At 54.2% G+C, this 55,052-nt stretch carries 56 protein-coding genes and 2 pseudogenes (2 of these 58 cut by a window edge); 28 read left to right on the top strand and 30 right to left on the bottom strand.

The window, feature by feature from the left end:
* From AC2FH6_RS16400 to AC2FH6_RS16415, 4 genes are all read left to right on the top strand, one after another.
* Nucleotides 1-312: the final stretch of a TSUP family transporter gene (locus AC2FH6_RS16400; protein WP_496697293.1), read on the top strand. The gene continues 417 nt to the left of window position 1, outside the view; 312 of the gene's 729 nt are visible here — the last part of the coding sequence; its start codon lies beyond the left edge, outside the window; its stop codon occupies nt 310-312.
* A 61-nt stretch (nt 313-373) separates the two neighbouring features.
* The gene (locus AC2FH6_RS16405) at nt 374-1,345 is read left to right on the top strand and encodes a D-cysteine desulfhydrase family protein (RefSeq protein WP_496703646.1); all 972 of its coding nucleotides are present in this window, start codon (nt 374-376) and stop codon (nt 1,343-1,345) included.
* A gap of 360 nt (nt 1,346-1,705) precedes the next feature.
* Nucleotides 1,706-2,464 carry an alpha/beta fold hydrolase gene (locus AC2FH6_RS16410; protein WP_496703648.1) on the top strand — a complete coding sequence of 253 codons (759 nt, stop codon included), beginning with the start codon at nt 1,706-1,708 and terminating at the stop codon, nt 2,462-2,464.
* Nucleotides 2,465-2,577: 113 nt separating this feature from the next.
* A complete protein-coding gene (locus tag AC2FH6_RS16415) occupies nt 2,578-3,528 on the top strand; it encodes a DMT family transporter (RefSeq protein ID WP_496703650.1) in 951 nt (316 codons plus the stop codon).
* A 370-nt stretch (nt 3,529-3,898) separates the two neighbouring features.
* Here AC2FH6_RS16415 and AC2FH6_RS16420 read toward each other — a convergent pair.
* From AC2FH6_RS16420 to AC2FH6_RS16435, 4 genes and pseudogenes are all read right to left on the bottom strand, one after another.
* Nucleotides 3,899-4,602 (bottom strand): annotated as a pseudogene (locus tag AC2FH6_RS16420) (DUF3604 domain-containing protein).
* A 219-nt stretch (nt 4,603-4,821) separates the two neighbouring features.
* Nucleotides 4,822-5,094 carry a DUF3604 domain-containing protein gene (locus tag AC2FH6_RS16425; RefSeq protein WP_496703652.1) on the bottom strand — a complete coding sequence of 91 codons (273 nt, stop codon included), beginning with the start codon at nt 5,092-5,094 and terminating at the stop codon, nt 4,822-4,824.
* 114 nt (nt 5,095-5,208) lie between these two features.
* Nucleotides 5,209-5,973, bottom strand: a complete 765-nt coding sequence (locus tag AC2FH6_RS16430; RefSeq protein WP_496702878.1) for a hypothetical protein — start codon at nt 5,971-5,973, stop codon at nt 5,209-5,211.
* On the bottom strand, nt 5,970-6,842 hold the full coding sequence (locus tag AC2FH6_RS16435; protein ID WP_496703654.1) for a hypothetical protein: 873 nt from the start codon (nt 6,840-6,842) through the stop codon (nt 5,970-5,972). Before AC2FH6_RS16435 ends, AC2FH6_RS16430 begins: the two co-directional genes overlap by 4 nt.
* 369 nt (nt 6,843-7,211) lie before the next feature.
* Between AC2FH6_RS16435 and AC2FH6_RS16440 the strand changes: the two genes are divergently transcribed.
* From AC2FH6_RS16440 to AC2FH6_RS16450, 3 genes are all read left to right on the top strand, one after another.
* Entirely contained in the window at nt 7,212-8,048 is an 837-nt protein-coding gene (locus AC2FH6_RS16440) for an amino acid ABC transporter substrate-binding protein (protein WP_496703657.1), read from the top strand.
* A 190-nt stretch (nt 8,049-8,238) separates the two neighbouring features.
* Nucleotides 8,239-9,567 carry a DUF3300 domain-containing protein gene (locus AC2FH6_RS16445; RefSeq protein WP_496703659.1) on the top strand — a complete coding sequence of 443 codons (1,329 nt, stop codon included), beginning with the start codon at nt 8,239-8,241 and terminating at the stop codon, nt 9,565-9,567.
* Nucleotide 9,568: 1 nt separating this feature from the next.
* The gene (locus tag AC2FH6_RS16450) at nt 9,569-10,459 is read left to right on the top strand and encodes a DUF2950 family protein (RefSeq protein ID WP_496703661.1); all 891 of its coding nucleotides are present in this window, start codon (nt 9,569-9,571) and stop codon (nt 10,457-10,459) included.
* 530 nt (nt 10,460-10,989) lie between these two features.
* Here AC2FH6_RS16450 and AC2FH6_RS16455 read toward each other — a convergent pair.
* The 3 genes from AC2FH6_RS16455 to AC2FH6_RS16465 all read right to left on the bottom strand — a co-directional run bounded on the left by AC2FH6_RS16455 (nt 10,990) and on the right by AC2FH6_RS16465 (nt 14,308).
* The gene (locus AC2FH6_RS16455) at nt 10,990-12,234 is read right to left on the bottom strand and encodes an alpha/beta hydrolase (RefSeq protein WP_496703663.1); all 1,245 of its coding nucleotides are present in this window, start codon (nt 12,232-12,234) and stop codon (nt 10,990-10,992) included.
* 185 nt (nt 12,235-12,419) lie between these two features.
* Nucleotides 12,420-13,166 (bottom strand): outer membrane protein, encoded by a 747-nt coding sequence (locus AC2FH6_RS16460; RefSeq protein ID WP_496703665.1) that lies wholly within the window; start codon nt 13,164-13,166, stop codon nt 12,420-12,422.
* Nucleotides 13,167-13,234: 68 nt separating this feature from the next.
* Nucleotides 13,235-14,308, bottom strand: a complete 1,074-nt coding sequence (locus AC2FH6_RS16465; protein WP_496703667.1) for an AraC family transcriptional regulator — start codon at nt 14,306-14,308, stop codon at nt 13,235-13,237.
* A gap of 472 nt (nt 14,309-14,780) precedes the next feature.
* On the opposite strand from AC2FH6_RS16465, the gene AC2FH6_RS16470 reads away from it, so the two are divergent.
* From AC2FH6_RS16470 to AC2FH6_RS16505, 8 genes are all read left to right on the top strand, one after another.
* Nucleotides 14,781-15,839, top strand: coding sequence for a DUF1214 domain-containing protein (locus AC2FH6_RS16470; protein WP_496692146.1), 1,059 nt, complete (start codon nt 14,781-14,783; stop codon nt 15,837-15,839).
* A gap of 16 nt (nt 15,840-15,855) precedes the next feature.
* Nucleotides 15,856-16,866 carry a DUF1254 domain-containing protein gene (locus AC2FH6_RS16475; RefSeq protein ID WP_496702891.1) on the top strand — a complete coding sequence of 337 codons (1,011 nt, stop codon included), beginning with the start codon at nt 15,856-15,858 and terminating at the stop codon, nt 16,864-16,866.
* A gap of 41 nt (nt 16,867-16,907) precedes the next feature.
* Nucleotides 16,908-17,696 (top strand): transporter, encoded by a 789-nt coding sequence (locus tag AC2FH6_RS16480; RefSeq protein WP_496703670.1) that lies wholly within the window; start codon nt 16,908-16,910, stop codon nt 17,694-17,696.
* Nucleotides 17,697-18,757: 1,061 nt separating this feature from the next.
* On the top strand, nt 18,758-19,186 hold the full coding sequence (locus AC2FH6_RS16485) for an EF-hand domain-containing protein (protein WP_496703672.1): 429 nt from the start codon (nt 18,758-18,760) through the stop codon (nt 19,184-19,186).
* A gap of 217 nt (nt 19,187-19,403) precedes the next feature.
* Nucleotides 19,404-20,468, top strand: coding sequence for a hypothetical protein (locus AC2FH6_RS16490; RefSeq protein ID WP_496703674.1), 1,065 nt, complete (start codon nt 19,404-19,406; stop codon nt 20,466-20,468).
* Nucleotides 20,465-21,994: an ABC transporter transmembrane domain-containing protein gene (locus AC2FH6_RS16495; protein ID WP_496703676.1), complete on the top strand. Its 1,530-nt coding sequence runs from the start codon at nt 20,465-20,467 to the stop codon at nt 21,992-21,994. The genes AC2FH6_RS16490 and AC2FH6_RS16495 overlap by 4 nt, the downstream gene beginning before the upstream one ends.
* A 1-nt stretch (nt 21,995) precedes the next feature.
* Nucleotides 21,996-23,579, top strand: a complete 1,584-nt coding sequence (locus AC2FH6_RS16500) for a sensor histidine kinase (RefSeq protein ID WP_496703678.1) — start codon at nt 21,996-21,998, stop codon at nt 23,577-23,579.
* A gap of 94 nt (nt 23,580-23,673) precedes the next feature.
* A complete protein-coding gene (locus AC2FH6_RS16505) occupies nt 23,674-24,345 on the top strand; it encodes a response regulator transcription factor (protein ID WP_496703680.1) in 672 nt (223 codons plus the stop codon).
* A 221-nt stretch (nt 24,346-24,566) separates the two neighbouring features.
* On the opposite strand, the gene AC2FH6_RS16510 is transcribed toward AC2FH6_RS16505, so the two are convergent.
* Together AC2FH6_RS16510 and AC2FH6_RS16515 are read right to left on the bottom strand one after the other, a co-directional pair.
* Complete coding sequence (locus AC2FH6_RS16510) at nt 24,567-25,241, bottom strand: sensor histidine kinase (RefSeq protein ID WP_496703682.1); 675 nt, start codon at nt 25,239-25,241, stop codon at nt 24,567-24,569.
* 8 nt (nt 25,242-25,249) lie between these two features.
* Nucleotides 25,250-25,573: a hypothetical protein gene (locus AC2FH6_RS16515; protein ID WP_496703684.1), complete on the bottom strand. Its 324-nt coding sequence runs from the start codon at nt 25,571-25,573 to the stop codon at nt 25,250-25,252.
* Nucleotides 25,574-26,608: 1,035 nt separating this feature from the next.
* Here AC2FH6_RS16515 and AC2FH6_RS16520 point away from each other — a divergent pair.
* Entirely contained in the window at nt 26,609-28,150 is a 1,542-nt protein-coding gene (locus AC2FH6_RS16520) for an ankyrin repeat domain-containing protein (protein ID WP_496703686.1), read from the top strand.
* A gap of 73 nt (nt 28,151-28,223) precedes the next feature.
* On the opposite strand, the gene AC2FH6_RS16525 is transcribed toward AC2FH6_RS16520, so the two are convergent.
* Nucleotides 28,224-29,255, bottom strand: a complete 1,032-nt coding sequence (locus AC2FH6_RS16525) for an alpha/beta hydrolase family protein (protein ID WP_496703688.1) — start codon at nt 29,253-29,255, stop codon at nt 28,224-28,226.
* 127 nt (nt 29,256-29,382) lie between these two features.
* Between AC2FH6_RS16525 and AC2FH6_RS16530 the strand changes: the two genes are divergently transcribed.
* Together AC2FH6_RS16530 and AC2FH6_RS16535 are read left to right on the top strand one after the other, a co-directional pair.
* Complete coding sequence (locus AC2FH6_RS16530; RefSeq protein ID WP_496703690.1) at nt 29,383-30,264, top strand: hypothetical protein; 882 nt, start codon at nt 29,383-29,385, stop codon at nt 30,262-30,264.
* Between the two features lie 15 nt (nt 30,265-30,279).
* Entirely contained in the window at nt 30,280-30,477 is a 198-nt protein-coding gene (locus tag AC2FH6_RS16535; RefSeq protein WP_496703692.1) for a helix-turn-helix domain-containing protein, read from the top strand.
* Between the two features lie 404 nt (nt 30,478-30,881).
* On the opposite strand, the gene AC2FH6_RS16540 is transcribed toward AC2FH6_RS16535, so the two are convergent.
* The 4 genes and pseudogenes from AC2FH6_RS16540 to AC2FH6_RS16555 all read right to left on the bottom strand — a co-directional run.
* The gene (locus tag AC2FH6_RS16540; protein WP_496703694.1) at nt 30,882-33,158 is read right to left on the bottom strand and encodes a serine/threonine protein kinase; all 2,277 of its coding nucleotides are present in this window, start codon (nt 33,156-33,158) and stop codon (nt 30,882-30,884) included.
* A 298-nt stretch (nt 33,159-33,456) separates the two neighbouring features.
* The gene (locus tag AC2FH6_RS16545; RefSeq protein ID WP_496703696.1) at nt 33,457-34,497 is read right to left on the bottom strand and encodes a hypothetical protein; all 1,041 of its coding nucleotides are present in this window, start codon (nt 34,495-34,497) and stop codon (nt 33,457-33,459) included.
* Nucleotides 34,498-34,573: 76 nt separating this feature from the next.
* Nucleotides 34,574-36,181 carry a phosphate ABC transporter substrate-binding/OmpA family protein gene (locus AC2FH6_RS16550; protein ID WP_496678715.1) on the bottom strand — a complete coding sequence of 536 codons (1,608 nt, stop codon included), beginning with the start codon at nt 36,179-36,181 and terminating at the stop codon, nt 34,574-34,576.
* A 386-nt stretch (nt 36,182-36,567) separates the two neighbouring features.
* Nucleotides 36,568-36,681: pseudogene (locus AC2FH6_RS16555) on the bottom strand (IS6 family transposase); the annotation flags it as partial.
* Between the two features lie 408 nt (nt 36,682-37,089).
* Between AC2FH6_RS16555 and AC2FH6_RS16560 the strand changes: the two are divergent.
* The 4 genes from AC2FH6_RS16560 (at nt 37,090) to AC2FH6_RS16575 (ending at nt 39,118) form a co-directional block, all read left to right on the top strand.
* Complete coding sequence (locus tag AC2FH6_RS16560) at nt 37,090-37,539, top strand: hypothetical protein (RefSeq protein WP_271951474.1); 450 nt, start codon at nt 37,090-37,092, stop codon at nt 37,537-37,539.
* A gap of 3 nt (nt 37,540-37,542) precedes the next feature.
* A complete protein-coding gene (locus tag AC2FH6_RS16565; RefSeq protein WP_142639124.1) occupies nt 37,543-37,761 on the top strand; it encodes a helix-turn-helix transcriptional regulator in 219 nt (72 codons plus the stop codon).
* A 37-nt stretch (nt 37,762-37,798) separates the two neighbouring features.
* On the top strand, nt 37,799-38,422 hold the full coding sequence (locus AC2FH6_RS16570) for a class I SAM-dependent methyltransferase (RefSeq protein WP_282022222.1): 624 nt from the start codon (nt 37,799-37,801) through the stop codon (nt 38,420-38,422).
* Between the two features lie 72 nt (nt 38,423-38,494).
* Nucleotides 38,495-39,118, top strand: coding sequence for a putative glycolipid-binding domain-containing protein (locus AC2FH6_RS16575; RefSeq protein WP_282022223.1), 624 nt, complete (start codon nt 38,495-38,497; stop codon nt 39,116-39,118).
* A 99-nt stretch (nt 39,119-39,217) separates the two neighbouring features.
* Here the strand turns inward: AC2FH6_RS16575 and AC2FH6_RS16580 are convergent, their stop codons facing one another.
* Nucleotides 39,218-40,027, bottom strand: coding sequence for a division plane positioning ATPase MipZ (locus tag AC2FH6_RS16580; RefSeq protein ID WP_142639130.1), 810 nt, complete (start codon nt 40,025-40,027; stop codon nt 39,218-39,220).
* Nucleotides 40,028-40,238: 211 nt separating this feature from the next.
* Between AC2FH6_RS16580 and AC2FH6_RS16585 the strand changes: the two genes are divergently transcribed.
* Both AC2FH6_RS16585 and AC2FH6_RS16590 read left to right on the top strand, forming a co-directional pair.
* A complete protein-coding gene (locus tag AC2FH6_RS16585) occupies nt 40,239-41,126 on the top strand; it encodes an AEC family transporter (RefSeq protein ID WP_282022224.1) in 888 nt (295 codons plus the stop codon).
* 79 nt (nt 41,127-41,205) lie between these two features.
* The gene (locus AC2FH6_RS16590; RefSeq protein WP_496703700.1) at nt 41,206-42,792 is read left to right on the top strand and encodes an MFS transporter; all 1,587 of its coding nucleotides are present in this window, start codon (nt 41,206-41,208) and stop codon (nt 42,790-42,792) included.
* 106 nt (nt 42,793-42,898) lie between these two features.
* Here the strand turns inward: AC2FH6_RS16590 and rpmE are convergent, their stop codons facing one another.
* On the bottom strand, nt 42,899-43,120 hold the full coding sequence (rpmE, locus tag AC2FH6_RS16595) for a 50S ribosomal protein L31 (protein WP_142639136.1): 222 nt from the start codon (nt 43,118-43,120) through the stop codon (nt 42,899-42,901).
* An 11-nt stretch (nt 43,121-43,131) separates the two neighbouring features.
* Nucleotides 43,132-43,515, bottom strand: a complete 384-nt coding sequence (gene rplS / locus AC2FH6_RS16600; RefSeq protein WP_142639138.1) for a 50S ribosomal protein L19 — start codon at nt 43,513-43,515, stop codon at nt 43,132-43,134.
* A gap of 381 nt (nt 43,516-43,896) precedes the next feature.
* Between rplS and AC2FH6_RS16605 the strand changes: the two genes are divergently transcribed.
* Nucleotides 43,897-44,700 (top strand): glycoside hydrolase family 25 protein, encoded by an 804-nt coding sequence (locus AC2FH6_RS16605; protein ID WP_496703702.1) that lies wholly within the window; start codon nt 43,897-43,899, stop codon nt 44,698-44,700.
* A 133-nt stretch (nt 44,701-44,833) separates the two neighbouring features.
* On the opposite strand, the gene trmD is transcribed toward AC2FH6_RS16605, so the two are convergent.
* The 11 genes from trmD to AC2FH6_RS16660 form a co-directional block, all read right to left on the bottom strand.
* Nucleotides 44,834-45,643: a tRNA (guanosine(37)-N1)-methyltransferase TrmD gene (trmD, locus tag AC2FH6_RS16610; RefSeq protein ID WP_496703704.1), complete on the bottom strand. Its 810-nt coding sequence runs from the start codon at nt 45,641-45,643 to the stop codon at nt 44,834-44,836.
* Nucleotides 45,640-46,455 carry a hypothetical protein gene (locus AC2FH6_RS16615; protein WP_496703705.1) on the bottom strand — a complete coding sequence of 272 codons (816 nt, stop codon included), beginning with the start codon at nt 46,453-46,455 and terminating at the stop codon, nt 45,640-45,642. The genes trmD and AC2FH6_RS16615 overlap by 4 nt, the downstream gene beginning before the upstream one ends.
* Nucleotides 46,455-46,958, bottom strand: a complete 504-nt coding sequence (gene rimM / locus AC2FH6_RS16620) for a ribosome maturation factor RimM (RefSeq protein WP_271951457.1) — start codon at nt 46,956-46,958, stop codon at nt 46,455-46,457. The genes AC2FH6_RS16615 and rimM overlap by 1 nt, the downstream gene beginning before the upstream one ends.
* On the bottom strand, nt 46,951-47,100 hold the full coding sequence (locus AC2FH6_RS16625) for a hypothetical protein (protein ID WP_185956731.1): 150 nt from the start codon (nt 47,098-47,100) through the stop codon (nt 46,951-46,953). Before AC2FH6_RS16625 ends, rimM begins: the two co-directional genes overlap by 8 nt.
* 4 nt (nt 47,101-47,104) lie before the next feature.
* Complete coding sequence (bluB, locus tag AC2FH6_RS16630; RefSeq protein ID WP_496703706.1) at nt 47,105-47,740, bottom strand: 5,6-dimethylbenzimidazole synthase; 636 nt, start codon at nt 47,738-47,740, stop codon at nt 47,105-47,107.
* 12 nt (nt 47,741-47,752) lie between these two features.
* Entirely contained in the window at nt 47,753-48,142 is a 390-nt protein-coding gene (rpsP, locus tag AC2FH6_RS16635; RefSeq protein ID WP_142639148.1) for a 30S ribosomal protein S16, read from the bottom strand.
* A 42-nt stretch (nt 48,143-48,184) separates the two neighbouring features.
* Complete coding sequence (locus AC2FH6_RS16640) at nt 48,185-48,481, bottom strand: chorismate mutase (protein ID WP_142639150.1); 297 nt, start codon at nt 48,479-48,481, stop codon at nt 48,185-48,187.
* Nucleotides 48,478-49,029 carry a GNAT family N-acetyltransferase gene (locus AC2FH6_RS16645; protein WP_496703707.1) on the bottom strand — a complete coding sequence of 184 codons (552 nt, stop codon included), beginning with the start codon at nt 49,027-49,029 and terminating at the stop codon, nt 48,478-48,480. Before AC2FH6_RS16645 ends, AC2FH6_RS16640 begins: the two co-directional genes overlap by 4 nt.
* Nucleotides 49,026-49,580, bottom strand: a complete 555-nt coding sequence (locus AC2FH6_RS16650) for a GNAT family N-acetyltransferase (RefSeq protein ID WP_496692176.1) — start codon at nt 49,578-49,580, stop codon at nt 49,026-49,028. Before AC2FH6_RS16650 ends, AC2FH6_RS16645 begins: the two co-directional genes overlap by 4 nt.
* The gene (ffh, locus tag AC2FH6_RS16655; RefSeq protein ID WP_281995861.1) at nt 49,581-51,077 is read right to left on the bottom strand and encodes a signal recognition particle protein; all 1,497 of its coding nucleotides are present in this window, start codon (nt 51,075-51,077) and stop codon (nt 49,581-49,583) included.
* A 161-nt stretch (nt 51,078-51,238) separates the two neighbouring features.
* Nucleotides 51,239-51,757: a hypothetical protein gene (locus AC2FH6_RS16660; RefSeq protein ID WP_496703708.1), complete on the bottom strand. Its 519-nt coding sequence runs from the start codon at nt 51,755-51,757 to the stop codon at nt 51,239-51,241.
* Nucleotides 51,758-51,846: 89 nt separating this feature from the next.
* Between AC2FH6_RS16660 and AC2FH6_RS16665 the strand changes: the two genes are divergently transcribed.
* Nucleotides 51,847-52,377, top strand: coding sequence for a prolyl-tRNA synthetase associated domain-containing protein (locus tag AC2FH6_RS16665; protein ID WP_496703709.1), 531 nt, complete (start codon nt 51,847-51,849; stop codon nt 52,375-52,377).
* Here AC2FH6_RS16665 and AC2FH6_RS16670 read toward each other — a convergent pair whose 3' ends face one another.
* Together AC2FH6_RS16670 and AC2FH6_RS16675 are read right to left on the bottom strand one after the other, a co-directional pair.
* On the bottom strand, nt 52,378-53,118 hold the full coding sequence (locus tag AC2FH6_RS16670; protein ID WP_496703710.1) for an aspartate/glutamate racemase family protein: 741 nt from the start codon (nt 53,116-53,118) through the stop codon (nt 52,378-52,380). It lies immediately after the preceding gene.
* 66 nt (nt 53,119-53,184) lie between these two features.
* On the bottom strand, nt 53,185-53,766 hold the full coding sequence (locus AC2FH6_RS16675; RefSeq protein WP_271951444.1) for an FMN-dependent NADH-azoreductase: 582 nt from the start codon (nt 53,764-53,766) through the stop codon (nt 53,185-53,187).
* 117 nt (nt 53,767-53,883) lie between these two features.
* On the opposite strand from AC2FH6_RS16675, the gene AC2FH6_RS16680 reads away from it, so the two are divergent.
* Complete coding sequence (locus AC2FH6_RS16680; protein WP_142639300.1) at nt 53,884-54,762, top strand: LysR family transcriptional regulator; 879 nt, start codon at nt 53,884-53,886, stop codon at nt 54,760-54,762.
* On the top strand, nt 54,759-55,052 hold the beginning of the coding sequence (locus tag AC2FH6_RS16685; protein WP_496702937.1) for a DMT family transporter. Its footprint extends 621 nt past the window's final position; 294 of the gene's 915 nt are visible here — the first part of the coding sequence; it begins with the start codon at nt 54,759-54,761; its stop codon lies beyond the right edge, outside the window. Before AC2FH6_RS16680 ends, AC2FH6_RS16685 begins: the two co-directional genes overlap by 4 nt.

Consider the following 55,052-nt stretch of genomic DNA (forward strand, 5'->3'; position numbering starts at 1 on the left):
GCAACCCCGGGTCCACTTATGGTGTTCGGTTTGATTGCAAAGGGTCGGTCCGCCAAAGAGGTGGCAAAGCTGGTTCAACCAATAGCGCTGGTGGCATATGGCATCGCATTTTTGTTGCACAATCTGTCCGGGGCACAATCAATCTCGTATGGGTCGTCAGTATGGGGGTTCCTCGCCATAACCTTGATCGGAAGTTTACTTGGCCGTGCGACAGGTTCCTACTTGCCACAGGCGGTCGTCATAGCAGCGATCCGCGTGGTTTCACTGATCGCTTGCTGTGTTCTGTTCTATCGCGCCTATATGACGGCTTAATCTCAAAGGTCACACGATGATACGAAACGAAAATCTGCACAGATTTCCACGTGCCCAACTCATGTCTGGCCCAACACCTTTGGAGCACCTGGACAACCTATCGGCCGAGCTGGATATCGATCTCTGGCTGAAACGTGATGATCTGACCGGGCTTAGTTTTGGCGGTAACAAAACACGGCAGCTTGAATTTTATCTTGGAGATGCGCAGCAAAAAGGTGCTGATACCATTCTGATCACGGGCGCCGTTCAATCCAATTTTGTGCGATCTGCAGCCGCCGCAGCGGCCAAACTGGGTATGCAATCGGTGCTTCAGTTGGAAGAGCGTGTGCCGGACATGGGATCAGAGTATTATGCGTCCGGAAATGTACTCCTGGCACAAATCCTGGGTGCCGAGCAAATGAGTTACCCCGAGGGCGAAGACGAATCCGGAGCGGACGCGGCATTGCATGCACGCGCCGACGAATTGAAAGCCCAAGGTTGCACACCTTACGTTATTCACCTTGGCCTGCATCATCCACCCCTAGGAGCCCTGGGTTATGTCGTCGCTGGGCAGGAATTGTACCAGCAGATGCCAGATTTCGATGCGGTCGTTGTCCCGTCAGGCAGCGGCGCAACACATGGCGGTTTGGTAACCGGATTGGCGCTGGAAGAAAGCATTGCCTCGGTGTTTGGGATTTGCGTGCGCCGGGATCGCGAAAAGCAAAAGGCTCGAATGAAAACCGTTCTGCAGAATCTTGCGGACTTGCTGGAAATCGACGCAGGTTTTCTACAGGATAGGATTGATGTTTGGGATGAAGCCTTGCCGCCAGGCTATGGCAAAGTGAATGCCAAAACACGCGCTGCTTTGGAGAAAATGGCCCGAACCGAAGGGGTTTTTCTAGACCCGGTCTATTCTGCCAAAACATTCGCCGGTTTGCTGGACCTGATCGAACGTGGAAAGATAAAACCAGGTGAGAAAGTCGTTTTGCTGCACACGGGCGGGTTGCCCGCACTTTTCGGGTATCAAAAAGAGCTAGTAGGCAACCCGGCTTGAGGTGTCCAAAGCACAAATCCGGATCAGGACCCTGCTTGGCTGTACTTTTAGTACCCAAACGATTTTTTTAGCCCGTTCCGGCTCGATTTGCGAATACGCAAGGTCAGCTTTGGTTCGCGAGTGGCAACTGAGTTCTTCGCTGGGAACGGCAGGATTGTTGCGCGATCTGTGAATTCGCATGACGAACGATCTTGCGAGCGCAGCGAGAGGCCGAAGCCGCATTGCTGCGGCGGCACTTACGATGAATGTCTCCTTCGGGCCGTGCGCGACGGTCAGGTTTTCGTCTGAAAAAGGTGAAGTTGTACTGCCTGTCGATGACCGTAACGAGCTCGAATTGTCGAATGCTGCGGAGCACTGTTAATGTCTGCAAACGATGCTCTGGAAGCCGAAATGACCAAACACCCCAGTCAAATGAACGATGAAAGACCCACCATTCTCTGTGCTGCAGGCTTTGGTGACAATGCGAGCATGTTTGAAGGTTTGGCTGACACCCACCTCGCCAATAGCTATCGTTTGCTACCCATCAATCTTCCGGGATTTGGCGCTCAGCCTCTGGCAAAGGCAACAACTCTTGAAGCACTTGCACAAACCGTCGCCGACAAAGCGATCAAGCACGGAGCTGAGATCATTGTCGCTCATTCGGTTGCTTCAATCATAGCCTCCCTGGCTGCCAAAAGGGCCGACTGTCCTTTGACAACCATTATTTCTCTAGAGGGTAATATCACCGCCGAGGATGCCTATTTTTCTGGAACTGCCGCCGACTACGGTGATCCAGTTGCGTTTCGTGCGGCGTTTCTTGAGCGGCTTGATGAAATGGCGAAAACGGCACCAATCATCCGACGGTATCGTAATGAAGTTTCGAAGGCTGATACTCTGGCGCTGTGGCAACTCGGCACCGACGCACGGCGTTTTTCAGCAAGCTGCGTGCCCGGCGAATTTTTGCAGAACGCGGCAAATGTGATTTATCTCTACAACCCTGATAACTGTCCGGATAGCACCGTCCGCTGGTTAGAAGAAAACAAGATGGATCGGATCGTTCTCGATAATGCCACACACTGGGCGAGCGTTGATCAGCCCGAAAGGCTTGCAGAAATGATTGCTGAGGCACTCCGCCGATAGGCGAATGCAGCCGTTCACAATTGGATAGATGAGTGTTGGCATTGTTTTGGCTTTCCGCAAGAAACGGGTCGCGGTGTCGGGGGCACGTCAGCTAATCCGTTAGGTGATAGTTAGTGACGGAACCAGAAGACATGACAAACCAACCCATGCCAGCAATGGATTTTACGGCCAGCGTCATGCTGCTTCTGCTCGCTGCTGTTTGGGGCGGGTCCTTCTTCTTTGGCGAGGTCGCACTGACTGAAGTGCCCCCGCTGACAATAACGCTGCATAGAGTGATCTGGGCTGTCCCAATACTGGCACTCATCGTCCTATTCAAAGGATTGAGAGTTCCACGTGCCCCTCGGGTATGGGGCGCTTATCTCGTTATGGGAGCGCTCAATAACGCTATTCCATTCTCGCTGATCTTCTGGGGGCAAACGCAAATCGACAGCGGGTTGGCTTCAATACTCAACGCAACGACGGCAATGTTTGCAGCGGTCGTGGCTGGCTTGCTTCTAAAGGATGAGCCGCTGACTCCGAAGAAAATAGCAGGTGCCGCCCTGGGTATTTTAGGGGTGGCCTTCATTATGGGACCAAGTGCATTGACTGAGTTCAATCCGAGTAACTTGGCGCAGTTGGCTATCTTTGGGGCGACGCTCTCGTATGCTTTTGCCGGTGTCTGGGGTAGAACTGCTCTTTCAGGCCAACTACCACTTGTGAACGCACTTGGCATGCTGATCAGCAGTACAGTGCTTATGATCCCGATTGTTCTCGTGATGGATGGCCCCCCAAGCTTCGCTCTGTCTGCTGGTGTATGGGCAGCGCTTATTGGGATGGCCGCTCTATCAACAGCGCTGGCCTATGTACTTTATTTCGCAATCCTTGCGCGCGCCGGAGCCGCCAATCTTCTTTTGGTTACGCTGCTGATCCCACCGTTCGCTATCGGTCTTGGTGTCACGTTCCTTGGTGAAAAGATGGAGCCGGAAGCTTGGGTCGGGTTCGCCATCATTGCTCTTGGCTTTGCTGTAACAGATGGGCGGCTTTTCTCCCGCTTCACAAAACGCAAGCCCCAACAAGCAGAATGAGGCGCTTTCTGGAATACCTTTGACCACCACATTACGGAGTGACGACCCCCGTCGTCACCAACTGACCAGGCCAAGCGTCGGGTCTATTTTTGAGTAGCGGACATTCAGCAGGGGCAACCGAATGGCTGCAAAGTCCGCAAACAGTGAGCATAATGGCCTTCTGGCTTTGCACTCGCGGCGAAGGGCAGTAATGCGGGCTGCGACCGCAGCATGTAAGTTGGCTGAGGGATGTCGGCTCTGGGCCGCTTGCGGTCTTTGATCCTAGACAGGCGAAGGGCAACTTCGTCCCGCACTTTGCGAGTTCAAGCAGCCTTTGATTTTGCGCTCGCAGCGAACGGCAGGTTCGACGGGCCGCGCCGCAGCATGGAGATTATGGCGTGAAGGTTCGGAATGGGCTGTCCGCATGATCAGTTATAGGTGGGGCAGGAGCCCTTTCTGCAACGGCACCGGGGTCTGGTATGAGCCCAAAGCGGACCAAGTAAATTCTGGTTTCAGCCTTATAACAATCGTCCCTAAGGTGTGTGCCAGATTGACGATGTGTATGCCTCTCTTGTATCGACCGTGGGGCTTCGTCAGGGATCTCGGTTCCGAGCACTTTGGCATCGTATGTTGTCCAACGTGGCGTTGGTATTGCCAACACTCTGGCATAGTAGAAAGAGCTTTGTTCCGGATCGTAATCGGGGTCTTCCCAATACCCGGATAGAATTGCCTGACCAATATCGTTTGTCCAAGTAGCGCTCTCAACGTCAACCGTGCCGCCAACGGGTCCGCCACACTTCGCGTTCACTAGTTCGCGCCCGCCGCAAGATATATCGTAAACGCGTTCCGAAGTTGTCCCGTCGCTATTTAACCACCCTTTGACGATTTGAATGCGGTCTAGATTGGCTCCATCGGGACGCCTCCTTCATATCCATACGCGGCAAAATCTGCACGCGGCAGGTCCGTATCTTCAAAATCGTATCCGGCAAAAACGCGAATGCGCATGCGCGGACCTGTGGTTGCGTAGACTTCTTTCCCAGCAAGAGCGTGCCAAATGGCCTCGCGTGTGTTTTCTCTTGCCCAAACTGCCGCCATTCCCGACGCCGAAGTTTGCCATGCATATTGGGCAACCTTCTCGTCGCCACCGATGCCGCCCACGACTTCTTCGAAACGGATCGGGTTCGCAGTGGGTTCAACGGCAGCGTTAAGTTGTTGCCCAAACTCAGGCGTGAAAAGCGTGGCGTCTTTCGCTGCCAACAGCGGCGCGAGACCCAAGTTCTCAGCGTGATCGGCAACCACCAAAAAGTTCAATGGTCAGCGCAGCCTAGCTTCGACACCGGTGCTGGATATCACCACCTCGCCCTTGGCAAAGCGGTAGGCTTCTTCAGGGCCTAGCACGTTGTCGATCATACCGGCATCTGCAGAGTCGGACGTATGCAAATGAGTGTCGCCAAAAAAGACCTGATTGGGAAAGCTCTGCCGTGGATAAGGTGAATACTGCCTGTCGCCGCGTTGAGTGCTCGGGATGTCCTCGGCATGGGCGCAAAAAGCAAGCAAATTGGTAAGAACAGATGCAAAACGGATCATTTTCGACCTCATCTATTGCACGAATGATGCTACGTTAAATGCATATTTCTACGACTCGTTCCTGTTCTTCGAAATAATTAAATTCTATCTGCCGCACTAAGCCGTTGGCTAGGTTCAGCGGGGCGGAGGTGGAAGCACCTTCTTCGACTGGAGCACCTGAAGGATGTCAATAATCGCTTCAGTACTCGTTTCGATTGAACCTCGGAAGAACAGTCCGATGCCACCTTCCCCTAACTCCCGTGTGCCACCGGCGTCGTAAGTTGGCGAGAGAGAGACAAGTTCGGGAGGTAGTTCTGGGCATACTGGGTTTCTTTGAAGTATTGCGTTCGCGGTCTCGATGAATACCTGCCGAACCTTTTCGACATTACCCTTTGCATCGGACGACTCGGTGAGTTGATCCGGAGCAAGTCTCAGGTCATCCAAACGGAAAAAAAGGCAGTCATCTTTGAATTCGGCCGAAGCGGAAGCACCCACCGTCAAACCACCAGCGAAAGTGTTCTCGCCGCGTATAGATCCACCGCCGCTGCGGCTTTCGCATCGGAAAAGCTCTGCTTCGATCCTCCCACTTAGCGAAATCACTGTATCGTCGGCACGGGCCGTTGCTTCGGTCACGCCGATCAGTGCGTTGCAGACATCTACAAACGCGGCTCGTTTGAGTTCCTCTACAAGTATTTCGTTTGCTCGGCGTAGGTCTATGACACTTTCGATTGAGATCCTTGTCGCGTTCACATCTTTTAGTCTCAATGCCAGATCAACGGGAAACTCACGATCTCCTAGCTTGACGTCCCCGTTTGCTTCGAAGGTAACCTCTTCAGCCAGCAGCGCGGATCCGAAAAGCCCGGCAGTAGCTAGTATCAGAAGAAAGATCCGATCCATCATCCTGCCCCCCCCACAATACCGCGAGATTGCATAACCGCCAGGAGTTCCATCATCGTCATCGCACTGGTGTCGATTGAGCCGCTCAACGCAACACCGATGCCACCGTCACCAATTTCTCGTGTACCGCCGGCGTCGAGAACCGGATTCAACGAAGAAAGCTCCGAAGGCATCTCCGGACAAATCACATTCTCTTCGGTGAACTCCTTTGCCTTGGTGAGAACGACCTCCTCGACACGCTCCGTGAGGCCAATTAGGTTAACCAACCCGCCGACAAACCCAGTAGGTTGAAGCACGACGTCGGCAAGATCAAAGTGAACGCATTGATCTTGAACATTGGCGCGTGCCGCTGCGGCGATCCCAACAGTCGTCGAGATAAAGCGAACTCCACGCCCGTTGGTGCCCTCGGATTCTTCGTTTCGACAACGATAAAGCTCGACGTCCACTGAGCCTACGAGTTCAATGAGATCACCGCTGGCGCGGGCATCGTCGAGTTCAAAGTCAACATTCAAAGAGCAATTTTGTTCCAGAGTACCCGACAGAAGCGCTTGCGCTTGGACTTGGATTTCTCGCAGATCTAAGAGCCCCCGGAAACCAAGGCGCGTTGACGTAACACTGCTGATGCCCGCGTTAAATGTGTAAGGTAGGTTTTTCCCACGAGCGGGAATCTTGTTTGAGATGCTAAATTGAACTTCCCCGGCGTAGTCGCTTGGCGACGCATTCTGTGCACTGGGTCGAGCGTTCAACTCGGACTTCAAAAGTTCTGGGTTCGTGGTTGCGCAGGATGCGAAGAACAGCAAACACACAAAGGCAAAAGGTACGGTTTTACGCGCCCCAAGTTCCGCCAAACTCCATTGTAGTTCTATTCCCATTACCCTTCGCTCAACCTCACCGTTGAATATCAACCCTAACGTACAGCGTCACGGCGAAGGTCAACAGTTTGCACCACGAAAATATACTGGTGCGGTGTTGTGTTGTCGCAACGACTTGCAGTTGACGCGGGTCCTTTGAAACTTCGAGCATAAGGTCTGCCCACAAGACTTTTCTCTCGCGTTAAGCCCTGAGCAGGAGCAGATGCATTCGGGCATCTGCCAATATTGCGAGGGTATACTATCGATTCGTCGCCATGCCAGCACCTCTCATCAACAGACCGACTCCTAGGCGACACAATGTGATTTACTCTCGACACAGGGTGCTTTTCACCTCCACAAGGGTGTTACGCCACTAAAGAGGGAAAAACCATGCGCTTGCTTTCTATACTTATTGTGACGGTTCTATTCACAACCGGCGCGGTTGCCCAAACAATCGACAGGATAACAAAAAACAACGAAATCCGATTTGGTTTTCGAACAGATGCTGCTCCGTTGTCTTACATTAACGACCAAGGTCGCCCGTTTGGTCTGTCACCGTTGATTTGCGATCATGTAGCGAAGGTAATTGCGCAGAAACTGGAATTGAAGGATTTGAATGTTCAGTTCATTCCGGTCGACTCTAAGGATCGTTTCGACAAAGTAGCTTCCGGAGAGGTGGATATGCTCTGCGGGGCAGCGTCGATTACACTTTCCCGACGCGAAATTGTTGATTTCTCAATTCCAACTTATGTCGATGGCACGTCCATATTGTTACCAATCGAGGCTGAGGGCACCATGGGTGCACTCGCGGGAAAGAAGGTTGGAATGAGAAGCAGCACAACAACAGAAGCGTCCGTTCTGAATTCATTTGAAGCTGCAGGTATCGACGCAGAAATGGTGCGGTTCGCTTCACACCCAGACGGTATCAAAGCACTTCGAGACGGTGAAATTGACGCCTATTTTGCAGATCAGTCGATTTTGCTGGTCAACTACATTGCTGCGGGACTAAAGGGCAAATTCAAACTATCCCAGGAAATACTGACGATAGAAAAGCAAGGATTGGCCATCGCGAGGGGTGACGATAACTTTCGACTCGTTGTCGATAGTATTCTGTCAGAAATATATGCTCAGGGCACAATGGAAGAGATATTTCGTCTCGCTTTGCCGGGGGTGGAGCCGAGCGAAGCACTAAAAGCTCTGTATGTTTTCGCCCCCATTAATCCCTGAAGCTTGTCGCGCAAAACAGTTTTGTCGGGAGTTAATCGCCCTGCACAATAGAAGCTGGCCTTGTAAGCAAACTGACCGCTCAAGCCAGCTTGACCAATGACCATGTTTTACTAAATGATCCTCCATTTGGCAGGCCAGTTGCCAGAATCACGGTCTTAGGCGATCCTTCGATAAATTGAAGGATCGCAATATGTTTAGATATATAATATTTGCTCTCAGTTTAAGCGCATCTAACGCCCTGTTTGCACAAGAGGCGTCCGATACTGTTGCAACGGAAGTTACGTCTGAGACTTCATCCGACCTTCTATCTGATGCTGAGTTGCAAACTTTGGTCGCCCCGGTGGCTCTTTTTCCCGACACTCTACTCATACAGATATTTGTTGCGGCCACTCAGCCACTGGAGATTGTTAAGGCAGAACGGTATTTGTTGGATAACGCCGACCGCGACCCCGTAGAGCTCGAGCCGGAAATCGAAGCTATGGGCTGGGATCCGTCTGTAAGTGTATTGGCCACGGCGTTCCCCGAAGTCGTCGGTCAAATGGCCACCCACATCGATTGGACCGAGACAGTCGGCACCGCCATGCTGGCCCAGTCCGACGATGTGCTGGATGCGGTGCAGGTAATGCGGGATCAGGCAATTGACAGCGGAGCTCTTGTTTCCGGGCCCGAGCAAACTGTCGAGGTATCTGATGAAGAAACGGTTGTAATTACTCCGACACAACCCGAAACAGTGTACGTCCCGCAATATAATCCCGAGACTGTCTATACCGGCCCGTCGACCGGGGACGTAGTGGGCGCGGCCTTGCTGACATTTGGCACCGTGGCGCTGATCGACGAGATTTTCGACGATGACGACGATTGGTATGACTATTGGGGGTGCCGGAATTGCGGCGGATGGGGCGGTGGCCCGATATACAGAAACCCGGACATCGACATAGACGTCGACGGCAACGTCAATATCGGTAACGATATAGATCTTGGTGACCGAACTGATATCGGATGGAAACCCGATCCTGACCGAAAAAAGGAAGCCCGGGACAAGATCGCTGATCACAAAAGGCCGGAAGGTGGTCGCGGCGACCTGCCTGTCAACCGCCCCGAGGGTCGCACGGACGAACTCCGCGCAAAACTGAGCCGTGAATCCGGTGCTGCAGACATTAGCAGGGGAGGCGCGGCAGCAGTTGCAGCTGGTGCAGGGGCAGGGGCTATCGCGAGCGGTGCTCTGGCCAATCGAGGTAGTGGGGGCAAGTCCTTGCCGCAGGTGAATCGCGGTAACGTTGATCGGGACAAGGCTGCTGCCAAGCAGCGGGCCATCGATCGGACTAAACGGCCAGATGCGGCGAAGAAGCCTGTCAAAAAGAAACCGCAAGCAGCTAAGAAACCTCAGGTAAAAAAGGCCACGGCTCAGCAAAAACCCGCTGCGTCCAAAGGTAAGGCTATGAAGAAAAAATCTTCAGGCGGCAAAGCTCACAAGGCGTCCAAACGGGGACATGCTGCCAAAGGCAAGGGGAGGCGGTAACATGCGTAAATCGGTTTTTTCTATTTTAGTGATCGCAGTGGCTACTGGACCGGCGTTTTCCGACGGTGCCCTGTTCGAAACTCCGCAAACCGCACTGGACGCTTTTGTCGAAGCGTTAAGGGCCGATGATCAGAACAAGCTGCTCGAGATTTTCGGACCAGAGGCAGAAGATCTAATCGGAACGGGTGATCCGGTGGAAGATCAGCAAAGAAGGCAGGAAGTGCTTGGTATGTATGCTGAAGGATACCGCTTTCAGCCCGAGGATGATGGGGTTTTTCTTCTGCTTGGCGAAGATAGTTGGCCCTTTCCGATCCCAATTCTGCAAGCTGAGAATGGTTGGAAGTTTGATTTAGAAGCCGGGGTAGAGGAGCTTTCCGCCCGTGAAATCGGACTGAATGAATTGGAAGTAATCGAAACGCTTGAGGCCTATGTTGATCTTCAGGCGGCGTTTCGTCTTGTGGATCACAATGGCGATGGCGTCATGGAATTTGCCCAAACGATCATATCGGATCCCGGCGCACGAAACGGCCTCTTCTGGCCAGAAGAAGACAGTTTTGTCGGTGAAGCCCTTGCCCGAGCCACCGCCTCGGGGTGGAGCGACGGTGCGGATGATTTCGAACCCGAACCTTTCCTCGGTTACTACTTCGCAATTTTGCAGGGGCAGGGACCAAATGCTCCGGGTGGTGCCTATTCCTATTTTGTCGGCGATCGGTTCGTGGCGGGTCACGCCTTGATTGCGGTGCCTGCGGACTACGGAGAAACGGGTATCCATTCTTTTCTCGTGGGTGAAAACGGCACCGTGTTCGAAGCGGACTTTGGGCCGGATACGCTTGAAATAACAGCTGAGATATCGACCTATGATCCCGGCCCAAATTGGTCACCAGCCGAGTAAATTTAGATTGGCGGCGACGCTTTGTTGCCGGGCTTTGGTTTGACCGCTTTGTTGCCGCGTGCAGGTGTAGATTGAATGCAATTCTCGACTTAAGTGGCAATGGTTCGGGAAGGATCGATTTTGGGAAATCTAATTAATCGATGAAATAATTGCCCTTGATTCAATTCGACCCAATTTGCCCGCTATGGTTTGACCGAATGGCCGCATTGTCCCGCACTCCAGACCTCCGTGCGCCGTGCAGCATTGCTTCTGCAGCGAATGTCTTCTCTGACGGGCCACGCTGCAGCATCGCCAATATCGGGCGAAGGTCTGGATTGGGCTGGTTCAGCCAGGCGACGGGTCATAATGAGCACGGATCTTGCAAAACATCCGAACTCCGTTGTGAGCCCTTCTTCTCCAACCTCCTGCGATGCAGCGAATATTGGCTTCGATAGATGCGGCATGCATTGAAACAAAGTAGTCGGGGTTCCGTCCAACGTTTGTGCCACCTGAGGAATCCGTGATCGACTTTGAACTTGCGTTGGTCGAACTTAGGGGCTCATACGATAATGCTTTAGTACCAGCGGATAATTCGACGGAAAACTCCAGACTGCTTCGCCTGTGGCGCGAACAAGTCCACGCGCCTGAGGGTCTCGGCCTGTAAGCAGAGTAAGGAACAAGTCACTGCTGGCCCACGGTGAAGACCGGAAATACCAATGACCATTTCCTGCACTGGCCTCTTCAGCCCTGGTCACGTCGATGATGTGCAGGGATTTGATCTCTGACAGTCGGCTCTGGAAGATCGATGCGTTTATTGCTTCGTTAGAAACCTGACCCAGGCGATCCCTTCCGAAAACGAACCGCGACATGGCCAGCGCTGAATCGGTTTGCGACTGATAAAGTGTCACATCTGAAACCGCATCCAGCAGGCCGTCTTCAATCGCCTGTAGAAAGTAGCTGCGATCAAGGTCGCTACTGATCAGAATCAAATGCCCCAGCCGCGGTTTAGGGCTCGACCGAAGTGCAATCTGGTAAGCTGTTTCAAATGCGAGTCTCGAACCTGCGCTGTATCCTATGAGATGAATGCGGCGCGCGCTTGTGTGCTTTGACAGGTATTCGATAAGGGATCGAAGGTTGCGACGCGTCGACAACGCGGATTCTTGATCACGAAAATACGCGAGCCGATGGGGTGTTGCAGGCCAATTGTAGCTGATGAATGCACCTTGATAGCCCAGAAAATGCTGTAACTCTTTAGAAACAAGCGTCGAGTAATCAAAATCGACGTTGTAGCCATGGATGTAGATATAGATGTCTTTGTTGCGAGAGGATGCAAGTTGATCCTCAATCATCTTGGCAAAACGACGATCGACCGCCTCCATATCTTGTTGTGACGGAGGGTCTTCAAGATAACGCGTGACACTAAATGGCATGACGCCAATCTCTTGGACGTGAGAGACGCTGAGAAAATAGTCCTTTGCTCGCTGGCTTGTCATGGTGATGCGACGAAGATCTTCCCATGACTCCAATGGCGGGTCGATCTGCACATCGGCAACACCGGTGCGCAAAAGGTGACCGCGTTCATTGTTATAGAAGGCTTGTGGGTCGTCTGGAACTGCGGGCATCCGATCTGTCGCATAGAACAGCTGCGAGCGCTGATGGAAATTGTCGGCAGTGATATCAACGAAAGGGTCAAAGGCGGCCTCGGCGTAGACCGTTGGCGAGGGCATCAGTTCAACTTCGTCATAGACATTTGCCCCGCAAGCGGCGAGCACACAGCAAGGGCATGCGATTGCCACGTGCAGAGCCTGAGCAATCAGTCGCCTGCGTGTTCCTTTCGCCAGCTGCCTGCGCCAGAGTGTTCGACCTCGGCCCTTATTGTCGGTCGCACGCCTGTCGGCATCACCGCTTACATCCCGGCGCAACTCAGGGATCCCCGATCTGTTTGTGTTTGGAGTCGCCATCTTTCGCATTATGCCGGTACTCAGAAGCTGTAAGTCACACCCAACACGGGCCCGGATTGTGAAAGCTTGAACCTGTCTTGACCTTCACCTTTGTCGACCATGATGTAGCGATAGCCTGCACGCAGATTCCACTTTGGGGTGATGGCATAACCTACCGTCGCTATGAACTGCGCCGTTTCGCGGTCTGAGCGAAACCCACCATAGTCGGCCAAGGCTACGGCCGACCACCGGTCATTGATCTGATACAGGATACGGGCCGCGATCAGAGGGTCTAACCAATCATCGCTGGTCTTTGCACTTGGCGGCGGGGTGGGCCCACCGACCAGAGTGATTGTACTGCTTGTCGCAAACCAACGAAACCCGCCCCCTAAATCCACTGCCAGGTTTTGGGCCTGATAGGCTGTGTAAGCGGCATACCCACTGAAGAACTGAGTCTGCAGACTGGTTTCAGCGCCGCTGAACGCCGGGCCGGGGGTATCACCGTCAAAGGACAGGTCTGTGCGCATGTAATCCGCGATCAACGACCATCGGCCATTTCGCGCCTCAAGTGTACCCATGAATGCCAGATCAAGGTTTTTAACCGCATCACTGAAGCTCAGCTCCGACTCCAGCGAGCCAATGGTTGTCTTGGTGTCTGCGCCGTACATGTAGAAGCTGCCGTAAAAGCCCCAATCGGTATCCTGTGCCACAACTTCTGATCCGCCGAGGAGCGTCGTCGCCGCAACTAGAAAGCTGCCGACGATGCCTCGTTTTTGTATCCACTCCATGGCCTGCTCCCCTTTTCTACCTATCCCGAGTTTGAAGCGCGGCAAAAGTATGTTGCGCCTTATTCCTGTTACGCTTCACAATCGCATTCGACCGGGTCGAGTATCGGAACAGATGCCTCGTGGCGATTCAGTTCGTGGATGCGAAAATCGGAAGGTGTTTGTCCCGTCCATTTCTTGAATGCCCGTGTCATAGCGGTTGCGTCAGAATACCCTAGCTGGTCGGCGATATCGCCCACTGACGTCTCAGACCTGGAAAGCAGGTGTTTAGCACGGTCGCATTTGGCTTCGATGACTATGCGCGACAATGATGTCCCATAAGCCGCAAGTCGGCGATTGAGAACAGCGCCGCGAGCACCGCATGCCCTGGCAAGCGCCGTAACTGAAAAGTCATTTCGCCCAACCATTGAGTTGGCAACGCTCTGGAGCGAACTCAGTAAGTCTGTTGGTACCGGGTTTTTGTCGTCCTGGCCTGCCGGAATGCCATCAGCGGCGGTTCGGTTAACCAAATCATGCAGAAGCCAGGGGCTTGGGAAGCGGAAGGAATACCCGTCTGGGCCCGCACCTACTGCCCTGATACCATAGAAGTATGACGGGAGCAGATCAGGACGGTTCACCCGAACAAGAACCTTGTTCGCTTCCCAATTCTGACCAGCGGTTTCATGCAGTAACGTGGCCCACCGGCTGATCTGAAACGCATCCATATAGGCTGGAGAGCAGTGCGGCGTGAACCTGCGCTTAGCAGAAAGCACCACGTAATCTCCAGAGACATCTAGTGTCATCGTGACCGCATTTGTATTGTTGCCTGCATGAACGCAGAACCTGCCGATGAAATCAGCCAGGGAATTGGCGGTCCGAAAGGCCTGCCCAAATGGGGATGAAACGGTCGGATCTGAAGTCTGGCCCACAAGTGCTGGAAAATCTGGTGATGTGTTGTGCGCGACGGCTTCGAACACGGCGTAGATCGTATCGTGTGGAATGAAGCAATTTGGGGCGCTCAACTCTGAAAACGCAAGATCGAACCCTGCAAGGAGGTCTTCTACGGATCGACCGGATTCCCGATAAGCCACCAACAGCGGTAAGAGAACCCGCCCGCGCGCAAGTGGCGGTGTCCTGTGCTGAGCGTTCCCGTCCTGGCCCGTCATCCTACATCCTACACGTACTACAATGAAAATTTTGAGCACTCCAAACATAGTCCGGCGCAGCTCGGCGTCCCTGACCTGTGTCAAAGCCAAACACACTTTTTGAATTGAGAAAGTCAGGCTCCAGCTGGCAAGGTTTGAGAGCACAGAGCCTTACCATCCGCTGATCTCAGTCTAAAAATTGACATCCCAACAAGAATGATTGGTCAGCCGCATGGGCGTAAAACAAGAAGAATATCAGACAGGTTGGTCAATGCGCGTTTGCAACCTGTCATTTTGAACCAGTTTTCCGACACGGTTGTTCCAATCGGTCAGGGTATACATTCGAGTTTTGTGTTTTGTTGAAAAACAACGACCATGGTTCCAATTGTAGAGTTTCTGCAACCCACCAATTGAGGGGCGTGAGAATGCCCGCCTGAGCAGGTGTCGGGACCATCAAGCAATGTATTGCAATAATTGGTTAGTGGAGCGGCAAATGATCAATCACACGCGCAAATGCTGGAAGCTGGCGGCCTTGGCTGCAGCGTTGGGGAGCTCCGCGACGGCTCAGAGCTTTGATACCACAGTTGATGCACTTGCCGAGACATACGAGGTGCCGGTCACAATAAGTAACTTTGTTCGGGCTGCGACTGACAACGAATTGAAAACGTATGACAGGCTGGCCGGAGGCGTAAACCAGTTCTTCCACTTCAACGAACCCACGCCCATCGACAATCAGCCCACTATCCGGATGAACCGGGACACACTCTATAGCGTTGCGGTTATCGACATCAGCAAAGGCGCAACCTTGACACTGCCCGATGTGGGCGACCGGTACATGACAACGATGGTGGTCAATCAGAACCATTTCATCAATGAAGTATTTGATGGCGGTGGTGTGTTTCAGCTCGACATGGACACATTTGACACCCCCTACGTACTTGTTTTCATGAGAATACTGGTGGATGCCGAGAGTCCGGAGGACATCGCGGCAGTCAACACAATTCAGGACGGGTTCACTATCGAAGCTGCCTCGGCAACGCCCTTCGAGATGCCCAATTATGACACCGAAAGCTTCGCGGCCGTGCGTCAGGCCGCGATTGAGTTGGGCAGGTTTGCAACAGACAGCGTTCGGACCTTTGGCACGGCAGAACACGTCGACCCGTTGCGCCATTTCTTGGGCACCGCAGCCGGCTTTGGAGGTCTACCAGAAGAAGAAGCCTTTTATCTCAATATCGAGCCCGGCCTGCCGCTCGGCGAATACTATATCCAGGTGCCGGCGGATGTTCCCGTAAACGCATTCTGGTCCGTGAGCCTGTACAATGCAGACGGATTCTTTGAACTCAATTCCCTCGACGCCTACGTGGTCAACTCGGTTTCGGGCACCCAGAACGACGATGGCAGTGTGACCGTGCATTTCGGCGGTTGCGACGATGGCCGCGTGAACTGCCTTCCAATCATGGACGGCTGGAACTACGCCGTGCGCTTGTATCAGCCCGGTTCCGAGGTCATCGACGGAAGTTGGGTATTCCCGACCGTGCAACCCGTGAACTGAATGACAGGATGCAAAAATGAAGAAGCTTTTTCTGGCAATCGCCCTGACACTCCCGACAGGGGTCTGGGCCGAGGACGTGGTTGATGTGACCGTGGACAATCTCGTGCGCGCGGAAACCGACCATATGTTCCGCACTAACATGAGTAATCTCGGCTTGGCCGTTGGCGAGTTAGGGCATATGCGCGAAGCCACAACACCTGACAATCAGCCGGTGATCCGAATGAACCAGGATACGCTTTACTCTGCGGTTCTGCTCGATTTGACCGAACCCGTCGAAGTTACGCTCCCCGAGGCGGATGGCCGTTACATCTCGATGCATGTCATCAACCAGGATCATTTCATGTACGCCGAGGCAACGCCCGGCACGTACCTGATCACCAAAGAAGACCTTGGTACGCCTTTCGGATTCATTGCCTTCCGCACTTTTGTAGATGTAACCGACCCACAAGACATCGCTGCGGCACGGGTGGCGCAGGATCAGATTGTTGTCAGTGGCGGTGGAACTGGTCCGTTTGATGCGCCCAACTGGAATACCGAACAACTTGCCGTAGCGCGTCAGGCAATCAGCGATTTGTCCCTGCTGGGTATCGATACGTCGCGTGCCTTTGGTAGAGCCAAAGAGGACGTTGACCCGGTTCAGTTTCTGGTTGGGGCGCTCTCGGGTTGGGGCGGCCTGCCCCCAGAGGCAGCGATTTACCTGTTGGGCGCGGTCGATGCGAACGATGGAGAAACGCCACACGCGGTTACAGTTAAGGATGTCCCGGTTCGGGCGTTCTGGTCGGTGACCGTCTATAATGGCGAGGGTTTCCTGGCTGCTAATGATCTGGGTGTTAACAGCTACAACGGCTATACGGCCCAAGCCGCGGAAGACGGATCAGTCACACTCCATTTTGGTGGGTGCGACGACGGCCGCGTGAACTGCCTTCCGATCACTCCGGGCTGGAACTATGCTGTCCGCCTCTACGAGCCAGAGGATGCAATCCTGAGCGGTAGTTGGTCGTTCCCGACGGTGGAACCGATCAACTAGGCCACTCGCCCATCCCGCCTTTCAAAAAGGAGTACACGGCCATGCGTCGATCCCATGCACTTGTGGGGCTGTTTTTTGCAGCCAGCGTAGGAACCTCAACCGTTGCAGACGAGGCCGCCGATTTGGCCCAGGAACTGGCCAACCCGCTTGCTGCCATCATCTCGGTTCCGTTTCAGTTGAACTATGATGATAACCTGGGTGTCTCTGATCAGGGGTCGCGCACCACGTTGAACTTTCAGCCAGTCGTGCCCTTTGAACTTAACAATGACCTTAACCTGATCACCCGTACTATCATTCCTTACATCTGGCAGGAAGATATTGTCCCGGGGACGCGTCAGGAAGGAGTCGGCGATATTCTGTTCTCCGCATGGTTTTCTCCTACAGGAACAGGGGATCTGACATGGGGCATTGGTCCGGTTGTGCGGCTACCGACCTTTAGCGACGTGTCAAGCGACACCTGGGCCGCCGGGATCACCGGCATTGCCCTGCGTCAGACCGGGCCTTGGACCTATGGCGCGCTGGCCAATCATCTGTGGGATCTGGAGAGCAATCCCGAAACCCCCACGAATGTGAGTTTTCTCCAGCCTTTTCTTGCTTATTCCACTGAAGGTGCCTGGACCTATTCGCTTCAAAGCGAAAGCACCTATGACTGGGAGGCTGAAGCCTGGGCTGTGCCAGTTAACGCATCGGTGTCACGGCTGGTGCAATGGGGGGCGGTGCCGGTCAATTTACAAGCCGGGGCCGGCTATTGGCTTGAGGCACCCAAAGTGGGTGCGGAGGGCGTTCGTTTTCGCCTCCAAGCCCAAGTCGTCGTGCCCAGAAGGCGCTGACGTTTAGCGCAGGCTCTGATTGTTAAATGCGGAAGTCAGGGAGTCTTGATGGCAGAGCAGATGATAGGCAATGTTGCTAGCGCATGTCGAGCTCGCACCTAATCTTCAGAAGTTGCAATCGCCTCAAGCTAGGTCGCATACATTGGTGCTTTGATAAGGCAATGGTAGTACCTCCATCAGTCCAGGGAGAAAGGATCTAGAAGTCGTAAATTCCGTAAAGCAATCCTTGGCCCGCGCGCTGCGAAAGACTGCTTTCCCGACTGTGTGAATTGACCGTTCCAGCCTCGCTGCGCGTTGCACCAATGGCCGGTTTCATCGCCGCGTCACAGCGCCAGATTTCGAGTGCATGTAGCATTTCTTCCGTTGCGAGCCTGCGCCGCGAAAAATAACAATGACCGGGTTGGGCTCAAAGCCGTCATCTGACAGTTTTGTAAGGTTCAAACGATCAGAAGTGGTGGTCGATGTCTGCTGTGCGGACAAACTTGCCCCTGGTATTCTCCGCCCGAATGACCGCTTTGTACGCTTTGTGATCGCGGCGAAAAACATCTCTGGCGGGAAGTAGGCCTTCGGTGGTGATGTAAAACTGAACGGTTGCTGGATAAGATCAAACCTTCAATCTGACAGAAACAGTAAACTTCTTTCTGTGGAGAAAGCCTCTGATTGAGTTGTGTAAATTGCAAGATTATCGAAGTCCTTTTGATCTGTTTGAAACGAACCCACGTTGTTGGCTTCGAGTACTGATTGATGGACCAAACCAAGATTAAGAGGCCAAGAAGGTTTTTCCGTGAGGACCAAAGGCGGCAATAGCCCAGCACCTGCACTCCGATTTTCTCTGGTAGGAGACTGAAAACACCGCATTTTCAGTTCCTGAGCCTCTAGTATCCGGACCTGATACCGAGAGGCTTCCAAACAATAAAGCCAAGCCATCTTTTCGCATGGAAACACCGTTCATCCAATGTTCACATTCTATATATGCCCTTTTCATCTCTGCGAGCCATATTGTCCTACTGAAATTAAATACCGTTGGTTCACAGAAACAACCGACGAGCAGGGGATCGTCTGTGACAAAGACTGGAAGTAGGTCAGCGCAACGCAAGTTGAGAATTTTTCGCTACCTAACCTGCGCCGTTTTATTGGCTTTCACTTTTCTGATTGGCGGCAGCCAATTCAATAAAGCAGCGGCGCAAACTGCTAGTTTCAGGTCTGTTGATACGAATTCTGACGGTGTTTTGAGCTTGAATGAGCTGTCCGCCGCCTTTGGAAAAGTTGGTGCGCGGCGGCTTCTTGAAGACATTGATCGCAACCGAGACAATCGCATCACGATCCTTGAGTTACGGTGGGGAACAAAAAACAAGATAGGTAGCACTGGTGACCGCGGCGGTCGTGGAGATCGAACTAAAGGTCAAGATGATCGCGGATCTAATTACGAAGGGGCTAGTGAACGGGATGGAGACGATGACCGTGGCGACGATCGGAACGATGATGACTGACCGAAAACCGTTCGTTTGCGCACTCTAAGTGACTGTCCGCAAGGACAAACCGGAGATCGAACTAGCATCAGATTGCTTTGAGACAGAAACGAGGACCCTGAAAAGTGTTCATTTGCCGTTCATTCGTTTGCATGCCAATCCTTCATTCCACTTTGCAAATGTTCTCACATCACTTTGGCAAAACGATTTCACTGAACAGCCAGTTACGGAGCAATGCATGACACAGTTTCCCCAAACCTCGCATATTGCCTGCGAAATCGCAAAATGGGCGTTTACAACCCGCAGAGTTGACCGGTCCGATGTACATGGACTTTCCGCGCAGTTGGATACTGCAAAGGCAGGGGATCTTATCCTCTGTGAGATCGCCGAGATTGGTCATCACAAGAAAATCCAATTAGCGGAACGTCGCGCCTCTGTCAGTTACCCAGGCGATTACGTTGTTCTATGCTTGGGTGACCGATACGCACCAGACCAATTTCTTGCCAGCGCGGTGATTGATGATGATCTTATCGATCTCGTTGCCGGTGGCGGCGTCGCAGGTCGCGTCGACGCCGCGCATGATTGCATGGATGATCCAACACGGTTAAAGCCAATCGGCCTTTTGACCAATGCCAAGGATCAGGTGATCAACGTGGCAGATTATGCGTTACCATCGATGCCGACCAACGAGCGCGTAACGGTCATTGGTGTTTTTGGAGCCTCAATGAATTCAGGAAAAACTACAGCCGCATCAAGCCTTGGCCATGGGTTGATGCGCTCTGGATATGCTGTCGCCGGTGTCAAAGCCACCGGAACCGGGGCCTTTGGTGACTTCAACAGTTTCGAAGATGGGGGCGCGCCAGCTCTTGATTTCACTGACGTAGGAATGGCGACCACGTATCGAATGCCATTTGAAGCGATAGAATCCGGATTTGATACACTGGTTGCAACTGCAGCGTCGCGCGGTGCCGAAGTCGTGGTTGTCGAGATCGCTGATGGCGTCTTCCAGCAGGAAACAAGGGCAATCTTACAATCCTCACGCATTCGGGATCGATTGGACGGCATTTTATTCGCTGCGCCGGACGCGCTGAGTGCGTTGGGCGGTGTAACCGTTCTAAATAATGTGGGTCTCAGCCCATTTGCGGTATCCGGAAAGGTCAGTTGTTCCCCGTTGGCTGCTGCTGAAGCTGCAGAAGTAACCAGCCGCCCAATTTTAACACGCGAAGATCTTTGGTCGCCAGCGATTATCGCCCAACATGTTGCACCGTTGATGCGACGCGACCGCGAAGATGTGGCCGCATGAACCCCCTCCCAAGACTGGCCACAAGGGACCGCATCATTGATGCGGTCCTCGTGGTATCCTGCGGAATCGTGCAGGCTATTGCGCTTGCTTTCGCAGCGTTTGCTACACGAGATGCTTTTGCGGCACTTCACGCCGGGGATGTACTTGCAACAAATACTGTCTTGCAACTGGGGGTCTCCGGTACCGTCGCAGCAGCATGTCTCTTCTTTTCACGATATCGGGCAGAAGCGCTTGGCCAGAGTTACACAATTTCACTGCGCCGGACGCTTTATCGACAGATTGCGCGACTTCCAAAGTCCCGACATGAAAAACGCCGAGTTGGAGCGTTGTCCCTAAGGTTTGTCGGTGACTTATCTGCAGCGCGACTTTGGTTTGGTCGCGGATTGCCGGATGCATGGTCTGCAATGATTGTGATCCCTGGCGCGGTATCCATTCTCTATTTTCTCGACCCTATGCTTGCGATCAATGGTATCGCCTCGCTGAGTGTTGCACTGGTCGCAATGGGGTTGCTGGCCTGGCATCTCGTTCGGCGCCATCAAAAACTTCGTCGAAATCGAGCCAACATTGCTATTTCCATGATTGAACGCATTTCTATCGCACCTGAATTAGACCAGATGGGTCGAACCGACCGTGAACTGCGCAAGCTTGACAAACAGGGCGCATGTTTGCGCAGTGATGCGCTGGCACGTCGCGGTAGAACAACCAGCCTGCAGGCGGTCTTGCAGCTGGGTGTGGCGTTAACCGCTCTGCTGATGCTTTGGCAGGCCAGTCGGTACGCCATTGCTCCGTCGACAGTTGCAGCTTGCCTGTCGGTATTGGCGTTGATTGCCCTTCCGTTACAAAATCTGGCTGAGGCGTGGGACCAATATTGCGCGTGGAGGGTCGCCCGTGAAAAAGCCGAGATGCTGCTTTCGGAACCAGAAGTGACCAGATCTGCAATAAACCAAAACGATCCGATTACCATCAAGGTGGCCGGAGAGCTTGATCAGGAGCCTATCTCATTTGTGGCTCCGCCGGGATCAGTTTCCAAATTAACAGATATACATGCAAACAGCCTCGCGCGTATCATCGCCGGGCTAGACGCAAACGATGGCATTGATGTCTGTTATGGTGGGGGAGTTAGTACCCCGAAGATCGCCTTTATCGGAGACAACCATGTTGGACTTCAGGGAAGTTTGCGACGATCCGCAACGCTGAGCTGTCGGAGACGACCGAGCGATCTGAGGATAGCAACAGTTATGCGAGTTTTTGGGCTGTCCGATCTCCTCGCGGCGCCCCGCGGCCTAGATCAACGGTTGGCGGAGAACGGTAAAGGTCTTTTGCCACTCCAGACTCTGCAATTGGATCTCGTGCGCGCTGTTCTCGGCAAAGCTGATGTCGTCATCATCGCGTCAGTCAGGTGGATGTCATGCTGGCATCACACGGTTGAATTGCTCGAAACTCTGCAGGAGTTTTCGTCGGCCACCATCATTTTGGCCGAACACGCCATCCCGCTTAGTTTAGAACAGAATTCAAGGGTTATTTGATATGCGTTCATCTACTCTATTTGGGATTTATGCCGCTGTACTGATCGGTTTTTTGGGTGGGTTAGCGGGCCTGACCCTATACAGTCTCGAAAAAACCCGATGGTGGGATGCCCGAATTTCCTTGGCCCATGAGTCATATGGCCTGCATCTGAGGCTTGAGGCGGACCTATACCGTCTGTTCAAGCAACACGGTGACGCACTTCTTATTGGCGATCGGGATGATGGGATCAGCGAGACAGAGCTGCAGGAGAAAATCGCCCAGACTTTGGATGCAATCCGAAAGACCATTGCCCGGGAAATTCAGATGGTCGGCGAAGAGGAGTTCGAAGAACTGGAGCTTCTCGATGAGATTGAAGACGATATAGAAGCTGTCAATGCAGCCATCGCGAACCTTTCAGAGGCTGGTAGCCCGATTGAGACATTTGTGCGGATCGAGCGTCTGGCCGCCCTGCTGGACGGGGACATTGATGACGAACTGGATCAAAAAATTCAGGCCGCGCTTGATGAGGAAGTGGAAGAGGTTGAAGAAGTTTTGGCCGAAGCAGCAGCCTTTCGTGAATGGAATGAACGATTGGTTTACGTGATCGTTCTTGCGGCCATAGGTGTGTTGCTGGTGGCCCTTGTATCGTTCAACCGCCAAATCAGAAAACCACTTACGTTGCTTGCAGACGGCGTTGGGCGCCTGCGAAGAGCCGATTATTCGAAGCCCGTAGATCTTGGTGGTAGCCGTGAATTCAGGGAATTAGGCACTGTTCTGAATAGCATGGCGGAAGGCTTGGCTGCCCGAGAAGCAAGTCGCGCCGAGCAAAAGAGGCAACTTGAAGAAACGGTTGCTGCCAGAACGTTCGAGCTTCAACAACTCATCGACAAACTTGAAATGGGGGAAGAGAACCGCAAACGATTGATGGCCGATATAAGTCACGAGTTGCGAACGCCACTGGCAATTATCCTTGGAGAGGCCGACGTTACTTTAAGGACATCAGACACATTGTCAGAGGATACTTCCGACTCACTCGCCCGCATTCGGGATTCCGCAAAGCATACCAATCAAATCGTTGATGACATGCTAACCGTCGCTCGGTTCGAGGCGGGTCAACTTAGGCTGGATCGCAAGAAAACGGATCTACGAAAAGTGGTACGAGATGCCGTGGCGATGTTCCCTGATCCGGTGCAGGTCGAAAGCCCAGAATGTATGGTGAAGGCTTCGGTCGATGAGGTTCGGCTTCGCCAGTCAATACTCGCGTTGTTGCAAAATGCACGACGATATGGAGGCCCAACAATCAGCGCAATACTGGAAGAAGGGCTCGCGTCTTGCTCGATTACAATCGAAGACGACGGTCCCGGCCTGAGCGCAGCGGAAAAATCCCAGGCATTCGACCGGTTCTTTCGGGGCTCAAACGCCTCGGGGCAGGGGATCGAGGGAAGCGGTCTGGGGCTTCCAGTCGTTAAATCGATTGTCGAAGCCCATGGAGGGACCGTTGACCTTCAAGATCGCCAGGAGGGCGGGTTGAAGATCATTATAACGCTGCCCAAAGAACCCCTAATGAAAATTGTACAAACCGATGTTCGACGAGAAACGGACTAATGCCTGTCTGTTTCAGAAGCAAATTGCAAAACCATAAAACCTCACGCAGCTTTGCCATACATGGTTTCAGACAGAGAGAAAACTGAGGCACACTATGAATATTCTACTTGTCGAGGATGAAACACGCGTAGCTGACTTCATACGCCGCGGATTGTCTGCTGAAGGTTGGTCCATAGATCATGCACCAAGCGGGGAAGATGCTTTGGAGCACGTAGCATCCGGCAATTATGATATTATCTTGTTGGATCTGATGTTGCCGGGAATTCAGGGACAAGATGTTTGTCGCAAGCTACGTGCCCGAAAGACAAAGATCCCTATCCTGATGTTGACCGCCTTGGATAGCCCTGAGGAACGGGTAGAAGGATTGAAGATTGGTGCAGACGACTATCTTCCTAAACCCTTTGATTTCGACGAACTCATCGCTCGGATAGAAGCGTTGCACCGCCGCGCCAACAGCTATGCAAATAATCTCAGCAACACGGTGATTACATGCGGAGCACTTACATTTGACAAGCAATCCCTTCAGGTCGCTGTCGAAGGTCAAGAAATCCAGCTGTCGAAAAAAGAGCGCGACCTTCTCCTTTTGTTTTTGACCAATGTTGGGCGCGTATTATCAAGAGAGCGGATTCTGAATTCAGTTTGGGGAATGAATGAAGATCCATTGACCAATGTTGTAGATGTCTATGTCGGGCGCCTCAGGCGCAAGATCGGTGCAGATGGTCAGAGGATCGTGACCCTCAGAAACGTCGGTTACCGCATGAGCTGAATACTTCGTTTGTGGATCAGTCGAAGATGTACCTCCATTAAAGAGGCCTAGATATTGCGCAAGGTTGAATAGCTTTGCTCCGGCTCTTGAGCGATCTCAGGATTTGAGAAGAAAACACTCAAGAAACTTTCTTGCCCACTTTGTGTAAGAGAATTCAGCATGCCGACCAATGCCAACAAGACGCTTTACATCTGTGTGAGCCAGGATCTCAATTAAAGCCGCTATGCAATTTCGAATTTGATTGAAACAGTCAACCCAGGTAAGTTGTTTGTAGCCTCTAAGAGCGCCGAATGATGATCTGCTATAGCCTTCACCAGCGCCAAACCCAATCCATTCCCAACACTGGTTCGTTCACTTTCTAGCTTATAGAAAGGAACAAATAGCTTGCCCAGTGTGTTTTCGGGAACACCAGGGCCATCGTCAACAACCGAGAGCGTAATGGTGCTTTCTTCTTGTTCAACAGTCAGGAGAATCCTGGAATGATCCGGACAATGATCAATTGAGTTCTGCAGAAGGTTTGCACAGAGCTGTTTCAACATACCTTCATCACCTTCGATTAGTGTACGCCCTGATTGGTTATCCACAAAAATAAGACTTTGGTCCTCAACCTCCGCAAGTGGAATAATGTTTTCAACTGTTTCTCTACCCAATCTATTTAAATCCAGATAGCTGAACGCTTTGGGGCCGCCTCCTTCTTCAATACGGTCGATCCTCAAAACTGTTTCGAAGGTCCATTTGAGACGATCAAGTTCAGATTGAATTTGGTCAATCGGTTCTAAGGATCGACCTTCCGATTGTAGAGAATCCTTCGCTTTCTGAAGTGCTATATAAGCATGAGTGAGCGGGCTTTTCAGATCATGCGCAATTGCTGCAGCGGCTGATCGAGTCGTTGACATCAAAGCCGTCAGTTTGTCGAGATGAGACCCAGATTGGCGGCCTTCTTGTCCAACGCGACATACACAAAAATGTTTGGGTTTTTGTCCAGTGGGCGAACCAGATGAAACTGTTTGCCAAGTGTAATCAGAATGTCTTCGATGGTATCGTTGAGTTTCAAAGCTTCGATTGCCTGCAGCTTAGCGCGGACAACTTCAACATTCGCGGCGCCTGCGGTATCAAGATCAAACTTGGAACCGCCCTCTGTGCCTAAAACAAGACCGGTATCGCTGTCGACGAGGCACGCCCCCAGAAGACCTTTGATTTCACTTAGTTTAGAAATGTCCAATGACATGTTTGGCTCCTTTTTGGCCTTGGAATAGTTGGTCTGACCTGCACCAAATGCACGATTGTCCGGGCGGGCTTTGTTGTTTGCGGGCGGAATGGTGATGACTGTCTTTGAATCAGGCCAAATCTTTCGTTAAATCTGGCCAGCACAGAGGTGGCGTCACCTTTGGATTTCGACATTTTCTATCCAATTCTCGCTGTTATTGTGGAGGTACAATGTCGACCTGTATGTCTGTCACTTCGAACTGCTTGGGCATGAAGAAACAGCTGATCAATTAATCTGTCATCCAAACCAGGGAGGGCGTTGGTCCTCCGATGGTTGTGACACTTGGGATCAGATGTCACTTTCAGAACTGATGTACTTAGGTTGCGAGAGAGATTGTGGCCTCTGTGCAAAAAAAACCAGTGCTGCAATGCAGGCAAAGACTAAGTATTGGGCAGTGTTGGTTGAAAAAGCCAAAACACTTTCGGGGCCCAGAAAGAATGCCGGCCACAGATGCCCAATTTCAAAAAGAACGCCAGCCAAAACGGGTAAAACAGAACTCAGCACAAGACCATCGCCTCGTTACTAATCAACTAAGCTGTCCGTAGAATACCGGGAGTTTTAACTGACCTTTCAGACATCTTAAAAATTTGTAAGGATTTGTTTTTCGTTGGTGTGAAGTGAAGTCTAAGGCGTAAATGACTCGTTAACTGGCCCTGCGAGCATTCAGACGCCGACGTGGTTCAGAACGAGATGAACAACAGTTCCTAATTGGCAACTGTGTGCACATTACCGACCTTCGTGCAGAGTGCAGCATCTGTTTCTTGGGTCTCGTTGCAGGCCGCGGCCTTCGTTTTGCGGTCATTCGCATCAGTGTCATCCACTCAAGCCGATCTTGCGGGTGCTGCTTCGGATGGTTATGATAAGAATGCTTCTAGGGAAAGCCTCCAGGTCCGCGGAAAGCTGTCATCGGCATCTCTATCAACAATACGACAGCCTTATTTCGGTATGTCTCATGCTCGGATTCAGCGGACCATCGAGCCAAAAGTGAGGACACCGATGACAAAATCCCTGGACCAATTGCGCCGCGATGCCAAAGCACTTCGCAAAGCCTATGAAGCAGGCGAATTACGCGCCCGTCAACGCATCGCAAACTATCCACCTCGACCGGAGGCAACAGCACTCAGGCACTCGGACTATTTGCACGTAATTGCGTGCGAGAACAGTTTTCCGACCTGGCCTGCCTTAAAGTTCGCAGCCGAACTACTAGGCATGGACAAAGCCGCCAAACGGCAGCGCTTGAAACTGGCTCTCGCTCAGGGTCATTTTACGGCTGTTGATCAACTTCTGGCTGACGCGCCCGATCTGGCTGACGGAGATTTCGGGCTGTGTCTGGCCCTTTATCGTAAGTCGGATGTGTTGGAATTTCTCAACCAAACGCCGAAACTGGCGACCGAGCTTATTGGCGATCTGGCGCCGCCTTTGACGATCCTCGCCCGGTCCAAGTGGATTCATCGCGCATCCGGGCTGGCCAATGACATGCTTGATATCGCAAATGCCCTTTTGGAATCCGGTGCTGATGTTGATCTTGGTGCGCCGGTCTACCATGGCAACGACTACAAGCTATCACCGCTCTACTTCGCCATAGGCCATTCGGACAATATGGTTCTTGGGCAATGGCTGCTGGAGAACGGCGCAAATCCGAACGACGGCGAGAGCCTTTATCACTCAACCGAGCTGGGTCATCATAAGGGATTGCAACTGCTTCTGGATCATGGCGCCGACCCGAAGGGGACAAACGCATTGCTGCGCGCGATGGACTTCCATGACACAACGGCGGTTCAGATGCTTCTCGACCACGGGGCTAAAGTAGATGAATTTGACGGGACGCATGTTGGCGGCGAGGCACCGTGGGTCGTCCCTGCGCTACACCAGGCGGCGCGAAGGATGGCCACGCCAGATATGGTCGAGCTTCTTCTTGAAAATGGAGCCGATCTGAATCGGCCCTTTGAAAACACTACGCCCTATGCTTATGCGCGGGTATTTGGAAATGTCAGTTTGGCGAGGATGCTCGAAGAGGGCGGCGCAGATACGACCTTGAGTGAAATCGAAACTACATTGAGTGCCGTTGCCGATGGCGTTCAGCCGCCATGCAACCTTGACCCAGACAAGATACCTGACGCTTACCGCAATATCATTCGAATGATATTGCACATCCCGGGAAAACTGGATCACGTTCGACGACTGGTCGCCGTAGGAGTTGAATATGACCGTCCAGATACCGAAGGATTGACACCGGTGCAGGTTGCCGGATGGGAGGGCTTGCCAGACGTCATGGAGTACCTTCTGTCGTTAAAGCCAGACCTGACACATGTGAACGGCTATGGAGGAACACTTCTGTCCACAGTTATTCATGGGTCAGAGAACTGCCCGCAGAGATTAGACCGCGACTATACTCGGTGCCTGTGTCTGGCATTGCGGGAAGGCGTCGCTCTTCCGCGCCGTGCCATAGATCTGGCAAGCCAAGATGCCGTGTTCGAGTTTTTGTCAGATTGGGCGGAGCTATATCCCGAGCAAGTTGTCGACGGTGGTGTCGCCTAAACTGGTTTATGCGATCATGATAGGAGGCGAAGGCGGAAGGCCGGATTCACCGTACCATTCCGCCTCCGCACGGTTATGAATTCGAAAAGAAATCCGTAACAGCGTCGATGATCATCTCATGCTTGGCAGCACGCGCTGTGCCGCCATTTGAGCAGATGATTTCGTCTCCCGGTTCTTCTCTTGCGAGCAGTTCGTAGCCTCCGGGCTTGCAGCGACCCAGGAAGTCAAAATGCGATAGCGTCTCGGGCTCGATATAGCGTGCATTCTGCGTGGGTAGGGCGGCAATCAGGGCACGGGATTCAATGTCGAGGGTCAGACCAGAATTCATGATCGGCGCCCCAAAGACCAACATCGGCCGGTCAATTTTCCGAAGGCTCGCTTCGGAAAAGCTCTGTGTTCCGCCAAGATCAAAAACTGCAAATGCCTTGATCCGAGCATCAGACAGGTCAGCTTCCATCTGAGCGCGATCTTCAGGTGTTTGCGCGATTTTCCAACCCGAAAGGATGCCACAAGCCAGTTCGTCTGGCTGAGTGTCGCAAAACCGATTTAACCCAGCCGCGTCGTACTGCGCGCCGGCAAGGGCAACAGCCGTAAAGCCACCCAGTGAGTGTCCCGCCATATAGATTCTGTCTGTATCGACATACCTCGCAAAATCAGACGAACCGGTTGCATGGTCAATGACACGGGAAATGTCCTTTGGCCGCTCCCACAGTTGCCGCGTTAGATCGGGATCGCGAGACCAGGTTGACGTACCAGGATGGCTGATGGCGGCCACGATGTATCCGCGCCGTGCCAGCGCACCGGCAAGCCATGCCTGATTGTAGGCGTTGCCAAACATACCATGAGATAAGACGACAAGTGGGAACCGGCTGGTCACTGGCGCAGCACCTTTCACAACCTTCGTCCCAGCCCACACTTCACTTTCGAAGTCGTAAGTTTCTGGCCCAGTTGCATCTGTTGGATACCAAATAAATCCGGACAGATCGCGTTCTCCCTCAACGTCGGCGACATTGAGTTCTGTCATTGCTGGCCGATAGGGCTGGGCAAATGCCGCGGCCGCGCACATAGCTAAGAACCCAGCAAGAAGGTAAGAAGAGTGTCTCATCAAAAGCTCCGATCATCGTTCAAGATAAGTCAAAGCTGAGCCGTGGGTTTATTTGAAACAATGCTTTGCACTGCCTATACCTGTCCTTGATCCTGATCGAGGACAGGTCGCGATAGAAAGAGGACAAATGGACAGCCCCGGGTTGATCAGTTTCCCCGTGCCGCTGGCGACAGCATTTCTTTGTGGTGTGCTTACCATGCTGGCTTGGCGGCTGGATCTGGGCTTTCGTCTGGCCAACATGTTGTTCTCAGCCTTTTTTGGGTTGGGCGCCTTCTCATCCCTGTTGGTCGGTCTGCGATTTGGCTATGGAGTCGAGGGGTTGATCCCGCTGCAACGCAGTTTGCCCTTGTTCCTCGGACCGCTCCTGTATCTGAGCTTTGCATCGATGGCTGTCGAAAGGCACGACGTCGCCAAGATCGTCATGATGCACCTAGGTGCGCCTTTCATTTTGATTGGGTTGTATCTGCTCTTGGCCAGCGACTTGAGAAGTATGGATTGGGTAATCAGTGCCAGCTATTCGTATTATTGCGTCGCTCTCTTCTTACTTTGGCGGAAGGGGCCCGACGCACTGAGTCAAGCACGGGTCGATGTCACCCAGGCCCTTTCCAACTGGCTTTTACGCGGCATTGGATTTCTCGTCTTTGTACTGGTTTTGGATAGCGCGATCGCAATCGACTTTGCATTCAACAAGGGCGCCAATGCCTCAATGCTGATTTCTTACGGAACTGTTCCGTTGATCTTTCTACTTCTTGCGACGTCAATCACGCTCCCAGTGATGTTTTCCAAAGCCAACGCGGTGTCATACGCAGCGCCAGTAGCCAATACTGAAGATGCGAAAGTCCTAGAACGACTGCAGACATTGATGGATGAACAACAGCTTTTTTTGGACCCCAACATAACTGTCCAACGACTTGCCAAGCGCCTAAGCCTTCCGGTCCGCTCTGTGTCGTCTGCTGTCAACAGAACTCAAGGAACCAACATGTCGCAATACGTGAACGAGTTCCGTTAGGCTCATGCGGCCCGGTTGCTTGCAGAAACTAATGAAAGCGTTGCCAACATCGCTATTCAATCAGGGTTTTTGGCACGCTCCAACTTCTATCGTGCATTCCAACGGGTCTACGGACAATCGCCTATCGAGTACCGCGCACTTCGAAATTCAAAAGAGAAACCACAATTCGACGACCATAATCCGCAAAATTCCAAGCATTCAAACTCGACGTAAATACTTGGTCACAAATCGAATGACAGTAGTCTCGGCTCGAAGCCGCGTCCGTGGCGCAGCCTTCATGCTGCATTAGCAAAGCCACGATCTCAGTGAATGAATGTGCCGACATCAGGCTAGGACTTCGTGCCAATCGCGAATGGAACCGCATAGCTTGCTCATTGCTAGGTCGGTAACCATACCCCTGCTCAGAACACCGGCTTGTTCAGAGAACTTTGGCTCACTTTCACCATATACGGTGAAATGAAACATACCGGTTTCGTTATCTTTGTCTGTTACGCACGCCCAGACAGTTGTGTCGCAAACTTTTCGAAAGACTAGAACCAGTGTTATGCTTTTTCGCAACCCACCTATTCAATGTGGCGTGGTCAACTCGCACACTGCATTCAGCCATGATCTCTCTATTACTTGCCCACGTAGTGCAAGTCCGCCAGCCACAAAGAAGTGCCTCTCCTGACCGTGAACTTGAAGTCAGTCTGGCCGTCATTCAAACCTGCTCGCAGAAGATCGGCAATCGTATCTTGCCCATCGATATTTTCATCTGTCGGAAAATATGCTGTCAGCTGGTCGTTCGGTTTCAGAGTTGTGCCTGGGCCTACATCTTCTGGGACATGAGCCACGCTCGTAACCCATTTTCCATTCTCTGCATATTGAGTTTGAAAAACGACGCCATTCGACAAGGTCGTGTCTTGTACGACACCCAGTGTAACGTCCCGCACTTCGACACCGTCTCTTGGGTTAGAAAGCCCGATGGTCACATCCATGGTTCCCTCTTGCGAAGGAGTAGCCCCAGATTGAAGTAGAACGGCAGCGATGGAGTTCAGATCATTGATTTCAATCCCATTGACAGAGTCAATACGCAGCCCCGCGTGAACCCAAACCGGGGCCTCGCTAGCGACGTATTCCACAGTATCGGGACTATCCGCCGACGCTACAAAAGGCAAAAGAACCTTCCATTCAGACTTCACTGAAGTCGGCCCTAAATCCTGAACGATTTGAGTGGTAGTATCAGCTTCGACATTCGCCTGATCTGTATCGCCAGTGCTCACTTTAGCAGCAACTTCATCGTTAGCCTGCGCGCGCGATTCTGCCTCTGCCATCGCCATTGCGACTGCTTCGATTTCAGCCTGTGCTCGGGCTTGCGCTTCTGCTGCGGCTTTGGCTGCCGCTTCGACTTCGGCCTGCGCGCGAGCTTCTGCCTCTGCCGCGGCTTTGGCGGCCGCTTCAACCTCGGCTTGCGCGCGTGCTTCTGCCTCGACAGCGGCTTTGGCACGTGCTTCGGCTTCGGCTTGGGCCGCCGCCTGAGCAGCCGCTTCGGCCTCAGCCTGTGCACGAGCTTCCGATTCGGTTGCCGCTTTGGCGCGGGCTTCGGCTTCGGCCTGAGCCGCTGCCTGAGCTGCGGCTTCGGCCTCAGCACGCGCTATGGTCTCTGCCTGCGCGCGGGCTTCGGCTTGGGCCAATCGTGCCTCGGCTTCTGCGACCCGTGCGGTGGCATCTGCGATTGCTTCTGCCGTCGCCGCTGCTTCGATCTCAGCTTGGGCGCGGGCTTCAGCTTCGGCAGCCAAAACGTCCTCTTGCGTTGCTTGTGGCTCGGAGGATGGTGAAAATGCTCCGATGGCCAGCACGCCGACTACGGCACCTACAACTCCAAATGCCAGCAGCCCGCCGGTTATTGCGACACGGTTGATTCCGCCGGATGAAGAGACCGCAACTCTAACATCCTGTTCAACGGCGGTCGGTTCGGTCAAGTGATCTATCGCCTCGAGCCACTCATCAGCGGTTTGAAAGCGATCCTTTGGCATCGCCGACATAGCCTTGTCGAGCGCTTCGAGAAAGACGTCATCATACTTATCAAAGCGCCCCTGCAAAGGTTTGCATGGATCGGGCTTTTGCTCGGCAATCGCAGAGACCCGAGTCTGGCTGTCTGGCGCGCGCTCTCCGGTGATCACATGATAGAATGTTGCCGCCAAGGAATAGAGGTCGCTAAACGGCCCTTGCACGCCGTCAGTGACATAAAATTCCTGTGGGGAATAGCCATCCTTGACTGCGCGTAAGGCAGACAAAACACGGTTTGTTTTCCTATTTTGCTCACGCGCAGCACCAAAATCAATCAATACAGGTATCTTGTTGGGTCCGACCAGAATGTTGTCAGGCGATATGTCCCGATGCAACATCCCTTGCTTGTGCATAAATGCGACCGCATCCAGAATCTGCCGCAGGATCGACATGACATCGGCTTCGTCCAGCTGGGTTTCAGCGTCGTCGATTGCGTCCAAAAGGTCCGGGCCTTCAACGAAGTCCAGTGCCATATAGGCGGTGTCGTTGTCCTCAAAGACTTGGTGCACACCAACGATATTGGGGTGATCCATAGTTGCCAGGCGCTGGGCTTCGTTGATGAAGTGCCGCACAATCTGGCGAAGATCTTCTTTGTGTTTTTGCACACGAGCCTTCACCAGCAGATTCTGTCGGCGCGCGAACATGGCTGGAAAACACTCTTTGATGACCACCTTGCGGTTGAGACTGTCATTGGCCAGATAGGTAATGCCGAAGCCGCCGCTGTTCAGGTAGTGGTCAATTTTGTACTGACCATGCAACAACCGGGCGCCTGCAGGGAGGTCGTCTGCGGAAGAGGCTCCGATCATCTGACCCGTATCTTCATCACCAGTCGTTACTAGTTTCATTACGTTGCCCATGCCTCGTCCCGTCCGTTATCGTCCCTTGCACATCAGGAATTATTCAATTTCCAATCACAAAACGTTTCTCAGTTATACACACTCTTTACGCGAGTCCGTTTGTTTCGTGATTTCCAGTATGCACACTGTTCGATCCAAGTTGGTCAGCGTAGGAAGTCAGTACATACAAACGTTTTACTTTTGCTTTACCGGAACCGGAACCATTGAACGGTTAAGCTATTTTGCAAAGGTTCACGACGCCTTCAAACATGTGATAATCTCAATCAAACCTTGTTTTAGCTATATGTTAGATCTTGGCTTTCAGATTAGCGGCAATGCAAGACGATCGAATGCCACGAGAGTAGTGGCGGCGCATGTTGTTTACCAGCTGCGCGAAGATTTCGACCGCACGATTAGAATTCATGAATGTAGCCTGGTCAATTGACCCCTCAACTGGGGTGCGGATGGACATCAGCGTCTTGTAGCCACCTATGATTTCCAGAGCCTGAACCACGCAATCGTAGTCCACTGTTTCACCTTCGCATGAGTCGCAGTAGCGTTTTACGATGTTCAAGTATTTATCGGTTTCACTGATGCGGGAAATGCTTTCGTTCAAGCGAACCAAATCGACACTTTCAGGCAAGTCCGAGCCCCGGCCCAGCATCACTGTTGTGAACTGGTTGGCTTCGTCGGAAAAATGCTGATTGAGGTTCAACAGTCGTGCCAGTCGTTTGAGACCCAACAACCCCGAAACACGTTTGGGATTGGATTCTTCCACAAAGGCCCGCATCGTGATCGCCTTGTTTTCCCGCGCCATATAAGCTTCGATCCACTTGAGAAAACCGGCTTCGGACAGGCCGTAGTTTTCTGAAGGCATGGAATTGATCAGATCAAAACGGCCGTTATTCAGTGTATTCCACAGTACATACTCGGCGCCTTCAATCTCACCATGAGTTTGCAGTGCTATCGCATTGCTGATTGGCTGACGACCAACCCGATATCCAAAGATGGCCTCGCCGTGTTTTTGTAGGGCAGGATTGCTCAGAGCAAGCAACCAGTTTACGGTTCCCTTATCGGGATCCGGTGCACGAAGAAGCTGGTCTCGTGCCTGATGATTGATCAAGTAATCGGAAAATCCTCCAGGTACAGTATCGCGATCGATCTGACCAAGGATCATTTGCGCCGACGTGTTCCCCTGACTGGCAGCTTCCGACAAACCTTGCAGGCCTACGGCCTCGCTACCATTGAGCCAGCTGTCTACTGCGGTTTTGTATGGGTCTTCCTGCGCGACAGCCGCCCCTGACAATTGCAGTAGGAAAACATTGGCCAATACTGCGAGCATTCTCATACGACGTTACTCCATTGAATTATCGTCTTGGTCACTGACCGTTGTATTCCCGTCCCGAAGCTGAGTTGGCGCTTCGCTACTGGGATGTGGTGACAACGTCTCGCAACCAGACTTCCACTCGGCGGTTGATACGGCGACCATTCTCAGTGTCGTTGCAACTTAGCGGCGAGATCTCACCATAACCCAGAGTTCGGATGGTTAACCCGTCCAGGCTGTTGGTAGGCGCTGCTTGTAGCAACGCATTGCTAACTTGTTTGGCACGCTGCTGACTGAGTGACCGGTTGGATCCGCCAGCACCGACAGAGTCTGTGTATCCGATCAAAAGAAGTTCTTTGTTTGTGGTTTCTTCCTTGGCAAGCAACGAAGCAAGGCGCCTTATGTCGTCCTGTGCCCGCGTATCCAGGCGAGAGGATCCGAATGCAAACCGAAAGGTTATAGAACTACGGTCGGCACCGGACAGCTCAGCCGACATTTCCTGCAACTGTTTCAGGGTAACCTCTGCATCGGTTGGCATTACTGCGCCAAGATAGCGTAGTCCCTGCTCATTGGGGCCTTGCAGGGATTCACCAAGTGACACAAAGCCCGAAGCATCAATTGTCTCTTGCGCCTTTTCGCTTTCGAGGAATTGCATGAAGCGGTTCAACTGTGCTGGCGCAGTTTTGCCGGTATATGCATACAAGCGTCGGCTAAGTGGGTATTCTTCTGTCTTGATGGTGAAAGGTGTCGCTGGAACCTGAATTCCACAAACACCGCGAATTGCAAGAACCTTGGCCTCATCAGCACTTGCGAGGCTGGTAATTCCGATACCAAGCGGATCAGAAGCAACTGCTGCAGCCAATTCCGTGTCTGTTTCGAAAAAGCTTGTATCGCTCGCGTATGTTGCGCCCACGGGGTTCATGATCAGGTCATTGAAAACCAAAGCAGTTCCGCTTTCAGGCACTCGCATGTAAAGCTGGATCGGGGCATCGGGCCCACCAATCTGGCTCCAGTTGGAAATGGCTCCGGAAAATATCCGCGCTAGATCCTGCTCGGCGACTGCCCGCAGTTGGTTACTTTGCGATGTAATAACAACTAGACCGTCCAGCGCAAAAATTTTCTCGTTTTCACTCGTGGTGATATCCCCGAGTCCAGCCTGCGATGCGCTCGCCAGCTCGTCGGGTTGAGCAGGGCGTGTGGTCACTGCCAGTGCTGAGTTTCCATCGACCAGTTGTTTGATCCCGTCTGCGGAGTCACCACCCATCAAGGAGACTTCGGCCAAAAACTCGCCTAGTTCGTTACGGAGCAGTAGCTTATCGACACCTTCTTCCTCAGAGCGCAAAGCAGTGCCGCCAATCTCCTCACCGAATTGCGTCGTAAGATCGGCGAATAAGACATCGACCAGGCGAGAAGAACCAGAAATGCCATATTCGACCGGACCTTCGTTCCGACTGGGGCAGGCTTCGCCAATGCATTCAACTTTGAAAGCGTCAACCGTGATTGTACCAACCACCGTTCGGAGTTCGTAATTGGCGCCATCAAAATCTATTAGCTCTCCGGTCAGAGTCATTCCGCCGTCTAAACTGTTCAATTGAACAGTTTCAGCGTTTGCCATGGTCGCGACGGACAACATCAACGCACCAGAGGTAGTTTTCAGGACCCGATTTAACATTTTCCTAACCTCAAACTTCTGATTATTGATTCTCATTTTACTCAAGGTTGTTTCGCAAAAACTGATACAACCTTCATAATTTCTTAATGACGTAGCGGTACCCGGGAAGTTTAGTCAAGGCTGCAGCGGGGATACATAAAATTGCCTTGCTTCCCCCCACTTATGGACACGTTTGAGGCAGATTCTGACCACAGTTGGCGCTCTTTCTTAGCTTGTATCCGAAGCTGACGCGATTCAACGTCGAATTGAGTCGTGATTTTAGGGCTCAGGTTTTCCCTGAGATTTCCCAGAACGAACCTCATACCTTTCTTGCCACGCATTCGCAGCCTTTGACCCAGGTGATTCTTAACTATTTCGAGCACTCGAACGGTTCTGTTACAAAGTTCTGAACCTGCCGAGCGGTTTCAGCAATCGCTCGTGAGTTAGGCCGCGAGCTCGGCGAACTGCCGAAACGGACAGAATCCGGGTGTGAATTGCCCCTTGCGGATTATGTGAGGGACTTCGATATCGTCCAAAGTTGCCGCTGCTGAAGCGAAGGGGTTGTGTCGCAAACTTTAGATGACGCGTACGGCACATGTGTGGGTTCAAGCCATTTAGATCAGCTTCAGCCACACTGGATGGCATTGAGGTAGTCAACATGATCCGGAAGAAACAATTCTCTAGTAATACAACCTCTGGCTTTCGGATGTTTGCTGAGATCGCAGGATAATTGGGTCTAGCATAATGCTGGTTCTAGTCTTCGAAAAGTTGGCGACACAACCTTTGGGCCAGTCGCAAACGCGCAGCACTCCAGTTGGAGTCGTAGATGCCCATCATCGAGCACAAGCTGCAACTACGCTTCGATAGTAAAGTACATTATTTTTGACACTGGGTATAATATTTCATACAAGATGTAAGTAATAATCGACTCACTAGAAGTGTACTGTCCAATAGGGATTTCAGAAATGACCTACCAAGATCGCAATACGGTCGTCTCGATCTTCGTGAACCTCGCCGTTAGTGCATTTGTTGTTTCACGGCTTCTGGATATGAATGCCTCTGGATTGTTTGATGGCCCAGACGCTGTAAACAACTGGGCCCGCATGGTGATCTGGCTGATCCCCTTGGGCGTCGTGGCCACCATCATCGGCACCATACTGTTCAACATTGGGTTTGCGATTGTTACACACGAACCCAAACCCAGCTTCGTCGTTGATGAACGTGACAAGATGTTCGAGCGCCGTGGCAGCTACGCCATCATTATCTTCGCGGGTGCGGGTTTTGTCTCAGCTGTCGTCGCCATGGCTCTCAACGCATCAGCGCTCACCGGCTTCAACATCATCTATTTCGGAATGGCTTTCGGATCCCTGTCAGCAGATATTGTCAAATTTGCTAGCTATCGGCGGGGGTATTGATCCATGGGCAAGCTCAGGATCACCAACAACATTAGACGTCTACGCTTTGACGCAGATGAAATGACGCAAAAAGAACTCGCCGAAAAGGTTGGAGTCACCCGACAAACCATCGTTGCCATTGAAAACGCCAAGTATTCGCCAACGCTCGAACTGGCGATCTTGATTTCTCGTGTATTCGACAAGCCCCTCGAAAAAGTCTTCGACATCCAAGACGCCAGCTAAATCATCGCGTCTGCTGCACCCTACCATAGGAATAGATATGTTCATCAAACCCACCCGGTTCTGGAATCTGATGGCGAGATCCTATGCCCGCCGTCCGGTCCAAAACCAAGCCGCGTATGAATACAAACTGGACATCACTGCAAGACACCTGTCCCCCCAAGATCGTGTCCTGGAATTTGGTTGTGGCACAGGTACGACGGCGCTCATTCACGCCCCAAAAGTCGCCCATATCGACGCCATCGACTATTCATCCGAAATGATCTCAATCGCCCGGGAAAAAGCCGACGCGCAGGGCAGCAAGAACATCAACTTTGAAGTCAGCGCGTTCGAGTGCTGGCCTATTCCGGCGAAGGGTCAACATTATGATGCCGTACTGGCTATGTCGATCCTGCACTTGGTACTGGATCTTGACGCGACACTGGATCGTGTTCGCAGTTCCTTGAAGGAAGGTGGCCTGTTCTTCAGCTCGACGGTCTGCCTGGAAGGTCTCGAGAAGTTCGTCATACCAGCTCTCGGGACCATCGGCCTATTGCCCAAGATCCGCGTCCTGACGCAAGAAATCCTTGTAGAGCGTATGCAAGCTCATGGGTTCGAAATTGAACAAAAGTGGCGTCCCGAAACGGGTTCGACTGCTTTCATCATCGCAAGGAACAGCGGTTAGCTCGTTCGACTTCTGACAACACTGACCCAGCCGTTCATGCACGCCGCCGAGAACGGTTGGAGAGAGCCCTGATTGACCTATGCTGAAACACGCATGAATGTCCGCTATGGGGCAAGCAAAGCAATAGCGATGGTTGAGGCGATGATGCGAAGTACAATGTGGCGACGGATTGACGTCGTGGGCACAGAAGCCTGTTCGGTTAACCGTAACGGAACGTCTCGCGTAATCTCGGGCATGGCTGTCTACGTAGTTGAAAATTCTCCTGTCAGAATAGCTTATTCCGTGACCTGTAATGACGAATGGGAGTGTAGCGCCGCCACCGTACAGCGTTGGATTGGGGCAGATAGGGTTGATCTTGTTTTAGTGAAGCAAGACGATGGTACATGGACCTCGAATGACAAAGTTGTGGATGCTGTTGATGAATTGCTCGACATCGATCTTGGGTTTACACCGGCCACGAACACGAATGCGATCAAGCGACTCCAGCTAGGGATTGGAGATCAGGCAGAGTTCACTGCTGTTTGGTTGGATGATGAAACCTGGACATTCAAACCGCTGAAGCAACGATATGAGCGGCTGAACGAGAATACCTATAGGTACACTTCGATCAATAGTGGATACGAAGCAAATTTGACTGTCGATGGATTTGGTTTCGTTCGAGTTTACCCTGAGTATTGGAAAGCAGTGATAGCTTAGGCCCAACAAGGGCTCTGAAGCTAAAACGATTGCCAGAAACGGACTTTCGTTTTTCCAGGTGAGCGGCAGTATAGTCCGTCTACCCGTCGTAAAAAGCCTCTAAAAATCGATCTCAACACCCGGCAGGTTCAGCTCTTTCATCATGTCGCGCAATTCCTGACGTGCTGCAATGTTCGAAATGTTCAGCTGTTTGATCCCGATATCCTTGAGGTCCAATAGGGTCAGCCCGCGCGGGAACAGCTCTCGGAAAATAACGCGTTCGGAAAAGCCCGAAGCAACCCGGAAGCCGATCCGCTGCGACAGCATCTCGATCGCGCGCTGCATCTTTTCCTTGTTGACCATGCGTTGGGTGCCGACGCGGTTGCGCACTACGACCCAGTCGATGGGCTTCAGGCCGGCTTGCGCGCGCAGCTGTCGGGCGTTCCAGACCATCTCGGAATAGACCGACGGGCCCAGGATTTTCTCACCCTTTGAATCGATGCGCGCCAACAGGTCAAAGTCGATGAAACTGTCGTTCAGCGGGGTGATCAGCGTGTCGGCCAGCGAATGCGCCACCTGGCTGAGGCGGGTATGAGAGCCGGGGCAGTCGATCAGGATGAAATCGCTATCGCTTTCCAGCTCGGACACGGCCGCTGAGAGGCGGTGGTCATAGATGTTCTCGCCGGGTTTCAGCGTGCTTGCGTCAATTTCGGGCAGGTCATGGTGGCGGGGGCTGGGAAGGGTCAGGTCCGCGCTTTTCAGAAAGCTATTCCGGTTCTCGAAATACCGTCCCAAGCTGCGTTGCCGCAGGTCCAGATCCAGGGTGCTGACCTTGTGACCCAGGCGGGCGAGTGCGGTGGCCACATGCATCGACACAGTCGATTTGCCCGCGCCGCCCTTCTCGTTCCCCACTACGATAATATGTGCCATGCCTGTATTCCCAAGTCTCACCGTGTTTGCGTACACGTTGTTGCAGGCCACTATATGTTGTGGAAAGCGGGAAGGGAAGAACCCGAAACAATGTATGGCGGCATAAAAAGGCGGTGTTGCGGAAATCTCAGCCTGCCCACAGGCCGCTGACTTGCGAAAGCCGGGACTATGTTTCAATCTCCAGGCTTAAGGACTGTGAGAAAGACATGGCTTGGAGCATCTGTTTCTGAACGTACTGAATGTGGTGTTGCCGGTGCTGATCTGTGCCGGGGCTGGGTATGCACTGGCGTTGACCAAAACGCCCTTTGACAACAAGGTCATTGGCGCGATCGTTTCGCGGGTTGGATATCCCACACTGATCATCTCGCATCTGTCGGCCACAAAGATCGCTGTTGGAACGTTTCTGGACGTGATGTCCGCTGCGGTTTTGGCGATTGCCGGGTTTGGTGTTCTGGGATTTGCGGCGCTGAAGGTTATGCGCCTGCCGGTGCGGGCCTTTCTGACGCCTCTGATGCATGGGAATGTGGGCAATATCGGATTGCCAATCACCTTGCTTGCGTTAGGCGATGCGGGGATGGCCTATACGATGGCATTTGTAGTGGTCGTTCTTGTCAGCATTTTCACTGCAGGGATGTGGATACCAGCCAAAGAGTTTTCGCCCAGAAAGCTCGCCACCTCGCCGATCATATATGCGGTGGTCCTATCGCTGGTGCTGATGGCCAGCGACTATAGCCTGCCTCAGCCTGTTGCGAAGTCATTCGATATCCTGGGTGGGCTTTCCATCCCGCTGATGCTGCTGACATTGGGCCACACATTGGCCAGCCTTCGGGTCAACCGCCTTGGGCGTGCGGTGATGCTGACCGCTTTGCACCTGGTGATGGCAGTTGCAATCGCCAGCGGGTTGGTCTGGGCCTTCGGCTTTACAGGCGCTGAGCGCGGCGCGGTGATCCTGTGCTGTTTGATGCCGTCATCGGTGGCGACCTATTTGTTCATAGACCAGCATGTGCCGGAATACGGCCCCGATGTTGCCGGGTTCATACTGGTTTCGACCCTGACAACGATCATCGCTTTGCCACTGGCGCTGTCCTACTGGATCTAAAGCTAGGCGGTTTGCACATTCCTGCTAAGCTGTCGGTGTGGCGATCCATAGTCGTTGCACGTATTTTAGGACGTATTTGATGTTACAAACGAATTCATCTGATGTCGGCGCACGCGTTGTATTGGTCATGACGGCGATTTGCATGGTTGTTGTTGGCTTCAATTCCACGGCGGTTGCGACCATCCTGCCTGATCTTAAGAATGAGTTCGATCTGTCGCCTTCGGACCTGCAATGGGTCATGGCCATCTATACCGTGGTCAGTGCCACGCTGGTGACGATTATCAGTCGGCTGGGTGATATCACGGGCAAGCTGGGCGTGTTTCTGGTTGGCATGATCGTTTTTGCCATAGGCTCTGCCTCGGCCTTGTTCGCGCAGGACGGGGCGATGATGCTGTTTGGCCGTGGGGCGCAGGGGGCAGGGGCCGCAGCGCTGTTTGGCACGTCGTTGCCCTTGTTGACCGCCGCCACTCCGGAAGAGAAACGCGCCAGCGTTACCGGGGCGTGGGGCGCCATCGTCGGATTGGCGATCGGGATCGGCCCAATCCTGGGCGGCACATTCGCCCATTACATCAGTTGGAGAGCCGTATTCGCCACCGATCTGATCCTGCTGACCACCGCGTTTTTCATCGGGTTGACCGTGAGAAAACGGAACTATGTCCCAAACACGCGGCTGGCCGGGGCCCGGTTCGATTATCTTGGGGCTGTGGCGATTGTGCTGTTTTTGGGCCCGCTGTCCTTTGCCCTGAGCAATGGGGAAAGTGGCGGATGGCGAGCACCGTTGACTCTGGTGCCGCTGGGTGTCGCCATGCTGGCCTTGGTCGGCTTGGTGCTGGCCTCGCGCCGCAGCGAAGATCCGTTGGTCGAACTGCGCTATTTCCTCCATCCACGCTATTTCATGGCGGCGGCGGGGATGTTCCTAACCGGCTTTATGCTGTTTGGCTTTTTCGTCTATTTCAACACCTTCGTCCAATCGCCGGATACCTTCGGCTACACGTCCATCGGGGCAGGGCTGGCGATTATGCCGCTGAGCCTGAGCATGTTCGCGGTCTCGGTCATCGCGCCCCGGTTTCTGGCGCCCTACAGCTTTCAGTGGCCCGTAGTGATTGGGCTGAGTGCTATGGCGGTTGGGTTTTTGTTGCTGACCACGATCACAGTGCCCACTCAATATGCGCAGATATGGTGGAAATTGATGATCGTCGGCATTGGCCTTGGCATCTGTTTTTCGCTGCTGCCGCGTCTTGGGTTGCGGCTTTTGCCGGACGAGCATGTAGGGCAGGGGTCAGGTGTGATCAATGCCTGTCTATACTTCGGGGCCACGCTGGGGGCTGTGGTCTGCGGCCTGGCCGAGGCCATCACTTCGCGCCGGGGTCTGACCGAAGTGATTGACGCGCTTCCGGCTGGCTCGACCCCGCGCGAAGATCTGGCCCATGCGCTGACCCACGGAACGCCCAGTCAGATCCAGCAGTTGATCGCAGGCATGGATCCAACATCGGGAAGTGCTCTGGCAAAGGCCTTGCGCGACCTGCAGGACAACGCATTTGACAGCGCCATGATGGTGACGGCGATTGCGGCGCTGATCGGCGTGACGCTGGGGTTGATGTTGCTGCGCGGCCCTGTGCCCCCGGTGCACAGCGCGGCGGATCTGACACGCGCGACGAAACCCTGAGGGATTGATCCTGACGCGTTTCTTGCCAGGGCGGTGTCAGAGGTTTCGGGTAAAACGAAAAAGGCCGCCCAGAGGGGCGGCCTTTCGCATTCGAAACGGGTCAGGCTTAGAAGCCCAGACCTTCGTATTTCTTTTTGAACTTCGACACACGGCCACCGGCGTCCATCAGACGCGCGCCGCCACCGGTCCATGCGGGGTGCACGGAGGGGTCGATTTCCAGAGCCAGCTGATCGCCTTCGGAGCCCCAGGTGGATTTCATCTGAACTATGGTGCCATCGGTCATTTTGACGTCGATGACGTGATAATCGGGATGGATGTCTTTTTTCATCTTTCCGTTCCTTACGCTTCGGCGCCAGCTTTGGGCTTGTAGTTGGTGACCTCTGCGATACGTGCGGATTTACCGCGACGAGTGCGCAGATAGTACAGTTTGGCGCGACGAACGCGGCCACGGCGGACAACGGTGATGCTGTCGATATTGGTTGAATACAGCGGGAACACACGCTCCACGCCTTCACCAAAGGAAATCTTGCGCACGGTGAACGCACCGGCGATGGTGTTGCCACCTTTACGGGCGATGCAGACGCCTTCGTAGTTCTGAACACGGGTGCGCGACCCTTCGGTCACTTTAAAGCCGACACGAATGGTGTCACCGGCTTTGAAATCGGGGATGTCTTTCCCCAGGGCGGCAATCTGTTCCGCCTCAAGCTGTGCGATCAGGTCCATCGCAGGTTCTCCTATCTGCTCGTGGTTGGTCCACGAAGTTTGGGCACGGCCTGAGAGCTCTTGGTCTTCACCGGGTCCTGCGTACAGCCCGCCAGAGGTCAGATCGAATGTTCACTTGGTCTCTGGCCTGCCCGCCGCGCCGTGGCTGAAGAAAGCTGGGCGTCACGACATGATGCAAACCAAAACACCGGAGTCGCGAAGTTGCGGCACCGGATTGCGGTCATTTACGGGCATCGGGGGCAGGGATCAAGCCTAAATCGCGACGCAAGGCGGGGAAAACGGTGGGTTTCCGCCGCACGCAAACAGAACCATTGCCTTGCGGGGCTGATCAGGCAAACTGGATGTAATTATAAGAGCAGTCATTTGATACAGGATTAGATCATGCGCACAGCATTGATGCTCGCCGTCATAGCCTTTGCGACCCTGTCCTGCGGTCGCAGCAGCCCGCCGCCGCAACTGGTCGAGGCCCAGTCGTTTCCAGATGCTACGCCGCCCGCTGTGATCTTCCCAGCCTTTGCAGATGCAGACCCCCACGAATGGGAAGGGAGACATCCGGGGCATTACCCGGTGCACGGGCTGGACGTATCGCGCTGGCAAGGAGCGATAGACTGGCGCACCGCCAAGCAGTCAGGCGTTAGTTTCGTCTTTATCAAAGCGACCGAAGGGGGCGATGTGGCCGACCCCATGTTTGCCAGCCATCGGCAAGGTGCGCAGGCTGCGGGCGTGCCGTGGGGGGCATATCATTACTACTATTTCTGCCGGTCGGCGCGGGAACAGGCCCGCTGGTTCATCCAGAACGTACCCAAGGGATCGGATCTGCCACATGTGCTGGACATGGAGTGGACCCCGCATTCTAAGACCTGCACCCTGCGCCCCGATGGTGCGACGGTCCGGGCCGAGGCTCAACGGTTCCTGGATATCCTCGAACGCCACTATGGGCGCCGTCCGATCGTCTATACGACGGTGGATTTCTATGGTGATACGAATATCGGGCGGCTGCCCAAGACCGAGTTCTGGTTGCGTTCGGTCGCCGGTCATCCGCGAAATGTGTATCCCAAAGCGGTGTGGCGGCTCTGGCAATACACCGGCACCGGGCTGGTGCCCGGTGTTCAGGGGAGGGTTGATATCAATGTCTTCAACGGGCCACCGGAAATCTGGGCGCGCTGGAAATCTGGTAGCCCTTAGACTTTGGGCACCCCATAGGTTTCGATGGTGTCGCCCACGACGAAGTGATCAAGCCTGCATTCGCGCTTTTCCCCCCCGAATAATTCTGCAACCGGGACCGCTCAGCTGCGGGGCTCATGTCACACGGGGGATGTCAGTCAGACGTCTCTTCCTGTTCACCCAGATAGGCCTCCCACAGATCGGGTCGCCGTTCGCGGGTGATCTGTTCGGACATATCGTGACGCCATTCGGCGATGCGACCATGATGGCCTGACATCAAAATCTCGGGGATTGGGCGGCCTTTCCATTCGGCCGGGCGGGTGTACTGGGGGTGCTCCAGCAGGCCCGACGAAAAACTCTCTTCTTCGGCCGAGGCCTGATTGCCCAGAACGCCGGGGATCAGACGCACCGTGGCGTCGATCAGCGCTTGCGCGGCAATCTCGCCTCCGGTCATCACGAAATCCCCTAGCGAGACCTCTTGGACGCCGTAATGCTCCAGCACCCGTTCATCAACACCTTCAAACCGCCCACATAGCAGGGTCATGCCATCACAGCGCGCGAGGTTCTGCATCATGCACTGGTCCATGCGGCGACCGCGCGGGCTAAGGTAGATCAGAGGCCAGTTTCCTTGCGCCTCGGTCATCGTGTGCTCGATTGCTTCGCCCAATACATCTGAGCGCAACACCATCCCCGCTCCGCCGCCGGCCGGGGTGTCGTCCACATTGCGATGCTTGCCGACACCGAACTGACGCAGGTCAACGGTTTCCAGCTGCCACAACCCTTCTTGCAGGGCTTTTCCAGTCAGGCTTTCGCCAAGAACTCCGGGAAAGGCCGACGGAAACAAGGTGATGATCTTGGCCTTCCACACCCCATGCAAATCGGGCGTGGGCGTAAGCAGTTCGCGCGGTTTCAGCGTAGGACGGATCGCCTTGCGACCATGAGATTTCGGGGACGTATCAGTCATGATGTACCAATCAGGTCTGTCTGCGCGCGTTCAATCACGGCAGTCTTTTGCGCAACCAGAGCCGCTTCGTCCAGGCGCGAACGGTTCAGTTCCAGCAACTCGGACAGGACGTCTTCGGGGAGCCGGGTATTGACCTGGGTCGGAGGCACCAGAAGGTTGGCCTTGTCACGCGACAGGTCCATAAATTCGGCAAAGGGGTCGCCAGGTCCAAGCCGTCGCAGTTGCAAATCTTCCAGCCATTCAGTCGTAACAGAGACGGAAGGCAGCTTTTCCTTGATGCGGCTGACGGTGTCTTGCAGCGGGGGCAGGTGGTCCAGGTTGTCGCGAAAGGTTTCAAAGTCAAAAACCTGTCGCATCCGTTCCAGATCATGTGCCCACAGGCTGCGCAACCAGCCTCCGCGCTGGCGCAGAGACAGGTATATCGTGATCTCAACCTCTTGCCCTGAAAATCGCTGGCGAATTGAATCCACCAGACAGGCAGCCAGATCGGGGGCCGCAGCATAGCCTTGGTCGATATTGCGGCTGGGCCTGAGGCCGGCGAAGTTTTCTTCGCTCAGGATCAGTCCCCGCTTGTCGCCGAAATCCAGGCTGTCCAGAAATTCGCGCAACTGACTGCCAAACTCGGAGAGGGTTCCCACTGTTCCATAGACGGAATGGTTGGTGGCCGCGCGGGACAGGCCGGAATTGCGGGTGCGATACGGTAGGACCAGCGCAAAATGCGGCCAAATCAGCTCGCGATTTTCATAGAGGAAGGATTGCGCTGCTGTTGTGCCAGTTTTGTGCAGGCCCAGATGCAGCAGGACCCGACGCATCAGATCAGCCCTTCGGGCGGGTCGGCGACGATGCGGCCCTGTTCCAGATCAACTGTAGGAACCGACTCGAGTGTGAACGGTAGCAAAACAGTGGAATTCAGGCCCGGCCCGTGCAATTCCAACAGGTCCGCCGCACCGTGGTTCTGGACAGATTTAACCTGACCCAGCAACGCGCCCCCTGTGTCATAGACCGCAAGCCCGATTAGATCTGTGTGGTAGAACTCGTCATCAGGTAGCGAAGGCAACTGATCGCGCCGCGCAAACAGGCGCAGCCCCTTCAGGTCGTCTGCCTGTTCCTTGGTTTCAACTCCGCCCAATCTGGCGGCAAAGCCATTCTTGATTGGACGAGTCAGGACCAGCGGATAGCGTTCCGCGCCCTGTTCATCCGTCAGCGGCGAATAGGCTTCGATATCCTCAGGGATCGCGCAATAGCTTTTCAGGCGCACTTCGCCGCGCACCCCGTATGAGCCCGCAACACTTCCTACGCAGATCAGGTCATTCATTTGGTCCATCCACCGTCACACATAGCCCGTCTTGCCATAACCCGCGTGCCTCACACGCTTCGCGCTGGTTCGAGCGTTCGAAAAACACGCCCACAATAAAGGCGATCATCAACAGGATAGGAAGCCGTAATAGTCCGAACATACGTCTATCGTACCTCCACAAGCAGGTTGTCGTCGCGGAATTCCCAGCCAGATTGCTGCAACTCGGGGGTTTCCGAGTGCTCTTCGGGCCATCCGACACAGAAGTAACCGATCAACCGCCAGCTATCCGACACATTCAGATCACGCGCCATTTGTTCGGGATCCAGAATAGACACCCATCCCAACCCCATCCCTTCGGCCCGCAACGCAAGCCAGAACAGGGTGACTGCCGAGACCACGGAATAGCGCCGCATCTCGGGCATCGAACCTGCACCCAAACCGCGCCCCTTGTCGGTGGAATCGTCGCAGAACACGGCCAGCTGCACCGGTGCTTCCTGCATTCCCGTCAGTTTCAGCTGACTGTAGAGCCGCGCATTGTCGCCCGAGTATCCCTTTAGGGCCTGGGCATTCGCCGCCTGAAAGTTCTTAAGCGCAGCCTCACGCGCGGCGGTACTTTCGACTCGGACCACACGCCAAGGCTCGCTGAGCCCCACAGAAGGCGCCAGTCGAAACGCGTCGAGGCAGCGCGTCAGCACTGCCTCGTTCACAGCTTCGTCGCGAAACCGGCGCACGTCGCGCCGGAGCCGCAACAACAGATCGAACTGCGCGCGAAAATCGTCGGTAAAGGTCTGATCCCGCACGCGCCGCCCTGCTTACTCTTCTGCTGCTGCTTCTTCAGCAGGCGCAGCAGCAGCTTCGGCAGCTTCAGCGGCCTTTGCAGCTTTTTCTTCCGCGCGCTCCTGAGCTTTCTTGCCCGGGGTACCCTTGTTGGGGTTGCTACGCTCAGCTTTTTCCTTGGCGCCGGCTGCTTCCAGCATGCGGGCGATCCGGTCGGTGGGCTGGGCGCCCTGGTCCAGCCAGTACTGGATGCGCTCCATGTCCATTTTAACGCGCTCTTCGTTGTCTTTCGGCAGCAGCGGGTTGTAGGTGCCCAGCTTTTCGATGAAACGGCCGTCGCGCGGCATGCGGCTGTCGGCAGCCACGATGCGGTAGAAGGGACGCTTTTTCGAGCCGCCGCGGGCGAGACGAATTTTCATTGCCATGGTGGTATCTCCTTTAGATGGCGTGTGCCGGGAACGGCCCGGTCAATTCTGGTGTTTCTTATGGTGTCGGATGACTTCCTGAATGATGAAATTCAGAAAAGCCTTGGCGAAATCGGGGTCAAGATCGGCCTCTTTCGCCAGGTCTTCTAACCGTGCGATCTGCGCAGCTTCGCGCGTGGGATCGGACGGGGGAAGGTCGTGTGCCGCTTTCAGTTTGCCAACGGCTTGTGTGTGCTTGAACCGCTCGCCCAGTGTGTAAACCAGAATCGCGTCCAAGCGATCGATGCTTTCGCGGTGGTCCTTGAGCAACGCGGCAGCCTGAGTCACGGGATTGGTCATTGGCCGGTCCTTTCGGTGGTCAAAGCAGGTTCGGATAAATCAAGCATGGGATGGCGCCAGACCTGGCAGGGCTTGCCCATCACTTCGCCTTCGCGCTCGAAGCTAGCCCCCATACGCTCGGCCAAGGCACGAGAGCGCGTGTTTTCATGCGCGATATAGCTGATGACGCCATTCAAACCTTGTTGGCGTGCAGCATAGTCGCGAGCTGCAAGGGCTGCCTCGAAAGCCAGACCTTTGCCTTCCGCCCGTTCCATCAGGGTCCAGCCGAGTTCGGGTTCGTCCCAGCCAGGTACATCAATGATGCCAACCCCGCCAACAAAGCGACCGCTGGATTTCTCGGCCAGATGCCAAAGGCCGTAGCCTTTCAGCGCCCAGTGACCCAGACGTGTTGCCAGAGAGCTCCAGCTGCCCACCTGATCCCGCGGACCGCCAACCATATGGCTGCGCTCGGATGCATAGAAGGCAGTCAACTCAGGCAGGTCATCCGCATGCGGGGCCCGCAGAACAAGGCGTTCAGTTTCGATGATCGGGATGGAGAACGTCGTCATGCGTATGCCTCCACTCCACCGTTCTCAAGGTCTGATGGAGCCGGGTGCCGCCAAACCTGCATCTCGCCATAGGCCGGGTGTTTATAGATGCTGTCAAACCGCGCACCCAATCGTTCGGCCACGGCTCTGCTCGCCAGATTGTCGGGGTCGATCAGAGAAATAGCAGTATCCCAGCCCAGTACGTCATAGGCATATGTCCGTGCTGCGAGCGCCGCCTCGGTCGCGTATCCTTTGCCTATTGCGCTGCTCATCAGTGTCCAGCCGATTTCCGGCTCAGGCCAGCTATGCGGAAACCACAGCCCTACATGGCCGATGTATTTGCCGGCGCCTTTTTCCTCTACCGCCCAATACCCATAGCCGCGAAGGGTCCAGTGACCCAGCAGTAGGGCAAGTGTCCGCCATGTCTCATCCGCACGCTTGGGACCGCCGACGAATTTCGATGCGTCACTGGCAAAGAATGCTTCCAGCGCGCTGAAATCGTCCTCGCACGGGGCGCGCAGGATCAGGCGTTCGGTTTCAAGCCGGGGGATATGAGGTGCAGCGGCGGTCATTTACTTCTTTTTGCCAAATCCGCTGAGGCCCGGAGGCAGGGCCATGCCTCCGCCCATTCCGGGCATCTTGCCACCCATCGCTTTGGCCGCCTGCTCTAGCGCCTTGGGGTCCATGCCTGCCGCCATGTCTTCTGGCGAGGGGCCGCCTTTGCCAAACATGCCCTTCATGGCCTGTTTCAGCATCTTGCCTTTGCCCATCTTGCCCATCTTCTTCATCATGTCCGACATCTGCCGGTGCATCTTGAGCAGCTTGTTGAGGTCGCTGACCTCCATACCGGAACCCGCCGCGATACGTTTCTTGCGGCTGGCTTGCAGCAGTTGCGGGTTGGCGCGTTCACGCTTGGTCATGGATTGGATCAAGGCGATCTGGCGCTTGAGCACCTTATCATCCATGCCCGATTCTTCGACCTGTTTGGCCATCTTGCCCATGCCGGGCATCATGCCCATCATGCCTTGCATGCCGCCCATCTGGATCATCTGTTCCAGCTGCATCTTCAGGTCGTTCATGTTGAACTGACCTTTGACCATGCGCTTCATCATGCGCTCGGTCTGTTCGATCTCCATTGTTTCCTGGGCCTTTTCGACCAAGGCAACGATGTCGCCCATTCCCAGAATACGTCCTGCAATCCGGTCCGGCTCGAACGTCTCAAGCGCGTCCATCTTTTCGCCCAAGCCCACAAAGCGGATCGGTTTGCCGGTGACCGCGCGCATCGACAGCGCCGCACCGCCGCGCCCATCGCCATCCATACGGGTCAGAACCACGCCCGAGATACCGACCTTGGCTTCGAATTCCTCGGCGACCTCAACGGCGACCTGACCGGTCAGACCGTCGACGACCAGCAGGGTTTCGCGCGGGTCGACCGCGTTGCGAACCTGCTCGACCTCGTTCATCAGCACTTCGTCGATGTGCAGACGGCCCGCGGTATCGAGCATATAGACGTCATAGCCACCCAGCGTCGCTTGCTGCTTGGCGCGTTTGGCGATGTCGACGGGCTTCTGGCCGGGAACAATCGGCAGCGTATCGACGCCGACCTGTGTGCCCAGAACGGCCAGCTGATCCATCGCCGCCGGGCGATAAACATCCAGCGAGGCCATCAGGACCTTCTTGCCCTCTTTCTCTTTCAACCGTTTGGCAAGCTTACCGGTTGTCGTAGTCTTACCCGAACCTTGCAGACCGACCATCAAGATCGGGGCAGGCGGGTTGTCGATTTTCAACGCACCGGGATCATCCTCACCGCGCAGCACGTCAACGAGCGTGTCATGCACGATCTTGACGACCTGCTGGCCGGGGGTGATCGACTTGGTCACCGCTTGTCCGGTGGCCTGATCCTGTACCTTCTTGACGAACTCCCGCGCGACCGGCAGCGAGACGTCAGCCTCAAGCAAGGCAACCCGTACTTCGCGCAGGGCGGTCTTGACGTCCTCTTCAGACAGCGCACCCTGTTTGGTCAGCCGGTCAAAGACGCCAGAGAGGCGTTCGGATAGATTTTCAAACATGCCTTCGGCCTCCTATGCCGGTTATCTGGTGGCGCCTCTTAGATAAGAAACACCGGTTAAATGCACAATTGCCCCCACGGGCGTAACACGCTGGTGGGGGGCGATCCCTGAACGACTCAAGGGACCGGAAGATCAGACGCTTCCGGATGTTGGGCAGGGATTTAAGCTGAACGGCTAGCGGTGTCAACCTTGTGCGCGGGAAGCCAGTTATTGACCGCATCAACCAGCCGATGCGCACCACGACCGTTCGAGAACGCTTCGACGATAGGATGACGTCCCGCGCTCATCCCCTTGTCCAATATTAGCACAGGGCGATAGAGGGTGGATGACCCCTTGTCGCTTCTAGATATCGTGCTTTCAATCTCCGCATGGGATAGGTTTGAAAGCACATGCTCGACAGTATCATAGCCAAAAACCGACTGCCTGCGGATCATTATGCGGTCTTCCTTTCGGTCCAGGATGACCTGAACACGACGGACAAAGGCGCAGAATGCTCCAAAGCCCATTCCACCGCCGAACAGTGCAAAGAAGATGCCGAACAAGATGCCCTCACCGCCTTCGCTGGCCAGAAACAGGCCTGCGCCGACAAAAGCCAGAATGAAGAAGACCAGCATGATGCCGATGAACCATGGCGTATCGGACAGGATCAGTTGGTTCGGAGTGTTGCGTGTAATTTTCATGGCGGCACGCTAACACCGAAGGCAGCACCTGTCGTGGCTTGAATTCGCCCGCGCGTTGCGCGATGAGCGCAGCAAATTAGGAGGGTCCCATGGACGCATCATCAGCTTTTCAGGATACACTGCCGCTCAGCTCGGATGCGCTGTTGGCGCAACTGGACGTCTGGGGGCTGTCCTATCGGTTGCACACACATATCCCGCTGCGCACGGTCGAGGATGCCAAAGGGGTCGAAGACCAATTCATGGTGCCGGGTGAGCGTACCCTGCGCCTCAAGAACCTCTATCTGCGCGATAAGAAAAAGCGGAACTATCTGGTGACGCTGGAACAGAGCCGCGACATCGACCTCAAGGCGCTGGGCGCCGAGCTGGGTGTCGGCAGCCTGTCCTTTGGCTCGGCGGATCGGCTGTTGCAAAACCTCGGCATCCGCCCTGGGGCTGTCAGCCCGCTGGCGATGATCAACGGGGTGCAGAATGATGTACGCTTTTACATGGATGCTGCCGCACAACAGGTCGATGTGATCAACATGCATCCCTTGGTCAACGACCGCACAGTTGCCATATCGCGCGCTGATTTGATGGCCTTCTTCGATCGGATTACATGCGCGGTGAACTGGCTGCCCTGATCAGGGCACTAACGCTTCGTCCAGGGCCGCGGCCACATGTGCAGCGGACGGGTTGATGAACAGATGCCCGTCAGCCTCGAACACAGGGTCGTCCAGATGATCGGGAAAGGCCAGCGGCAGTTCCGTGCAGGCCAGAAGGATTGCGGTTCCGGGTTCGGCATGCCGGTTACAAAAGGCCAGCAGGCGCGCACGGGCGCTTTCTGACGCGCCGCCGTAGAAATCACCGTCGATCATCGCTTGCATCTTTGCAATTTCGCTTTCGGGCAGGCGGGCGTTTGCGCTGATGCCAATCTCGCCCAGCTTGTTGGCATAGTGCGTCGCCTGCATCGTTACCGTGGTGCCCAGAACCAGCGCGCGCGTGGCGTCTGTCGAGGCCGTAACCTCGGCGGTTGCATCGAAGATGCTGAGAATGGGCATCGTAACGCCCTGTCGGATTGCATGCAGCCGCGCGTGGGGTGTGTTCGAGGCGATAATCCCAAAGTCACAGCCAGAGGCTTCAAGAGTTAACAAAGCTTCCCGAAATACAGCATCAAATCCGGTCCAACTGGCCTCATCGCCAGCGACGCCGCGTAGGGCACGGGTTTTAGCCTGGGTCACGGACTCGATGGTCATGGGTGGGATGGGCAGAGGGGATCCATGCCCGCGCTGGGCGAAAAACCGCCCCGCGCCTTCGGCAATCGCCCGGTAATAATCAACGGTCGAGGCCCAGCCCACGCCGCCCAGAATGCCGATCTTTTTCATTGCGTGCGTCCAGTCTGCCCATTTGGTATCCAGGACAGACTGGACGCTTTCTGAGGTGAAGGTCAATCAGGCTGCCAGTTGCGAAACCGCATTTCGTGCATTGCTGAGAGAACCTTCGGCATCCAGCGCCAACTGGTCGGCGGCGACGATTTCCACGTCATGAATACCGATAAAGCCTAGTACATGCTTGGCATAGGTGGTGGCAAAATCGACATCAGACCCGACAGCTGTGCCACCCGACGCCACGGCTAAAACCGCGCGCTTTCCATCTAACAGGCCTTTTGGACCGCTTTCGGAATACGAAAAGGTCACTCCGACGCGGGCAATCAGGTCGATCCAGGCTTTGAACGCCGCGGGCACCGAGAAATTGTAGATCGGCAGGCCTATGACAAGCGTATCGGCCTGCTGCAGTTCAGTTACCAGCTCGTCAGACAGGGATAACTGGTCCTGTTGCATGGCACTGCGCTGATCGGCAGGGGTGAAATTTGCGCTGACCCAGGCTTCGGTCAGCAGCGGTAGAGGTGTGGCAAGGTCACGGCGAATTATGCGGTCAGCGCCCAAGTGATTGACGATGCGTGCCGACAGGTCACGAGTGGTCGAGCCTTCGCGGCGGGCCGATGCGTCGATATGCAGGATAGTTTTGGTCATGGTTCAATTTCCTTTGGTGTACAGGATGTGTCTTGGCCCGATATGAGCGTTGCGCGAGCGAACAAAACTCTGGTAAGTCAACAGGGTCTGTTAGAATTTGCACAATGGAAAACCGCAGTGGACAACTGGGATGAGGTAAGAACCGCCTATCAGGTGGCGCGTATGGGAACAGTCAGTGGCGCGGCGGAGGTCCTGGGTGTGCATCATGCCACCGTCATTCGCCACATTGATGCAATTGAGGCCCGGCTGGCGGTCAAGCTGTTCCAGCGCCATGCGCGCGGCTACACCCCGACCGAAGCCGGAGAGGACCTGTTGCGTGTGGCACAAGCGACTGAGGATCAGTTCAATCAACTGATCGGCCGGATGAAGGGTCGGGGTGATGACGTGTCGGGCGAGTTGGTCGTGACGTCGCTGTCCTCTCTGGCATCTCTGGTGGTGCCGGTTCTTGCCGAGTTTCAGCGACGGCACCCGGAACTGATCGTTCGGTATCTGACCGGTGATCGGCTGTTTCGTCTGGAATATGGCGAAGCGCACGTGGCGATACGTGCCGGGTCAGCGCCTGATCAGCCCGACAACGTGGTTCAGTCCTTTATGAAGCAAGAGGTCGGGTTATACGCCAGCACTGATTATGTCGCGCTGCACGGCAAGCCTGGCAGCCTGGATGACTTTGCAGATCATTCTTTCATCAGTACCGATGACGAAAACAGCCGAGCGCCGTTTTCCCGCTGGTTGCGCCAGACCGTGCCAGCCGAGCGCATCACCTTCCGTTGTACCAACAACTTCTGTATCCGCGAGGCGGTCCTGTCCGGCGCGGGTATCGGTTTCATGCCACGTTGGTCAGCTGCAGGAGACCCGAATCTGGTCGAAGTGATCGACCCGATGCCGGAGTGGTTTGGTGATCTGTGGCTTGTTACCCATGTGGATCTGCATCGCACGACCAAGGTGCAGGCCTTTCTGACCTATCTGAAAGAGCAATCCAAGAGCTGGGCAAAATGAGTCAACAGGCGCGTGGCCATCTGGCCATGCTGATTTTTTCGGCCCTGGTTGCAGGGAGTTTCTCGCTGGGGTCACTGATCGCCAATCAGATCGCGCCCGAAGCCATTACCGCGGCCCGGTTCGGCATCGCATCCGTGGTGATTGGGGGTGCCGCCCTTATGACCACCGGCCTGCCGCGCAGCGCGGCACAAGCCCCGTGGCGCTATTTGGTTCTGGGCGGAGTATTCGCGGCCTATTTCGTGTTGATGTTCTACGGGTTGAAAACTGCACCGCCTGTCAACGCGGCAGCG

The organism is Ruegeria sp. CDSC045 (genome assembly GCF_059610725.1).

What these genes read in the sequence shown, in the direction of transcription:
- rplS (WP_142639138.1), bottom strand. Translation starts at nt 43,515, where the DNA reads ATGGACCTGATCGCACAGCTTGAGGCGGAACAGATTGCCGCCCTGGGG.
- AC2FH6_RS16590 (WP_496703700.1), top strand. Translation starts at nt 41,206, where the DNA reads ATGTTACAAACGAATTCATCTGATGTCGGCGCACGCGTTGTATTGGTC.
- AC2FH6_RS16530 (WP_496703690.1), top strand. Translation starts at nt 29,383, where the DNA reads ATGGACAGCCCCGGGTTGATCAGTTTCCCCGTGCCGCTGGCGACAGCA.
- AC2FH6_RS16410 (WP_496703648.1), top strand. Translation starts at nt 1,706, where the DNA reads ATGTCTGCAAACGATGCTCTGGAAGCCGAAATGACCAAACACCCCAGT.
- AC2FH6_RS16495 (WP_496703676.1), top strand. Translation starts at nt 20,465, where the DNA reads ATGAACCCCCTCCCAAGACTGGCCACAAGGGACCGCATCATTGATGCG.
- AC2FH6_RS16460 (WP_496703665.1), bottom strand. Translation starts at nt 13,166, where the DNA reads ATGGAGTGGATACAAAAACGAGGCATCGTCGGCAGCTTTCTAGTTGCG.
- AC2FH6_RS16625 (WP_185956731.1), bottom strand. Translation starts at nt 47,100, where the DNA reads ATGTTCGGACTATTACGGCTTCCTATCCTGTTGATGATCGCCTTTATT.
- AC2FH6_RS16540 (WP_496703694.1), bottom strand. Translation starts at nt 33,158, where the DNA reads ATGAAACTAGTAACGACTGGTGATGAAGATACGGGTCAGATGATCGGA.
- ffh (WP_281995861.1), bottom strand. Translation starts at nt 51,077, where the DNA reads ATGTTTGAAAATCTATCCGAACGCCTCTCTGGCGTCTTTGACCGGCTG.
- AC2FH6_RS16465 (WP_496703667.1), bottom strand. Translation starts at nt 14,308, where the DNA reads ATGACGGGCCAGGACGGGAACGCTCAGCACAGGACACCGCCACTTGCG.
- rpmE (WP_142639136.1), bottom strand. Translation starts at nt 43,120, where the DNA reads ATGAAAAAAGACATCCATCCCGATTATCACGTCATCGACGTCAAAATG.
- AC2FH6_RS16670 (WP_496703710.1), bottom strand. Translation starts at nt 53,118, where the DNA reads ATGAAAAAGATCGGCATTCTGGGCGGCGTGGGCTGGGCCTCGACCGTT.
- AC2FH6_RS16525 (WP_496703688.1), bottom strand. Translation starts at nt 29,255, where the DNA reads ATGAGACACTCTTCTTACCTTCTTGCTGGGTTCTTAGCTATGTGCGCG.
- AC2FH6_RS16640 (WP_142639150.1), bottom strand. Translation starts at nt 48,481, where the DNA reads ATGACCAATCCCGTGACTCAGGCTGCCGCGTTGCTCAAGGACCACCGC.
- AC2FH6_RS16645 (WP_496703707.1), bottom strand. Translation starts at nt 49,029, where the DNA reads ATGACGACGTTCTCCATCCCGATCATCGAAACTGAACGCCTTGTTCTG.
- AC2FH6_RS16650 (WP_496692176.1), bottom strand. Translation starts at nt 49,580, where the DNA reads ATGACCGCCGCTGCACCTCATATCCCCCGGCTTGAAACCGAACGCCTG.
- AC2FH6_RS16665 (WP_496703709.1), top strand. Translation starts at nt 51,847, where the DNA reads ATGGACGCATCATCAGCTTTTCAGGATACACTGCCGCTCAGCTCGGAT.
- AC2FH6_RS16475 (WP_496702891.1), top strand. Translation starts at nt 15,856, where the DNA reads ATGAAGAAGCTTTTTCTGGCAATCGCCCTGACACTCCCGACAGGGGTC.
- rpsP (WP_142639148.1), bottom strand. Translation starts at nt 48,142, where the DNA reads ATGGCAATGAAAATTCGTCTCGCCCGCGGCGGCTCGAAAAAGCGTCCC.
- AC2FH6_RS16520 (WP_496703686.1), top strand. Translation starts at nt 26,609, where the DNA reads ATGACAAAATCCCTGGACCAATTGCGCCGCGATGCCAAAGCACTTCGC.
- AC2FH6_RS16580 (WP_142639130.1), bottom strand. Translation starts at nt 40,027, where the DNA reads ATGGCACATATTATCGTAGTGGGGAACGAGAAGGGCGGCGCGGGCAAA.
- AC2FH6_RS16515 (WP_496703684.1), bottom strand. Translation starts at nt 25,573, where the DNA reads ATGTCATTGGACATTTCTAAACTAAGTGAAATCAAAGGTCTTCTGGGG.
- rimM (WP_271951457.1), bottom strand. Translation starts at nt 46,958, where the DNA reads ATGAATGACCTGATCTGCGTAGGAAGTGTTGCGGGCTCATACGGGGTG.
- AC2FH6_RS16505 (WP_496703680.1), top strand. Translation starts at nt 23,674, where the DNA reads ATGAATATTCTACTTGTCGAGGATGAAACACGCGTAGCTGACTTCATA.
- AC2FH6_RS16480 (WP_496703670.1), top strand. Translation starts at nt 16,908, where the DNA reads ATGCGTCGATCCCATGCACTTGTGGGGCTGTTTTTTGCAGCCAGCGTA.
- trmD (WP_496703704.1), bottom strand. Translation starts at nt 45,643, where the DNA reads ATGACTGATACGTCCCCGAAATCTCATGGTCGCAAGGCGATCCGTCCT.
- AC2FH6_RS16550 (WP_496678715.1), bottom strand. Translation starts at nt 36,181, where the DNA reads ATGAGAATCAATAATCAGAAGTTTGAGGTTAGGAAAATGTTAAATCGG.
- AC2FH6_RS16440 (WP_496703657.1), top strand. Translation starts at nt 7,212, where the DNA reads ATGCGCTTGCTTTCTATACTTATTGTGACGGTTCTATTCACAACCGGC.
- AC2FH6_RS16425 (WP_496703652.1), bottom strand. Translation starts at nt 5,094, where the DNA reads ATGATCCGTTTTGCATCTGTTCTTACCAATTTGCTTGCTTTTTGCGCC.
- AC2FH6_RS16470 (WP_496692146.1), top strand. Translation starts at nt 14,781, where the DNA reads ATGATCAATCACACGCGCAAATGCTGGAAGCTGGCGGCCTTGGCTGCA.
- AC2FH6_RS16490 (WP_496703674.1), top strand. Translation starts at nt 19,404, where the DNA reads ATGACACAGTTTCCCCAAACCTCGCATATTGCCTGCGAAATCGCAAAA.
- AC2FH6_RS16450 (WP_496703661.1), top strand. Translation starts at nt 9,569, where the DNA reads ATGCGTAAATCGGTTTTTTCTATTTTAGTGATCGCAGTGGCTACTGGA.
- AC2FH6_RS16660 (WP_496703708.1), bottom strand. Translation starts at nt 51,757, where the DNA reads ATGAAAATTACACGCAACACTCCGAACCAACTGATCCTGTCCGATACG.
- AC2FH6_RS16435 (WP_496703654.1), bottom strand. Translation starts at nt 6,842, where the DNA reads ATGGGAATAGAACTACAATGGAGTTTGGCGGAACTTGGGGCGCGTAAA.
- AC2FH6_RS16500 (WP_496703678.1), top strand. Translation starts at nt 21,996, where the DNA reads ATGCGTTCATCTACTCTATTTGGGATTTATGCCGCTGTACTGATCGGT.
- AC2FH6_RS16405 (WP_496703646.1), top strand. Translation starts at nt 374, where the DNA reads ATGTCTGGCCCAACACCTTTGGAGCACCTGGACAACCTATCGGCCGAG.
- AC2FH6_RS16615 (WP_496703705.1), bottom strand. Translation starts at nt 46,455, where the DNA reads ATGCGTCGGGTCCTGCTGCATCTGGGCCTGCACAAAACTGGCACAACA.
- AC2FH6_RS16570 (WP_282022222.1), top strand. Translation starts at nt 37,799, where the DNA reads ATGTTCATCAAACCCACCCGGTTCTGGAATCTGATGGCGAGATCCTAT.
- AC2FH6_RS16565 (WP_142639124.1), top strand. Translation starts at nt 37,543, where the DNA reads ATGGGCAAGCTCAGGATCACCAACAACATTAGACGTCTACGCTTTGAC.
- AC2FH6_RS16605 (WP_496703702.1), top strand. Translation starts at nt 43,897, where the DNA reads ATGCGCACAGCATTGATGCTCGCCGTCATAGCCTTTGCGACCCTGTCC.
- AC2FH6_RS16675 (WP_271951444.1), bottom strand. Translation starts at nt 53,766, where the DNA reads ATGACCAAAACTATCCTGCATATCGACGCATCGGCCCGCCGCGAAGGC.
- AC2FH6_RS16545 (WP_496703696.1), bottom strand. Translation starts at nt 34,497, where the DNA reads ATGAGAATGCTCGCAGTATTGGCCAATGTTTTCCTACTGCAATTGTCA.
- AC2FH6_RS16510 (WP_496703682.1), bottom strand. Translation starts at nt 25,241, where the DNA reads ATGTCAACGACTCGATCAGCCGCTGCAGCAATTGCGCATGATCTGAAA.
- AC2FH6_RS16560 (WP_271951474.1), top strand. Translation starts at nt 37,090, where the DNA reads ATGACCTACCAAGATCGCAATACGGTCGTCTCGATCTTCGTGAACCTC.
- AC2FH6_RS16445 (WP_496703659.1), top strand. Translation starts at nt 8,239, where the DNA reads ATGTTTAGATATATAATATTTGCTCTCAGTTTAAGCGCATCTAACGCC.
- AC2FH6_RS16430 (WP_496702878.1), bottom strand. Translation starts at nt 5,973, where the DNA reads ATGATGGATCGGATCTTTCTTCTGATACTAGCTACTGCCGGGCTTTTC.